Genomic DNA, 57,671 nt, shown 5'->3' with positions numbered 1-57,671 from the left:
AGATTGTCGATCGGCTGGTCGCCGTCGTGCGCCGGGCACAGCTCGGGCGCGTTGTCCGCGGCCATCGACAGCAGCAGTCGCGCGTCGGCGCCCTTGGCGTCGGAGGGGTCGCGCCGGTGCCACGTCAGGAAACGGTCCACAACGGGCGCCGCCTCGGGCGGCGCGGTGCGCTCCAGCGCGCGGTACGACCGCCGCCGGAAGGGCAGGTCCCGGCACAGGTCCAGCAGCAGCCCGGCTTCGGCGTCGCTGAGCACCCCGTCGACGACGGCGCGGCGCAGCGCGACCCGGATGTTGACAAGCGGCTCGCTCAACGTGCGGTGGCCCTCGTCGGCGGGCCCGTGCACCACTGCCACCTCGTCGTCGCCGGTGACGACGCCGTCGCGGTAGAGCTGGAACACCTCGCCTACACCACGCATCCCGAACGGCCACAGCTCGGCGGCGCGCAGCGCACCCATGCTTGCGGCGCCGGCCACTGTCACCCCACGGTCGAGCAGGTCGAGGATCTCCCGGTGGCGTACCGGCGGGTGTTGCAGGAAGAACCCGTCGATGACGAGGACCCGGTCGCCGGGTCCGACGTCCAGGCGGAGCAGGTCGCCGTGCGCGACGGGCGGCAGCACCACCGCGTCGGGCAGCAGCCGGGCGACCTCGTCCGCCGGCAGGCTCGGACCGATGAAGACGACGTCAGTCACGGGGCACTCCTGGTCGGGTACTCAGGGCCCGCTCGTCGAACATCCGCAGGCCGGGGGCGAACACCTTGCTCACCGGAATGCCGATCTCGTCGTGGGTCAGGTCGACGCTGAACGGCTCGACGCCGGTGATCCGCTGCACCCGCGACGCCAGCTCGCGCAGCACCTGGGTCACGTCTCCGGCCGGCGGGAGGTCCCGGCGGACCGGCCGGACCGGCCGATCGACGGTGGGCGGCGGCACCGGCGGCGCACCGACGTCGTGGTACGCGGTGGCGTCGATGTCGTCGCGGGCTCCGGAGACCATTACCAGCCGCGACTGGGCCGCCTCCGACATGGCCCGCCCGACGGCGATCTCCGGGTCCAGGTGGCAGCCGAAGCCGCCGAAGGTGACAGGCAGGTCCGGCGACCAGATCGAGGCGGCATAGCAGGGCACACCTACCGCGTTCGTGATGTCGCAGACCTCCACCCAGCAGCCGGCGCGCACCAGCGCGTCGTGCACGGTGCGGGTCATCGCGTTCGTGGCGGTGCCCGGGTCGGTGTAGGTGCGCTCGTCCAACGGCGAGGTGCAGTACGGGGCGATGCAGTCCCGCTCGACGACCTCCAGCAGGGCGTGCAGGCTGGCCTCGGCGAAGGTGTTGCCGGTGGCCAACCCGTTGCTGCTGGGAGTGAACAGGGCGCGGTCCCAGCCACGCCGGATGGTGAAGTCCAGTTCGATTGTGGCGCGGGGCACCAGGCAACGCGCGCCGGTCAGCAGCCCGCGGCCGGCCACCCAGTCGAGTTCGACGGCGGAGGTCAGGGGCGACCGTTCCGCCAGGTGCAGCCACCGGATGTCGTACGGCAGGTCGAGCGCCTCGGCCGGGGACCGGACCACGGTCCCCGGCCGGAGGTTCTCGGCATGCCAGGACTCGATGCTCTCCATCACCGCGCTGACCCGGGACTGCGTCGCCGTGGCACCGGTGCCGACGCTCACCGCCATTGTGGCTCCGACGGGCCGGTAGGCGACGTGCACCGGTAGGCCGATCTCGTCGAGCCGGGTGATGTCGGCGACCCGGGTGATCCGGAACCGGTCGAGCATGCCACCGACCCGTTCCCAGGTCTGCTCCACGGTGGCCGTCCGGTAGGTGCCGGATCGGAACGCGATGGTCTCGGTCATGTCAGTCATCGAGGCTCCCGGTGGGGGGTGGGAACGTCAGAGGATGAGGACGGCGATGATGTTGACGTTGTTGTCGGCGACGGGGGCGACGCCACCGGCGACCGACTCCAGCTCGGCCTCGGTCAGCTCGTTGAGGTCGACGAGCGGCACCTCGGGTACGTGCAGCACGTGCCGGCCGGGCGTGCCGGCCCAGTCGTCGACGATCTGCTCCTTGGTGTAGAGCGTGGCGGGCTGGGCGCGGTCGACCTCGACCGTGGCTCCGGCGGCCACCGGCAGGCCTGCGGCGGTCGCGTAGCCGGTCGGGTCGGCGAGGAGGCGTTGCAGTTCCTCGTCGCTGCGCCACACCGCGGTGACGAGTTCCGAGTACTTGGTCACGAACCTCGCGCCATATTCCTGATCGTCGTTGCTCATCGTTCGGTCCTTCCTCGGGGATCACTGTGGGACGGTCGGTTAATTGCCGTGGTGAGAACGCTAGAAAGATCGAGGTTCGGCAATCAATGATTTGCATCTGAGTGCCATCAGAATCTGCCGCGCCAGCCTGCGGGCGGCAGACATCGGTGTCAGGTGCAGCAGCACGGGCAGCAGCAGGCGCAGCTGGGGTCCAGGCCCGCCACGACGCTGTCCAACTCGTCCTCGGCCAGCTCCGACTGGGCCACCGGCAACAGCGACGGCACGAAGAGCACGAAGGCGCCGGTGGTGCCCGCGCGCTCCCACGACTCGATCTGCACCTCCAGGTCAGGGTCGGTGTCGGCGACGTCCCGGACCACCCGTACCTGCACGTCTTCGGGCAGTTGAAGTCCGTAGCCGGCGAGGAACGCCCGCGGGTCCCGGTCGAGCGCCTGCTCCTTGACGGGGTCGGCCCAGACGTCGGCGACGAGCCGGCTGTACGCGGCCACGAAGACCGCTCGATCGACAGGTGTCATGCCCTGCTCCCTTCGGTGGTCGGCCGCCAGCGGCGACTTCAAAGCGGCGGCGAGAGGCAGCGCGGGAGGTTCCGGGCCGCCGATTTCGCTTCATCGTGGGCCACCTGTCGATCCGGGCCACGCAACGCGTGGGAATTTCATCGAATGTGGCCGCGAAACTGTCGCGCTGCGGCGAAAGCCGGGTAATTGGGAATCAGCGACGTACGGCGGATCGGGGATTCTAATGACTCATGCCACCATCGACAAGTAGTAATTCCTCGACTGTCACCCGCCCGCTTCCCGCACATACGCTGCGATCGTCGACCGCTCGCCGCAACAGCGGTTCGACAGGTGGATGTTCCGTCACCGAGTGCTCCCCGGAGGCGACCGTGACCATCGACGAGGTGACGACGACGCCCGGCGGCCCGGCCGGGTACAGCGTGGAGGAACTCGCCCGCAAGGTCGGGATGTCGGCGCGCAACATCCGCGCGCACCAGGCGCGGCGGTTGCTGCCGCCGCCGGTGCGGCACGGCCGGGCCGCCCTCTACGACGACTCGCACGTCCGCCGGCTGGACGCGATCCTCGCCCTGCAACGGCAGGGCTTCAACCTGGTCTCCATCGAGGCGATGCTCGGGGTCCGGCCCAGCGACGAGGCGCCCGACGGGCTGACCGCGATGCTGCAACGCCTGACCGCCGACCGTCCCGCGCTGGCCCACGCGCTGACCCGGCACGGCGTGATCGGACGCACCACCGACGGCACGGTCCGCACCGTACGGCCACGCCCGCTGCGCGCCGCCCTGGACCTGCACCGGGTACGGGTGGGCACGGTGCCGGCGTTGCAGACCCTCAGCGAGGTGCTGGACAGCCTCCGGCCGGTGGCCGACGAGTTGGTCGCCGCCGTCACGGCACGACTGCTGGCCCTGGCGCCGGAAGTCGTACGCGGCGGCGCCCGGTCGTCCTGGGCCGACCTCGACAGGGAAACCCTGCTGCTGACCCAGGGTGTGGTCAGCGTGCTCGCCGAGGCGTTCCGGCTCGCCGTGGAGAACCAGGCGGAGGCGCACGTCGCGGAGCTGCTGGAGAACCACCTCGACACGGACGTGTGCCTGGAGGACGGCTCGGTCATCGACAACGGCTGACCCTCCGTCAGCTCGTCGCGGGCTGCCCGTCCGGCTGCCGGCTCTCCACCACCGCGTCGGAGGTTTCCGGCTGCTCCACAAGTTGCCGCCTCGCCAACCTGTGAAACAGTCCCTCGGGTTGGTCCATCAACTCGTCGTAGGTGCCGCGCTGGACGATCCGGCCCGCGTCGAGGACCACTATGGTGTCCGCCGCACGGACCGTGGACAGCCGGTGGGCGATTACCACGCGGGTCGCGGCCAGGGCGGCGGTGCTGCGGGTGACGACCTCCTGGGTGCGGTTGTCCAGGGCGCTCGTGGCCTCGTCGAGGAAGATGATCCGGGGCCGGGGCGCCAGCGCGCGGGCGATGAGCACCCGCTGGCGCTGCCCGACCGACAGCGTGCCACCGCCGAACGGCACCATCGTGCTCATCCCCATCGGCAGCGCCTCCAGGTCGTCGGCGAGGCCGGCCATCCGCGCCGCCTCCCAGACCTGGTCCAGCGGGAAGCTGCCGGCGCCGCAGATGTTGTCCCGTACCGAGCCGGCGAAGAGCTGGCCGTCCTGGAGGACCACGCCACACTGCCGGCGGACCGCGTGTACGTCGAGTTCGGAGAGGTCTTGGCCGTCGTAGAGCACAGCGCCCTGCTGCTGGCGTTCGAAGCCGAGCAGCAGCCGCAGCAGTGTGGACTTTCCGCAGCCGCTCGGTCCGACGATGGCAACGAACTCGCCCGGGCGGACGTGCAGGTCGATGTCGACGAGCACAGGCGGCTCGTCCGTCTGGTAGGCGAAGGTGAGCCGGTGCAGCGCCACCTCGCCGCGCAGCTCGCCCGGATCCACCCGGTCCGGCCGCGCCTCGGGGTCGGCGCGCAGGATCGCCCGGAGGCTGCCCAGCCGGGGCACCGCCGCGATCACCTCGACCCCGCCCGACACCAGGACGAGCAGCGCGCCGAGCAGCATGGCGAAGGCGACGTTGAGGATGAAGAAGTCGGCAGGCGCGACCCTGCCGGCGAGCGGCCCCATCAGCACGGCGAACAGGACCAGTTGACCGGCGACCGGCAGCACTGTGGCGAAGGCGACCAGGCCGGCCTGGCTCTGCCGGACCCGTTGCAGCGCCGCCCGGGCCGTGGCGGCCACCTCGGACCACCGGGCGTGGGCGCGGGCCTCGGCGGACGCAACCTTGATCTTGATGATGCCGCCCAGCAGCTGGTTGGTCATCGCCGCAGCCCGGTGCTCGGCCGGAAGCGCCGACCGCTGCTGACGGACGATCAGCACGGCGAACGCGCCGAAGGTCAGCATGGTGACCGCGACGATCCCCGCCCCCCACAGGCCGAGCACGGGCTCGACCACCAGGAGCATGCCGAGGACCACAAGCACTGTCGCGCCGGCCGAGACGAGCTGCGGCAGCAAAGCGCTCAGCGCTTCACCGACGAACGAGATCCCCAGCATCGAGTTGGCGATCTCACCGCTGCTGCGCCCGGTGAAGAACCGGGCCGGCAGCCGCATGAGCCGGTCCCAGATCGCCAGCTGCGCGCCGGACTGCAACCGCCCGTCCAACCGCAGCAGCCGCAGGTTCTGCACCACGCCGACGAGCACCGCGACGACCGCGGCGCTGAGCATCAGGGCGAGGAACCCGAACAGGCCGTCCACCTCGCCCTTGCGGGCCAACTGGCCGAGCACCTCGCCGGTGGCCAACGGCACGCCGAGGCCCAACACGGCCACGCAGGCGGCGGCGAACAGCAGCCCACGCAGGTCGCGGGACGCACCGACGAGCCCGGCCCGCAGCAGGTGCCGCATCCGGGCCGTGGGTGGCAGTGGCGCCTGCACCTGGGTCGCCTCGGCGGCGTACGTCGCGGCCGTCGTCGCGTCGACCGGACGGTGGGCCCGGGTGTCCGGGTCGACGTGGTGGTAGCGGCCCCGGCGGAACAGCAGCGGCACCGCGACGGCCCGCTCCGGGTCGTCGCCGACCCGCCACCCGACAATCGGCCCCAGGTCGCGCCGCCACCACCGCTCCGGCAGCCGCACCTCGCGCAGGAACAGGCTGGACGCCCGGGACACCGCGTGCACCGCCGCGCGGTCGGACAGCGGCGCGCGGCTGCGGTCCGCCGGCTCGTTCACCGGCGCGCCCATTCCCTCGGTGACCACCCGGACCACAGCGGCCGCCCGCTCGTACCTGTCGAAGCCGGTCTCGATGTCCGGAACCGGCACCGCCCCACCCGCGCCGATCACCCCGATCGACCGGCGGGCCGCCGCGGCGAGCACCGCGGCGTCGATCTGCCGCCGCCGCTCCACAGCGCTCAGCAGGGCCGCGTCGGCCTCCTCGATGCGGGCCTCCACCATCCGCAGCAGTCGGGCCACGTGCTGGTCGACAGCCGTCCGGAGTTGACCACCGACCAGCAGGTCCCAACTGCTGTGGCTCTCCACCGCGCACGGCGACTCGGCCACCACCCAGTCCCGCTCGGCGACTAGCAGCAGCTCCCGCTCCCCCGACATCTCCACCGGGCCACCGTCGTTGCGTCGCAGCTGCCCGCCCGCGCTGCGCAGCCACCAGGCGCCGCCGGTGGAGGTGAGGGCGCTGCCCTGCGCCAGCGACACGATCTCGCGCCCGCGCAGGGTGGACGCCTCCCGGGGCGCCTGCCCCCGACGCAACGCATCCGCGACGGTGACAAGCACCAGGTCCACCGCTGCGACAAGCTCCATCGCAGCCGTTCGCGCCCGCGACGGCGGCCCCTCGTCCACCGGACGGTCGAGCCGGACGTGCCGCTCCAGCAGGGACAGGTGACGCCGGGGCAGCCCACGCAGCTCCGTGCCGGGCAGCGGCACCAGGATCAACTGCCACGCGCCGATCGCCGTGGACGTCGGCACCAGGCCACCTGCGGGCAGCCGGGCCACATGGTGGCGACGAGACGGGCTCATCCCGGCCCGGCGCACCGCGAACAGGTCGGCCTCGCCGCCGGTCACCAACCATCCCGCCACCGGGCCGTCCAGGCGACAGACCTGGCGTACGCCGTCGCCGCAGAAGCCGATCAGGCCGCCGGTCGGGGGATCTTCCACCGCGTCGGTCATCAGCGTCTCCTCGGATTCGTCGGGGGTCAGTGGTCCCGGACCAGGCGTGCGTACGCCCCGTCCCGGGCGACAAGTTGCTCGTGGGTGCCGCGCTCCACCTCCCGACCGCCGTCGAGGACGACGATCAGGTCGCAGTCGCGGACCGTGGACAGGCGGTGCGCCACGATGAGACAGGTGGCCCCCCGACGGCGCAGGTGCATGTCGATGCGGCGTTCGGTCTCGGCGTCCAGCGCGCTCGTGGCCTCGTCGAGCACCAGCACCCGAGGGTTGCGGACGAGCGCGCGGGCGATCTCCAGCCGCTGCCGCTGCCCGCCGGAGAAGTTGCGGGCGTTCTCCCGTACCGGGCTGGCCAGGCCACCCGGGCGGGCCGCCACCTCGTCGTACAGACACGCGTCGGTGAGCGCGGTGACGACGTCCTCGTCTGCGACAGTGAGGTCCCACATCGTGACGTTGTCCCGGACTGTCCCCTCGAACAGCCGCAGGTCCTGGTCCACGATGGCGACGGTGGCCGCCCACAGGCCGTCGTCGGTCCCCGTCCGTTCGACGCCGTCGACAGTGACCCGGCCGGTCCACGGGCGGTAGAGCCCGGCGACCAGTCGGCCCACCGTCGACTTGCCGCTGCCGGAACGGCCGACGAGCGCCACCCGGGCGCCCGGCGGCAGGTCCAGACTGAAGTTCTCCAGCAGTGGACGGCCCAGCGGGTTGTAGCCGAAGGTGACCTCCTCGATGCGCAGGTGCCCCTCCATTGGCGCCAACGGTCCGGCAGGTCGGTCCTCGGCCGACGGCAGCGGGTACTGCTCCACGTCGCGCAGTCGGTTGAGGTCGGCGCTCATGTCCTGAAGGCGCGAGCCCAGCGCGGTCAGGTTGCCCAACGGCCGGTTCATCGCGATGGCGAGGCTCTGCATGCCGACCAGCACACCGACGCTCATCGCCTCCGCCGCTACCTGCCGGCTGCCAAGCCCCAACAGCACCGCTGCGGTCCCCGAGGCGAGGAACGCCGGCAGGACGGAGAGCACCGCAGTGGGCACCCCCAGCCGCTGCTGGCGGGTGGCGACTGTGGCGTGGCGTGCCGCGAACCGGGCCACGGCGCGTTCCTCTTCACCGCCTGCCTTCACCGTCTCGATCATCTGGACCGTGGTGTAGACGGTCGTCACCAGCTTGCTGCGGTCCGCCTGGAGCCCGGCGACGGCGATCGACCGGGTCGAGGCGACATAGCGCAGCACGCTGACGTTCAGCCCGGCGAGGACCACGGCGCACAGTCCCAGCAGCAGGTCGTACTGGCAGAGCAGCGCCCCGTACGCCAGCACGAGCCCGGTGTCGACAACTGTGGTGGCCGCACGGCGGGTGAGCACCTCGGCGACCACCTCGTTGCCACGGACCCGCTGGCTGAGGTCGGCGGCCTGCCGCTGGTCGAAGAAATTCGGCGGCAGCCGCAGCAGATGTCGGAAGAACCGCGCGGCGCTGCTCAGGGCGAGCGCCGTCTCCGCGCGTACGGTCAGGCGTTGCTGGAGCAGGCTGGCAAGGAAGGTAAGCACTGTGGCTACCGCCACCGCCGCCACCAGACCGGCGAGGGCGGCCCGATCCTCCTGCAACAGCACCCGGTCGACGAAGACCTGGGCCATCACCGGGATGGTCAGACCGACCACCGCGATCAGCAGCCCGAGCAGCAGCATCTGCGCGATCGCCGAACCCGGACCGCGCCACCGCTGCGCCAACGCCCGGAGCAGACGGTAGCGGGTGCCGCCCGACCGGAACTCCGGACCGGGCTGCATGGTGAGCACGATGCCGGTGAACGCGCCGTCGAACTCCTCCCAGCTCACCGCGCGGGGACCGGTGGCCGGGTCGTTGATGTGGACCTTCCGGCCGAGCCCTTCCAGCACCACGAAGTGCTCGAAGCGCCAGAACAGCACCGCCGGCAGCGCCACGGTGGCCAGGCCGGCCAGGTCCATCTGGAAGCCCTTTGCCACCATCCCGTACCGGCGGGCGCCCTTGAGGACCGTCGCCGCGGTGGAGCCGTCCCGGCTCACTCCGCACACCCGGCGCAGTTCCTCCAGTGGCACGTGGCGACCGTGGTGGGCGAGCAGGATCCCGAGCGCGGCGGCCCCGCACTCCACCGCCTCCATCTGGATCAGTGTGGGCGTGCGGACCCGTCGACGCCGGATCCTGGGCAGCTCAGGTGTGCCGGCAGCGGCGATCGGCGGCGCGCTCATCGCCGCAGCAACCAGTCGATCGGGTGCTCCTGGTCCACTGTGAACCATGCGGTGACCTCGCTTGCCGAGTTGAGCTGGAACGGCGGCGGGGACTTGGTCCAGCGCAGTCCGCCCAGGGCTGCCGGGTCGGGTTCCAGGGCGACGGTCACCCGGACCACGCTGCCGTCGGCCAGCAGCCGCCGGACGTCCGGCCCGGTGCCCAGGAAGGCGCGCAGCGAAGCCTCCGTCTCCGGGAAGGCGCCGACAGTGATGACCTGGCCGGCCAGGGTGCCGAACACGTTGCGCGGCGCCGCGGCGGCGGCCACCTCGACGGGTACGCCGGGTTGCAGCAGCGGCGCGGCCACGGCGGGGGCGTAGACCACGGCCTGCAACGCGTCTCCGGCGGTGTCGAGGCGTTCCAGGTCGGCCAGGTGCGTACCCGGGGTGACGATTTCGCCCTCGGAGACCAGCCAGGCCACGACGTACGCGTCACCCGGCGCGTTCTCCACACGCACCTTGCCGTCCATCGTGCGCAGGCTGTAGAGGGGCGTGCCCTTCGCCACCCGCTGGTGCGGTGCCGCCCACACCTTTGTGACCTGTCCGCTGTCGAGCGCGTCGAGTGCGGAGATCCCGTTGGAGTGGATAAGCACGCCGGCCGCCTCGACGGTCCGCGGGACGACAGTGCGCACCGACCAGACGCCCGCGGCGACAACGACTATGACGAGCGCTGCGGTGGCCAGCCAGTTCGGCACCGTGGTCAGCCGCACCGCCCGGTCCAGTTGCTCGGGCGCCTCCAGCTGGCGCAGCGCCTGCCGCCGGAACTTCATTGCCGTTCCCCCGCTGCGGCGCACCGCGAACCGAGCAGGAAGTCGGCCACGCTCGGCTCGACCAGAGGGTCGAGCCCGGACAACTCGGCGAACGCCTGGGAGTCCCCGGCGCCGAGGGCGCACGGCGCCAGGCCCATGGCGGTGGCGACGAGATACATCTGCTGGGTCAGCACACCAGCGTCCTTGAGAATCATGGCGTAGCTCATCCCTTCGTACTTCCACATGAGCCGCTGGACCCGGGCGGTGACCACCAGGACGATCTGCGGCGGCCGGGGCATGGCGCCGGCCGCCCTGGCGTACGCCAGCAGCCGGTCGGCGGCAGCTGCCCAGGCCGCGACCGGCTCCAGCCGGTGCCCGACCGCGTCGTAGTGGTAGAGCCCGCTGTCGAGGCCGGCGCAACGGGCGACCAGCGGATAGATCTCCAGTTCGTAGACCCCGCCGCCGCCCGGGTAGGGCCGGTGGCCGATCTCCTGCCCGCCGGCCTCTCCGACGGCAGTGGTGTGCTGCGACCGGTGCAGGAATTCCGCAAGCCGTTCCAGGGGCAGCGGGGCCGCGTCGTCGTGTTCGCGCACTGTGCGCCGGTCCGCGACGACCTGACTGAACGCGGGATCCTCCTTGGCGATCGTCGCGAGGTCCGGCAGCGGCAGTTCGACCACCCGGCCCCCTTCGTACGGGCGGCGCAGCGGTTGCGGGGCGAAACGTTCCCGCATCCGGTAGGTGCCGCCCACCGGCAGCGCGTGCCGGCCGGCGCGGGAGCGGTGGTGCAGCCGCAGCTCCTCCGGCGACCAGTAGGCAAGTGGCGCGTCGTCGCGCTCGGCCTCGAACTCGGCGTCGGTGACCAGGATCCGGGCGGTGGCACACTCGTCGAGCACCCGGCCGGCGGCCTCCGGCGACACGCCGAGCGTGCGGGCCACCGTGTCGGGTCCGACGCCCGGAACCGCGGCGGCGAGCACCGCGCCGACGGCGGCGTCGGCGCAGCCGACGGTGAGGGTGCTCAGCGGCGACGCGGCCACGAGCATGCCCCGTTCGTGCTGGAGGGTGGCGAAGCGGGAGAGCCGGTAGCGGACGCCCGGGGTGTGCGGGCGGCTGTCCGGCAAGCTGCCCCGACCCAGGCCGGTGGGCACCAGGTCGAGCAGCGGCCGGTCGTCGGCCTGGACACGACGTTCCAGCCAGGAGTGGGCGAGCAGCCGGCGCAGCAGCAACTGCGCCGGCAGCACACGGTTCTCCCCCTCCAGGCCGCTGATCAGTCGACCGACCTCGACATCGCTCACCCAGTCGGCGGCGAGCCGCAGCAGCAGCGCCCGACGGCCGATGCCGGGCCGCTCCAGGGTGAGCTGGAAGCGGGTCTGCCGCAGGGTCAGCGAGCCGTCCTCGCCGAGGCACAGTTCCGCGTCGCGGCGCAGCCGGTAGGCGTCCTGGATCGGCGGACCGCCGACGGAGCCGCTCACGACGACCGCCGACCGACCGGGTCCACCATGCTCGTCATCTGCGCATCCCTCGCTAGAAGAAGACGTTCAGCGGATTGGCCGACGCCTCGTCGGCGGCGATCGGGTCCCGGCCGAGGCGGGCCGGCACGTCCCACAGCCGGCCCGGCCCGAGCCGACGCCAGAAGTGCCGCAGGCCCGGCACGACGACCTTCACCACCGCCAGGTCGACATCCGGACGGGACTGGTCGACGACGATCACCTCCAGGCCGGCCCGCTCGGCGCGGAGTACACAACGTCGTACGTCGTCCCCGACGTCGCCGGTGGTGAGCGCCGGATGGTCCGCGGCGGTGCGCGGCGGCCGGGTCGGGTCGGGCGACAGCCACTGCTGGTCGACCACCCGCACGGTGCCGAACCAGCGCTCGGTGTCCGGATCGTCGACGCCGTACCGGTTGCGCGCGGAGGTCGGCCCGGAGACGGCGGGCAGGAACTGGTTCACCTCGGTGAGCGCCCGGGTCAGCGCCACCCGCGCGTCAAGGTGCGCGCCGAAGCCGACAAGGACGTCCTCCGGCCCTCCGTCGGTGCGCCGGGACACCGCCGCGAACGCGGGTACGCCGAGGTCGGCGGTCAGGTCCAGGGCCCACAGCTCGCGGCCGAGGGCGGTCGCGTGATGGTCGACGCAGGCGGCGGTCCACGGGTCGCCGAACGAGGCGAGGTCCACTCCCGGCATCCGTGAGCGGTGGTACCACCACAGGGCCACGCTGTCGCGCTCGACGAGTTCGCAGAAGCCCTGCACGATCGCCTCGGACAGGGTGCCGCCGGCCGCGCAGCCGTTCGAGTCGGCCGAGCACACGCCGAGGCCGGTCAGCTCCGGATGCCCGTACCAGCAGTACGCGGCGGGCAGTTCGCGCGGTGCCTGCCGGGACAGTGACCAGCCAGTGGTCCAGTCCAGTTCCACGTCGTCCGGCAGCGGGCGGGGAATGCGGTGCAGGTGCCCCAGGTCGCGGTTGAGCCGGTCCCGGTCGGCGTACTGACGGTCGGAGAACAGCAGCAACTCCCGCAGGTGCACCGCGCGGTCCGGACCGAGTTGCCGGTAGGTGGCCCGGTGCACCGGGCGGTCGCCGCGCCACACCCCGCAGTAGCGCTCCACCGCCTCCCCGATGGCGCTCATCCGGGCCTGAAGGTCGGTCCGGCCCTTGCCGCCGCTCTGCCCGCGCAGGTTGCGGCGCAGAGCGGCGAGCTGGCGGGGTTGGGCGAAGTTGTGCCCGGCCGAGTAGGTGTGGGTGACGCCGTTGTCAGAAGCCTCCAGGGAGGTCAGCCGACTCACCACGCCGAGATACCGGCTGACGTGGTGGGCGAGCGCGGCGTACGTCTCGGCGGGTTCCCGGGTGCGGGATTCCCCGGCGCGGCTGGGTTGGGCGCCGCTGGGTGGCAGGTCGATGCGTGGCTCGGCCTTACCGACGAGGTCCGGGTCGCCGCAGGCGGGGCACTGTGGCTGTCGTACCAGCTGGTGGCTTTCGGTGCTCAGGTCCCGGGTGTCCAGGGCGACCATGCGGCCGGTGAGGCGGGGCGAGGTGCCCCGCACGGCAAGCACGGCGAGTTCGGCGGCGAGCAGCCCGGCGGCCATTGTGGCCAGGCCGGGCAGGACCGCCCGACCGGGCTGCGGCAGCGGACCGGCCAGGGCCTGCCCGCCGAGGTACGCGTTCACCTGCTCGTTTTCCTGCCAGCGTTGCCGCAGGCAGGCCCAGCAGCCGGTGCGGCCGGGCACCAGGTGCGGGCCGAGGAAGACGACGTTGCCGTGCGGCCGGGCGAGGGTCCACGGACGGCTGGCGGCCAGGTGCCGTTCGTTGATCAGGGCCAGCCGTGGGTCCAGCATTGACGACGGCAGGACCAGCAGCTGGGCGGTGCCCGGGTCGGGGTCGTCCGGCCCGACCACCGTCACGGCGAGCCCGAGGGCGCGCAGCGCGTCGGCGGTCTCGGCCGCCCGGGGCGCCCCGAGGTCGACGATTGTCACCGGCCCTCCGGCCATCCACCGCCGCCCTGCCTCGGGCGGAACACCCCGGGCGTCCCAGCCGGCGGCCTCGGCCGGCGAGGTGTGCGCCGGGCCGGACACCAGCAGGCCGTGGTCGCGCAGCCGGGCGAGGGCTGCGGCGACGGCGGCGACCGGATGCCTCGTGGCCAGCCGGGCCAGCACGTCGGCAAGCGGCGCGGCGCCGTCGAGCTGGTCGGCCAGGTCGGCGGCGACCGGATCGTCGACGAGAAGGCTGCGGGTCTCCCCCAGCACCACGAGCGGCCCGTCGGGCAGCCGCACCGGCACGTAGTCCGATCGGAAGCGCGGACGCCACATGGTTCCTCCCGAGCCTGGTGGCCGGACCGCGGCCCCGCCGGCGATCACGGCTACTGCCATCGTGGGGGTCCGCCGCTCCGATCCCGAGTGATGCCACCGGTTTCTGCCGTCGGCGGTGCGGCGCACGGCCGGTCAGCTGGGGGTGACTGTCAACGCGGTGTCGTTGAGCCCCAGCACCGAAGCTCCGGTGGTCTGCGCCGGTACGAGCATCAGGAAGGTCTCCACCCGGGTGACCCGGATCGACTTCCCGCGTACCGCCTCGCGGTGGCCCGTGGCGATCAAATCCGGGCTCTGCGGCACCATCTGGACGGTGGCCGGGCCGCCGGGCGCCGGGCGCAACGTGTCGGTTGCGTGGATCGTCAGGAACGTCAGCGTGCCGGCCTGCACCGCTACCGCGCAGTCCGACCATTCGGCCTTGTCCATCGTGCGCTGCACCGCCGCGCCGACGCCGGCGAGTTGCTGCCCGTAGACCTCCCAGCCGCCAGCGAACTGGCCGTCGAGCAGCGGACTCGACGCGACGAGGGCACGGTTGCTCGTCGTGGATCCGATGCTGCGGGCGAACACCTCGGCGGCGAGGGCGCGGCGGCTGGTCTCGTCCAGGGCGGTGCCGCCCTCGGTGGCCGGCCTACCGTCGATGCTCCGGGCGACCACAAGCGACGGTTGGGTGACCTGGACGTTGTGGCTGAGCTTCCAGTGGCCGTCGGCGTCGAGCACGAACTGGCTGACGTCGGTGGGGGCGAGCTCGGAGCCGACGAGCTTGAGGGTGGCGGTGGCCAGGAAGCAGGCCGGGTCGCCGGGCGGCACCGCGAAGACCGGGTTGATGTGCTGGAACGACGGCTGCGGGCGCTGGTTGTAGGCCGACCGGCGAACCGCGGCGATGCTGAGGTCCAGCGCGGGCGGCACCTCCTGGGTTTTCAGCGCCTCGACGTCGCCGGCCACCGAGGCTGCCGAGTCGGCCTGGTCGAAGGCCGTGAGCACCAACGCCGCCCGGTCCCTGCCGAAGACGGTCGAACCGTCGGGCGCCGACGGGGCCGCGTCCACCGGCTCGCCACCACAGCCGGTAAGCACGAGCAGCGCCGCCGCCACAGCGGTGGCGAACGGCATCGCCGGCACCGGCGCGGCGAGGATACGCGGGCTCCTGACGGATCTTCTGCCCAGCATCTCGTCCTCCATCCACCACCGGTGCACGGGAATCGCGCCCGATGGAGTCGAGTATGTGAGCGGCCGACGGGCCAGGCCGGTGGCGGCGCGGCCTCGTGCTGCCCGGCCCGTCGGCGTTGCACCGAACGACGTCATCCGGCCTGGATCGTGGTCACCGATCGGTGTCATCGAGCCGGGCGACCCAGGCGACCAGAGCCGACCGGGAGGCGACGCCCGCCTTGCGGTAGATCCGGGTGAGGTGCGCCTCCACAGTGCGCGGGCTGATGTTCAGCTGCCGCCCGATCAGTCGGCTGGTGGCACCGGTCGCCGCCAGCCGGGCGATGTGCCATTCCCGATCGGTCAGGGCGGCGACCTCGCGCGGGCCGACCGGGCGGGCCAGCCGCAGGCCGACCCGTTCCGTCCCGCACCAGCCGGCCAGCTCCAGCGCACGGCGGCGGGCGCGCGCCGCCGTGCCGGCCTGGTCCGCGGCTTCGGCGGCCCGGGCCAGGGAGGCGAGCGCGAGGCTGCGCCGTAGCACCATCCCGCCGGCCCGGAACAGGTCGCCCGCCGTCTCCAGATGCAGCAGCGCCGCCGGGATCTCACCACGGGCCAACAGCACCTCGCCGTACGCCGACTCGGCGAATCCCCGCTGCCCGGCGAGACCGATCTGATCCGCCTCGGCCATCGCCCGCTGCGCCTGCCGTTCCGCGTCGGCCACGTCACCCGCGGCGAGCGCGGCGGCGCACAGCAGCTCGTACCACATCGGCCGGAGGGTGCTCTGGAGTCGACTCAGCCGGTTGTCGCCGCCTGCCGAGTGCACCAGCTCGACACAGGTCGCGGGATCCCCCGACAGCAGTGCCGCGGTCGCCAGCGCCAGCACTGCGGTACGACCGCACCAGGTGGCGATGTCGGGGGCGATCCCGACCGCAGTGCGGGCCAGTGCCACCGCCCGGTCGTCGTCGCGAGGACCACCACGCCACGCTGTCGCCTCCGCCTCGAACGCCAGGGCGAAGCTCAGCAGGTGGCGACTGCCGATGCGCCGCGCGACGATGCCCGCCTCGGTGGCCAAGCCGATGGCGGTGGTCAGCTGGCCGCCGTAATAGGCCACCTGGCTGCGACCGAGCAGCAGCAGGCACAGCCCGTCGTCGCGGTGCGAGGCGCGGACGAGGGTCAGCCCTCGGTCGAGGTGCCGCGCGGCGTCGGCCTGCTGTTCGAGGTACAACTCGGTAAGGCCGAGCGCGGTGAAGCAGTCGGGGTGGCCCCGCATGTCCCGGTCCGGCAGTGCGTCGACGATCCGGGCGCCGGCATCGAGCAGGCTCCGCGCCTCGTCGAGTGCGCCGTCGTGCGCGGCGGCAAGGCTCCGGATGGCCAGCAGACCGGCCCGGTCCACACCGGAGCCGCCGGGATCGCCGCCGAGCGCGTCGGGGAGGCCGGGCAGGGGGCGACCGGCCAGGATGCCGGCGGCGCCGATCTCGGCGGCGAGGCGGTAGCCGCCGGTGGGGCCGGTGCCGGCCGGCAGGGCGGCCAGCTCGCGCCGGCTGATCGCCGCCGCCTCCGCGTAGTTGCCGAGCAGGCGTTCCACGCGCGCCCAGAGGGCTACGACCCGAGCCCGTCGCCCCTGCTGGTCGGCGGGAAACAGCGGCACGATCTCCTGGAGCAGGGCCCTGCTCTCGGCCAGGTTGCCCGCCTCCCCGGTGATCTGGGCCAGCGCGAGTGACACCTCGCGGCGACGCTGTGCCGAGCTGGCCGTCGGCCGCAGCGCCCGCAACGCCAGCCGCAGCCAGCGGATGGCAAGGTCCGGTGTCTCGCCCCGGATATCCTCAGCGGCCCGACAGAGCACGTCGACGCAACGTTCGGCCCAGCGGCTATTGGGAAGGGCGAGCAGGCGCTCGGCGTAGCGGGCCCGGTCCGCAGGTGGCGCGCCGCGATCGACAAGCGCTGTGAGCACCCGCGCGCAGGCGTCCACCCGCCATGCCGGGTCGGTGTCCTGGGCGACCGCCATCCGCAGCACCGGGTGCCGGAAGGCGAACCGGCCGGTGCCCGGGACGCGGCGGATCAGGTCGAGCCGGGCCAGCCGCCAGCCGGCCTCGACCGCCAGTGGCGTCGGGACCTGCGCGACCTCGGCGAGCAGGTCCGCGGCGAAGGGCGTGTCGACAATCGCCCCGGCCCGCAGGCAGGCCAGCTCGACGGGCGGCAGGGCCACCCACTCGCGCCGCAGCACCGCCATCGCCGTGTCGGACAGTCGGGCACCGGGTACTTCCGGGTTCGGGCCGGTGCCTGCCGAGTCGGGACCGCCCGGCAACGCCGCCAGGTAACCAGGGTTGCCACCGGTCAGGTCGTATCGGACGCGCAACTCCGGCTGGGCGACGTCGGGGTGCAGAAGTGCGACCTCGGCGAGGTCGAGGGGGCGCAGTTCGATCCGGTCGTGTGCGGTTGGTACGGCGTCGGCCTGTCCGTCGGGATCCGGTGGGCCGAACGGCATCGGGGTCGCCATCTGCCGTGGGCGGTAGACGAGCACGAGCAGCAGCGGGGCGGGCACCGGATACCGCAGCAGGTGGGCGATCAGCCCGGCGGAGGGTGCGTCCGCCCAGTGCAGGTCGTCGAGGACCAGCACCAGACCGTCGTGGGCCGCCACACCGATCAGGCGGCGGGCCAACTGGTAGGTCCGGAACCGGCGGGCGTCCGACGCCCGTGCCTGCGCCGATGGCACCGGGGCGACGGGCTCCGGCCACGCCTCCCCGGCGGACGACCGGGCACCCAACCCGGGCCGGGGCGGGTACCTCTCCGTGAAGGCGTGCCGGAACACGTGGAAGGGGACACCTCGCTCATCCGGCGCGCAGGTCCCGATGGCCCAGGGGACGGTGGGGGCGCACCGGTCCAGGGCCTCGCGGACGAACCGGGTCTTGCCGATGCCCGGCTCGCCGACGACCTCGCAGACCATCTGCCGGCTGTGTCTCAGCACTGCGGCCTGGGCCCTCTGGATACGCGCCAACTGTTGTCGCCGCCCTACGAAGCGCGGGTCTGTCGACGCATTTCCCAGCCCAGGTGTCATCACGCAGATCAGCCGCTTTCCGGCACTGTCAAAAGGGGATTGGCCGCACTATACCGGAGCATCGTCCAATGTCGAATTACGTGATGTCACCAGCCCTTATTCGACCAGGCGGCATCGGGGCGGGCGTTCATTCCGACATCGCACCACAACCTGCAAGAAGGTGCCGGTCACCTGACGGACGGAACCATATCCCTGAAAGCCAATAAATCACCCTCCCCCACGGGACGACAGGCCCACCGACGAGGTCGAGCCCGCCGCTGGGACCCTTGACACCTGAGCTTGAGGCAGAATGGATGATCCCCGAAGGTCGATCGCACCCTGATGTCAATAGTCATGAGCGCCTATAAGAACGTCGAAGCGGTCGATTCTCTGTCGTGCCTTCGCCTGACCCCTCCGAGCCGCTACGGCAAGGCTTCCGCGCCGCTACGGCAAGGCTTCCGCAAGGGCGTGTCGGCGACGGCCAGAGATCCGGATCAGAATTCGCTGCCCTCGGTCGATCCTCGACGAGCGAGCAGTGCATCCGGGGGCCAGCGCACAAGAGAGGTGATGAAGGACAACCGCAGGTAGCCGGCTTACGCAAACGATCGGAGGAGTGTCGAGCGGCCCACGATTTCCGAGCCACTCGGCACATCGACCGCCGGGCCACTGGCATACGCGCCGGCGCCGCCACCTCTCGGCCACGCCGACTGTGATGCGCAACTGCGGCAATTGCCAAAGACTTGCAACTGTGCCACCGTGATCAACAAAGGTTGCGGCGCTCGGAGCTGCGCCGACACACCTAATGATCTCCCAGACCGCAGGAGCCTTTCTGTGACCCGGATGCGTCCGATCCTCCGACGCCTCGTGGCGTCGACCGCGGCCACGGGGGCACTCCTCCTCGCCGCCTGCTCGGCCCCGAGCACCCCCGACGGTTCCTCCGGCGGCACGACGCTTGTCGTGGCGACCTCCGACGAGCCGGACGCGTTGAACCCGGTACTCAACTACGGCGTCGACGGCGCCTCGCTGATCTTCGACGGCCTCGTCGCCCGGGCCGCCGACAACCGGCTCGTCGCCGGCCTGGCAGCGGACCTGCCGATGCTGTCAGCCGACGGGCGGACGGTCACCGCGAAACTGCGCGACGGCGTGCAGTTCCACGACGGCACCGTGTTGAGCGCACAGGACGTCGTCTTCACCTACCAGGCCGTCCTCGATCCGAAGGTCGACTCGACGCTGCGTTCCGACCTGGACATGGTCGAGTCGGTGACCGCACCCGATCCGGCGACTGTCGTGTTCAGGCTGCGCTACCCGTACGCGCCGTTCCTCCAGCGGCTCACCCTCGGCATCGTGCCGGCCAAGCTGCTCAGCGGCCAGGACATCAACACCTCAGGGTTCAACCGGAAACCGGTCGGAACCGGGCCCTACCGGGTCGACTCCTGGACACCTGGTGACCGGCTGGTGCTCACTGCCAACGAGCGCTACTTCGGCGGCCGGCCGGCGAACGACCGCTTGGTTGTCGCGTTCGTCGCCGACGACAACGTACGCGCCCAGCGGATGCGTGCCGGCGAGTTCGACGCGGCCGAGTTGCCGCCGAAGCTCGCTTCCGTTTTCGACACCGACGCCGCGTACCAGGTGCAGCGGGTGCCGACCGCCGACTACCGCGGCGTGATGCTGCCGTCGGGCAACCCGGTCCTTGCCGACCCGGCGGTCCGCCGGGCGCTCAACCTGGCAGTGGACCGGTCCGCGATGGTGTCCGGCATCCTCGGCGGCGCTGGCGAACCGGCGTTCGGTCCGATCCCCCCGACCTCCGAGTTCGCCGAGCCCTCGATCATCGGCAAGCCGACAGCCGACACGGCGGCAGCGGGTGCGCTGCTCGACGCGACCGGCTGGACCCCCGGCCCGGGCGGCGTACGCGTCAAGGACGGCCGTCCGGCCCGGTTCACGTTGATGTACCCGGCGAGCGACACACTCCGAAAGGACCTCGCCCTGGCGGTGACCGCCGACGCGAAGAAGATCGGCATCGAGGTCACCCCGGCAGGGCTCACCTGGGACGCCATCGACCCGCGGATGAAGTCCGACGCCCTGCTGATGGGGTACGGCACGCCGTACGACCCGGACTTCGTCTCGTACAAGCTGTTCGGCTCGCGGTTCGCGGGGCAGGGCTACTTCAACCCCGGCTCGTACCGCTCGGAGGTGGTGGACCGGGCGCTACAGGACGGCCGCGACCAGTACGACCCGGCCAGCCGCAAGGCCGCGTACGCGCGGTTCCAGCAGCAGTTGGCCACGGACGTACCGTGGCTGTTCCTCACCTACCTGCGGCACACCTACGTGCTGAAGGCATCGGTCCAGGGCGTGACTCCCCGCGTCGAGCCGCACGAGCACGGCGTGGCGAACAGCATCTGGTGGAACATCGACACCTGGACCCGCTCGTGACCCGGTCAGGTCGACTGGCCGGCGCGGGGGCGGTGGTCCGGCGTCGACTCCTGGTCGCCGTGCCGGTGCTCTTCGCGACAAGCATCGGGATGTTCGCCCTCGGCGCGGCGTCGCCGATCGACCCGGCCAAGCAGTACGCGGGCGCGGCGGCCTTCACCACAAGCGAGGAGAACCTGGCACAGATCCGCGCCAACTGGGGTGTCGACGATCCGCTGCCGGTGCAGTATCTGCGCTGGATCGGCAACCTCGTGCAGGGCGACCTGGGCTGGTCGACAAGCCGACACGAGCCGGTCGTATCGGTGCTCGCCGCTCGGGCCGGCTGGACCCTGCTGCTGATCGGCGTGGCGCTGGCCCTGGTCCTGGTCGGGAGCCTGCTGCTGGGCTCGTTGGCCGCGTACCGGCGGGGTGGGCTGTTCGACAGGGCGTTGCGGACGGCCGCCTACGCGGTGCAGTCGATGCCGGTCTTCTGGCTGGGCCTGGCCGCGATCGCCGTGTTCGCGTTGGCCCTGGGGTGGTTGCCGGCCGGCGGGCTCACCGACGTGGCCGCCACCGGCACGTCGTGGTCCGACGTGGCGTGGCACCTGATCCTGCCGGTCGGTGTGCTGACGGTGTCCCAGGCGCCGTGGTTCGTGCTGTTCGTCCGGGACGCGGTCGCGGAGAGCCTGCGCGACGACCACGTGCTCGCGGCGCGGGCGCGAGGTCTGCCTGGCCGGATCGTGCTGTTCGGGCACGCCCTGCGGACGGCGTTGCTGCCGTTCCTCACCCTGGTCGGCACCCACCTGCCGGAACTGGTCGGTGGTGCGGTGCTTGTCGAGACCGTCTTCTCGCTGCCAGGGCTGGGTGCCGTCACGGTCGCCGCCGCGCTCGGCAGCGACTTCCCGCTGTTGGCGGCGATCACGCTCGTCACCACCGCCGTGGTGCTGGCCGCGAATCTCGCGACCGACCTCGCCTACGCCGCGGCCGACCCGAGGGTACGACTCGATGACTGACCTCGCTGCCCGACCATCGGTGCTCCGGATGGCCCGGTTCCGGCCGCGTCCCGGCCAGGTCGGTGTCGTGGTGGCCGGTCTCATCCTGCTCGTGGCCGTCGCCGGTTCGCTCCTGGCCCCACTCGTCTGGCCGCTCGACCAGAGCGCTGTGGCGCTGGACCAGACCCGGCTGGCGCCGTCCTGGACCCACCTCGCGGGCACCGACGACCTCGGCCGGGACGTGGCACACCGGGCCGTCTACGGGTTGCGGGTCTCGCTGCTCGTCGGTGCGGTCGCCGCGCTCGTCGCCACAGTCCTCGGCGGCGTGGTCGGCGGGATCGCCGGCACGCTCGGCGGCCCTGTCGATCGGGTCCTGATGCGGATCGTGGACACCATCGCCGCGATGCCGCACCTGCTGCTGGGCATCTTCATCGTCGCGATGCTGCGTCCCAGCCTCGGCGCGGTGATCGCCTCGGTCGGCCTCACCCACTGGCTCTCCACAGCCCGCATCGTCCGATCCGAGCTGCTGAGCCTTCGTACCCGACCGTTCGTCGACGCCGCCATCAGCGGCGGTGCCAGCCGGCGCAGGGTCCTGCTGCGGCATCTGCTGCCACATGTCCTGCCCCGGCTCGCGCTGGCCACCACTCTCATGATCCCGCACGCGGTGTGGCACGAGACCGCGCTGTCGTTCCTCGGCCTCGGCCTGCCGCCGCACCTCGCCTCACTGGGCAACATGATCAACGATGGTCAGGGGTCGTTGCTGACCGGCGCCTGGTGGGCAAGCCTGGCCCCGGGCGCGGTAATCGTCGTCGTCACCCTCGCCATCGCGGTCCTCGCCGCCCGTTGGCGCGACCGCCTCGATCCCCGGGTCCGAGCGGAGCTGCACCTGTGACCACAACCGAATCGGCCGCCGCCCCGGCACCGCCCCGCACCGTCGTCGGTCGACCACTGCTCGCCGTGGACGGTCTCGGCGTCCAGTTCCGGCTCCGCGACGCCACCGTGCGCGCCGTCAGCGACCTCAGCCTCACCGTACGGGCCGGCGAACTGCTTGCAGTCGTCGGCGAGTCCGGCTGCGGCAAGTCCGTCCTGGCCCACGCCCTGCTCGGTCTGCTGCCCGGCAACGCCACCGTCACCGGCCACGCCGTGCTGCACGACCCCGACACCGACCCCGTCGACCTCGTCACCTGCGGCCAGCGCCACCTGGCCCGCAAGGTACGCGGTCGACGAGTCGGGCTGGTCCCGCAGAGCCCGGCCACCGCCCTGAACCCGGTGCGCACCGGGCGACGGCTGCTCGCCGAGACGCTGCGGGCGCACGGCCGGGACCGCCAGGACGCCGACCGGCTCGCGGCCGACGTCGGGCTCGACCCGGCGGACCTGGACCGCTATCCCCACGAACTGTCCGGCGGCATGGCACAGCGTCTGGTCACCGCGCTCGCGCTGGCACCGGATCCGTCGCTGCTCATCGCCGACGAGCCCACCACCGGGCTGGACCGGCCGTTGGTGGACCACACCCTCGACCTGCTGCGCCGCCGCTGCGACAACGGCGCGGCAGTCGTGCTCATCACCCACGACCTGGCCGCCGCGCGCCGGGTCGCCGACACCGTCGCCGTCATGTACGCCAGCCGCGTCGTGGAGCACCGGGACACCGACCAGCTGTTCACCGCACCGGCCCACCCCTACGCTTCGGCGCTGCTCGACGCCCTGCCGGACCGGGCCTTCCGGCCGGTGCCGGGCGACCCGCCGATGCTCACCGCCCTGCCCCCGGGATGCGCGTTCGCACCCCGCTGCCCACGCCGCGCCGACGAGTGCGCGACCCGGCCGCTACCGACACCGGCCGCCGGTGGCGGCACTGTCGCATGCCACCACCCCATCCCCACCGGAGCCGTCACGTGACAAGCGCGCAGCACCTGCTGGCCGACGAGGTGACAGTCGGGTACGGCCGTCAGGTCGTGCTCGACAACGCCACGCTGCGGATCGATCGGGGCGAGACCGTCGGGCTGCGCGGCCCGTCCGGCAGTGGCAAGTCGACACTGGTACGAGTGCTGGCACTTCTGCACCGTCCGGACCGCGGCCGGGTCAGCATCGACGGCACCCCCGTCGACGCCGTCCGCTACTCCGTGCCGGTCGCCGTACGGACCCGCGTCGCCGCCCTCTTCCAGAGCCCCCGCGCCGCCGCCGACCCCCGACTGAGCATCACCGACCTGATCGCCGAACCGCTGCGCGCCACCCGTACGCCCGAACCGGTCGTCCGCGAACGGGTGGCCGAACTCGCCGACCTGGTCGGCCTCACCTCGGACCTGCGCGGCCGGCGGCCACACGCGGTGTCCGACGGGCAACTGCAACGCGCCTGCCTCGCTCGTGCCCTCGTGCACCGTCCCGACTACCTGCTCTGCGACGAAGCCACGGCGATGCTCGACGCCTCGACGCAGGCGCACGTCGCCGCCGTCATCCGCGACTACCAGCGGACCCGGCGCGCAGGCGTACTGGTAATCACCCACGACCAGACCCTGATGGACCGTTGGGCCGACCGGATCGTCGACCTGGCCGGCACTGCGACAGCAGGTGCCGGAGCCTAGGCTGCGGCACCTCGACGGACCGTAGTGAAGCGGCGGCACGCCGCCGCCGACACCTGACAGCCTCGTGTGACATGGGTCATGCTGAGAGCTTGAGAGGTCACGCAGAGCGATATTCAGGTGTGCCCACCTGAATCTTGCCCCTCCCTGGCCGTCGATGTTGACGGGGGCGCAACGGCGCGCCGCAGCAGAGGAAGGGCATCGATGAGGCGGCACACCGACCACCGCGAGGCGGCGGGCGAGGCTCTGGTCAGGAACATCTGGCAGAAACACGGCCGGGCGATCCTGGCGTACGCCGGCCAGCTGACACGCGACCACGCGGAGGCCGAGGACATCGTGCAGGAAGCCCTGGTCCACGCGTGGCGGCATCCGGACAGCCTGAACGGAACAAGGGACACCGTCCGAGCCTGGCTACTGGACGTCGTGCGGGCCATCGTCACGGCTCGGGCCTGCCCTCGGCCGGCCGGAGCTCTCCGGGCCGGCGCGGTGCCGGCTGCGGTGATCGACGACCACGCCGAGCAGGTGGTCAACGCGATGGTGGTGGCCGAGGGCGTACGCCGGCTCATACCCAAGCACCGGGTCGTGATCGACCTCATCTACCTGCGCGGTTATTCGGTGGCCGACGCCGCCGCCGCGCTCGCTGTCTCCACGGCCACCATCACGACTCGCGCTTACTACGCCCTGCGGGCGCTGCAAGGGATGTATCCGGATCTGGCGGGTCCGGCAAACTACCCGCGACCGTTTGTCGAGGATGCACCGACCGACGCGTCACCGGCCGATGTCATGGTCGGCCGGTGACGCGTCTCCGACATGCGCGTTCGGTGGGCCGCCGACGCCTCTCCGCCTGGAACCCTATGGGCGCGCAGATGCCGGACAACGAGGTGCCACCAGATGAAGCCTGCGGTCCGTAGGGTCCAGACAGCCGCGACGGCAAGGAGCGTGGGCATACCTTGACCAACGCGGGTTCGGGGCATCCGTTCGCGGGTGTGAGGTGACGAACTCCCCGGCGGGCAGCGCTGTCAGCGCAGGTCCTCAGCTCGACGTCACGAGCACATCCTCCAGCCCGTGCATCAACGCGCTGGCCCGCCACCGGGGGGTGAATCCGTCGACCAGGCGCAGCTCAGGCATACGCGACACAAGCGTGGTGAGGGCGACCCGTGCCTCCAGGCGGGCGAGTGGCGCGCCGAGGCAGTGGTGGATGCCGTGGCCGAAGGCGAGGTGTGGGCTCCGCTCGCGTGCCGGCTCGAATGCGCCGGGCTCGGCGTACTGACTGCCGTCACGGTGAGCGGCCAGGATGGACAGCAGAACAGTCGATCCGGCCGGGATTACCTGATCGCCGTAGGTGACGTCTTCGACGGCCAGGCGGTGGGTCCCTAGTTGTACGGGGCTCTCGTAGCGCAGCGCCTCTTCGATGGCCTGCCGCAACCGGTCCGGGTCCGCGCGGACCTCATCCCACCGCGCGCGATCGTCGAGTAGCAGCCAGGCAGCGTTTCCGATGAGGTTCGCCGTTGTGTCGTATCCGGCAAGCAGCAGCAGGTACACCGTCGAGACAAGTTCGTCCTCCGTGAGCCGGTCGCCACTGTCCCGCTCGGCGATCAGGGCTGAGGTCAGATCGTCACCGGGCTGCCGGCGCTTGGTGGCGACCAGGTCACGGATGTAACCGATCATCCCGGTCATCGCGCCCGGCAGCTCGTGGAAGCGGCTCGGACCCGAGACGATGACATTCGCCGACTCCATGAAGCTGCCCCGATCGTCCGCTGGGACACCGAGCAGCTCGGAAATGACAGTGATCGGGAGTGGGAGGGCGAATTCCTCAATGAGGTCGTGCGGTCCTGGCGTGGCGAGGTCGTCGATCAGCTGGTCGGCGGTGGCGGTGATGGCGGGCGTGAGACCTTCGATACGACGGGCGGTGAAGGCGCCCTGGAGCAGTCGGCGCAGGCGGGTGTGGTCCGGAGGGTCCACGGTGAGCATGTTCCGTGCGGTAGCGGCGTAGATGTCGGGAGGCAGCTGCGGACGGAACCCGAGCGGGGACAACAGGCCGTCCTTGACGAGGCGGGGATCGGCCAGAGCCTCACGCACGTCGTCGTAACGGGTCAGAAGCCAACCGGTCCGCCCGTCGGGCAGTCGCAGGGGCGCGACCGGCCGTCGCTCACGGTATCCGGCCAGTTCGCTGTGCACATCACCCCGGAAGAAGCCCAGGAAGGGCTCCTGCACCGATGGTTGCTGAGTTTGAGACTCCATACCTGTGTCGACGTGGTGGACGTCGACGAGTTCAGGCAGGTCCGGCATCCGTCGAGGCGCCGCCGCCGACCGCGGCTGAACCTTCCCGCCCGGCGCACGTCAGGCAGGACAACGCTCCCGACAGCCTCGGAAACAGTCCATGAATAGTGGATGAACAGCCGCCACGCGCACTGAAAATGCGCCCCGCTGGCCACTCACAACGAAGTAACTGGCAATTAAGTAGGTTTGCACTAACCCCCAATAGCCTTGCGCCCCGAACCGCTGGAACTGCTTTGGGGGGACTCACCATGACCACCGCGACTGCGATCAGGGGCACCGAGAAGCTCGACCGCGAGCGCGATCCGACCGACGCGGAATCGCCAGCATGCCGCGCCGAGGGTTGCCTCCAGGAAATCCACCGAAACAATGGCCGTGCCCTGCTGCGTTTCCTGCGGGGCCTGGTGTCGTCGGACGCCGCCCACACCGCCGAGGACCTGGTCCAGGAGACGATGCTGCGGGCCTGGCGCAGCATCGACGCGGTGCCGACCGAGCCCGAGTCGCAACGTCGCTGGCTGTTCACCGTGGGCCGCCGGCTGGCCATCGACGCCTACCGGAAGCGGCAGTCACGACCGACGGAGGTCACCCTCTTCGACACCGAACCCGCCGGTTCCGGGAACGAGGCCGCGGAAGCGGTGATCGCCAAGCTGACGCTCCAGCAGGCAATCGCCGAGCTGAGTTCGTCCCACCGAGCCGTCCTCGTCGAGTTGCACGTGAAGGGGCATTCCCTTGAGGAAACCGCCACGCAACTCGACATTCCCGTCGGCACCGTCAAATCGCGTGCGCACTACGCAATGAAGCTTCTCCGCGACGCGCTGAGAGGTTGAATCACCTGCCGGGCGGGCGGCAATTCCGACCCGTACCGCCGTCACGCCTTGTCGAGTTCCGAATCGGCGAGATCGACAACGGCGAGGTCTTGCAGGAAGTCCGCCCACACCTCGGCCGCGTTGTCGACCAACCGCCGTTCCGCGATGTCCATGAGCCCGGTAACGCTCGTCACGATGGCAGCCAGCACCCCATCGGAGCGCCGGAACAGTGACTGGACGAGTCGAACGATCTTCGGAGAAGGATATTCGAAACGGGTCACGACATCGATCTCGTCACCGAGAACCAGCTCGCGCAGGAACTTGATCGACACGTCCAGCTCCACGGGCCCCACGCCAGCCGACGCCAACTCCTTGATCGACAGACCGGCATCGGCGAGCGCCGCCCAGCGGGCCCGGATCGCATAGTCGAGATATCTCGAGCTGCGGACGTGCCCGTTGGGGCCGATGTCCTCGGCGCCCACAGTGATCGACGCGGTATGGGTCACACCGTCGTAGCGGGATTGCAGCCCTCGATCGGGCGGAGCCACCTCGCGATGTCGTTCCGGGGTGGAGGTCCGTTGACGTCTCTCGCTCTCCGGCGGGGAACTCTGCTGGAGCACCCGACGGTACGCCGACTGAAGCTCGGGGCCAGGGTCGACTCCAAGCTCCTCCCGCAGCTTGCGGCGGAGCAGGTGATAGCGGGCGATGGCCTCCGCCTGCTGACCGGCGCCGGACAGCACCATCATCAGTCTGGCCTGGAGCCGCTCGTCGAAGAGGTGGCACGTTGCCACGCGCCGCAACGTGCACAGCAGGGAGCGACCGCCGTTCAGCAGGAGTGACAGATCGGCGGCATCACTGGCGACCCCTGTGCATTCCTGGTCGACGGCGTTGAACGCCTCGAACTGCTCCGCCAGCAACTCCGGTGCGCCCGCACACGGTCCCCGCCACAGTTCCAGTGCCTTGGTGTAGGCCGCCATCGCGGCATCCGGCTGCCCAGCGGCAACCGCCGCGCGGGCCTGCAGCGCGAGCTGGCGAAAGGACAGCAGATCAAGGTTGTGCTCGTCCACGAGGATGCGATAGCCGGCGGCGTCGGAAGCAAGCCAGCGCCCCCTGGCCCGGGGCCTGATGTCCGGCTCGAACAGACGGCGCAGATCACCCACATACCGATGGACGATGTTGACGGCACTCGTCGGCGGGCTGCTGCCCCACAACATGGAGATCACTTCCCCGGTACCCACCGGCTGACCGCCACGGGCGAGCAGGAGGGCCAGGATCAACCGCTGCTGACGGGGGCCCAGGTCGAGCTCCTGGCCGTGACGCCGCACTTTGATCGGGCCGAGGACCTCGAACAGCAACGGCGGAGAACTGTCACCGTCGTCAACCACGGATGTACCTTCCTGCTCGTAGGCGCACACACGTTGCGACAGGTCGCCTTCAGCGGCTACGACCTGTCGACGGCACCGTCCTGGTTCCCGTTTCCGGGCCGATCCATCTTGTCGGCTCTGAGCCGCTGCCCGGCCCGCCGCACCGACCGCCCCACTGCGGCACACGGGCGTCCCGGACGGCAGCGGGCGACACAGACCGGGGCAACCACGATGTTGCTCCTCGTCCGCCGCACTCGGCGCGGTTGAACCCGGCCGGCCCCGATCCGCACAAGCGAGCCCTGACCCACCTCATATCGGACGGGCCGCATCGGCTCAAGCTGGGCCAGTGTAGCGCCGGCCGAACCCGACTCGGCCGCTGAACCCCCGTCGGTGCGAACGGCCCAGGTGGCCGCCGCGTACCAGCACGACGAGGCCGGGCCAGATGGCGTCCCCATTGAACCCTGCTGCCTCGCGCCCGTCAGCACAGGTCAGAGGGCTTCACTCGATGCCACCCCGACGATGGAGACGCCCGTGCCGCACTCGACACACATCATCATCCGCAGCGACGACATCGATTCGAACGGGCACGTTCGCGGCTCCCAGTACCTCAACTACGCCGTGCACGCCCGATGGTCCGCACTCGCCCAGGCGGGACTCTCGGTCAGGAAGCTCGCCGCGGCCGGTTTCGGGCCTGTGGAACTGGACGTCTCCATCAAGTACCGGCGCGAACTCATGCTCGGTGACGAAATCGACGTCGAGACGCGCTTCGAGTACCCGTCGCCGAAGATCGTGAAGGTCGTCCAGTCGACAATCCGCCGCTCCGACGGCACTGTGGCCGCCGAGGTGACAAGCCTGACCGGCTTGATGAACCTCACCGAGCGCAAGCTCGTCGACAACGCTGCCGCCGTCTGGCGCAGGTTTCTCCGTGAACCGTCCATCATCGACCTGCCGCTCACCGAACAGCGTTGATGCCCTCGACGGTCCCCTTCAGCGGCCGGGCGGCGCGGCGGCGAATTCGGTGGACCGGTCGGTGAACGTGCCGGGGCGTGGCCCGTCGGCAATGGCATGAGGTTGATTCCGATTCTGGACATGTTGGCGGGCGACAGCGCTCTGAAGCCCGACGCGGGAAGGTTCCGCCGGTGAACCGGATGCTTCACCGGATCGGCGCCATCTGCGCCGCGCGGCCCTGGCTGACCGTTTCCGCCTGGGTCGCCGTCCTGGTGCTGGCCCTCGGGTTGGCCGGCACCGTCGGTGGCACGCCCCGCGACGACTACGACGTACCCGGCACCTCGTCGCAGGCCGGCACGGATCTGCTCCGGGAGCGGTTCCCCGGCCTGTCCGGCACCGAGGCGCGGGTGGTGGTGCACGACCCGGACGGCGGCCAACTGGATCCGGCGCTGCTGGACCGGGTGGTCGACGCGCTGCGCGCCGTGGAGCGGGTCGGCGTGGCCGGCCCGGCTCAGAGGTCCACCGACGGCGACACCGCGCTCATCGACGTCCGCTACACCGTGCCGGTGACCGACCTCGACGCCGACGCCATGGACCAACTGCGTGCCGCCACCGGGCCGGCGCGAGACGCGGGCCTTCAGGTGGAGTACGCGGGTCAGGTGCCCGAAGGTGAGAAGTCCAGCAGTCACACTGGCGAACTGGTCGGCGTGCTGATCGCGCTCGTCATCCTGATCATCGCCTTCGGTTCGGTGGTGGCGGCCGGACTGCCGATCATCGCGGCGCTGATCGGGCTCGGCATCGGCTCGTCGGGAATCCTGCTGCTGGCCGCGCTCACGAACATCGGCACCACAGCGCCGACCGCCGCCGCGATGGTGGGCCTGGGTGTCGGCATCGACTACGCCCTGCTGCTGGTGACCCGGCACATCGAAGGGCTGCGGGCCGGTCTGGAACCACGGGCGGCGGCAGCCCGGGCCACCGCCACCGCAGGCCGGTCCATCCTGGTCGCTGGCGCGGTCGTGCTGCTGTCCCTGTTCGGGTTGGTCTTCTCCGGCCTGGCCGCGTACCGGACCTACGGATACGCCACAGCCATCGTCGTGGCGACGGTGATGACGGCGGCGATCACGCTGGTGCCGGCGCTGTGCGCGATGAGCGGCCGGCGGATCATCAGCCTTCGGCGGCGGCGCATCGTCGACACCGAGCCGCGGCGACGGCCGCCGATGACCGTCCGCTGGGCGCAACGGGTGGGACGACGTCCCGCCGGTTGGGCCCTGCTCGCCCTCGCGGTGCTGCTTCTGCTCGGTGCCCCCGCGCTGACAATGCGGACCTGGCCCCAGGACGCGGGCAGCCAGCCCACCGAGAACACCGTCCGGCGGGCGTACGACCTCATCGCCGCCGAATTCGGGCCCGGTGCGTACGCCCCGCTCGTGGTGGCAGTGGACCTGACAGTGGTGCCGCAGGACTCCCTGCCGGCGTTGCGGGACAGGATCGCTGCGGTGCCGGGGGTCTCTACGGTCTCACAGCCGGTCGTGGCGCCCGACGCCACGGCGTCAGTGCTGACCGTGCAGTTGGCGTTCAGCCCGCAGGACGAGCGATCCAGTGAGCTTGTGGACAGGCTCCGCGCGGACGTGTTGCCGGACGGCGCGGAGGTCACCGGTGTCACGGCTGTCTTCGCCGACATCGCGGACCTGCTGGCCGAGCGGCTGTGGCTGGTGGTCGGCGTGGTTGTCGGTCTGTCGCTGATCCTGCTGACTGTCGTGTTCCGCAGCATCCTGGTGCCGATCAAGGCAGCGCTTGTCAACCTGCTCAGCGTCGCCGCCGCGTACGGGGTGCTGACAATGGTCTTCCAGTGGGGCTGGGGCAGTCAGTTGCTCGGTGTCGACCGACCGGTGCCGGTCTCGACCTGGGTTCCGCTGCTGCTCTTCGCTGTCCTGTTCGGGCTCTCCATGGACTACGAGGTGTTCCTGCTCTCCCGGATCAGGGAGGAGTGGCTGGCCACCGGCGACCCGTTCCAGAGTGTGGTGCGTGGTCTGGCCGCCACCGCCCGGACCATCACCGCCGCAGCGTTGATCATGGTGGTGGTGTTCGCGGGGTTCATGACGAACGCCGACATCGTCACGAAGATGATCGGTGTCGGGCTGGCCACCGCGGTCGCCCTCGACGCCACCATCGTCCGGCTCGTCCTGGTGCCGGCGACCATGATGCTCTTCGGCAGGGCCAACTGGTGGCTGCCGGGGTGGCTGGACCGGCTGCTGCCGACCCTCGGGCGGGGCCGGGTCACCCCCGACGCGCTGGCTACCGAGGATGCGGCGACCGAGGCGAGCCTTCCACCGGAGCCGGTGAACGCCCGCTGATCCGGGGCCCTTCACCGTCCCGGGGGCAACAGCCCTCGGGACGGTGAAGCGCCACGCCGGGTACGGCCGTGTCGACGCCTCAGATGAGGCCGTGGGCGAGCATCGCCTCGGCGACGAGCCGGAAGCCGTCGATGTTGGCGCCGGCGACGTAGTTGCCGGGCATTCCGTACTCGTCGGCGGTGGCGTGGCAGCGGGCGTGGATGGTCTGCATGACGTCCCGTAGCCGCTGCTCGGAATACTCGAAGGTCCACGAGTCGCGGCTGGCGTTCTGCTGCATCTCCAGCGCACTTGCCGCGACTCCGCCGGCGTTGGCCGCCTTACCTGGCGCGAACCGCACGCCGGCCTCGGTGAAGTTCCGTACCGCCTCCGGGGTGGTGGGCATGTTGGCCCCCTCCACCACTGTGGTGCAGCCACCCGCGATGAGGCTGAGCGCGTCGGTGCCCGTGAGTTCGTTCTGGGTCGCGCAGGGGATCGCCACCTGGCAGGGCACTTCCCAGATCGGGCGGCCGGCGACGAACGTGGCGTGCGGATATGCCTCGACGTACTCGTCGATCCGTGCCCGGCGAACCTCCTTGAGGTGCTTGAGCACCTCGATGTTGATTCCCTTCGGGTCGTGGATGTAGCCGGAGGAGTCCGAGCAGGCCACAACGGTGCCGCCGAGCTGGTGGACCTTTTCGATCGCGTAGATCGCCACGTTGCCCGAGCCGGAGACCACCACCCGCTTGCCGTCGAGGCTGTCGCCGCCGTCAGCGCGCAGCATCTCCTCGGCGAAGAACACCGCGCCGTAGCCGGTGGCCTCCCGGCGTACCTGGGCGCCGCCGTAGCTGAGGGCCTTGCCGGTCAGCACCGCGGACTCGTACCGGTTGGTGATCCGCTTGTACTGCCCGAACAGGTAGCCGATCTCCCGCCCACCGACTCCGATGTCGCCTGCCGGCACGTCGGTGTACTCGCCGATGTGCCGATACAGCTCGGTCATGAACGACTGACAGAACCGCATCACCTCCCGATCCGAGCGGCCCTTCGGGTCGAAGTCCGACCCGCCCTTGCCACCGCCGATCGGCATGCCTGTCAACGCGTTCTTGAACAGTTGTTCGAAGCCGAGGAACTTCACGATCCCCAGGTAGACCGACGGGTGGAAGCGAAGACCACCCTTGTACGGCCCGAGGGCGCTGTTGAACTCCACCCGGAAGCCGCGGTTGATGTGGACCTCACCGCGATCGTCCTCCCACGGCACCCGGAAGATGATCTGCCGTTCCGGTTCGCAGATCCGCTCGATGATCTTCGCTTCGGCGTACTCGGGATGCCTCTTCAGGGCTGGCGCCACACTGTCGAGCACCTCCCGCACCGCCTGGTGGAACTCGCCCTCCCCAGGGTTGCGTCGCACCACGGACGTGAAGATCGATTCGAGCTTGTCCTGTATCAGCACTATTTCTCCTCATGTGCAACCATGGCCCGGTCTGCCCCACGCCCGGAGACCCACGAGTCACCCATACGGCACTACCGCGACAAGAGCGTCGTTGCGTGAGCAACGACCTCCCCCGGCGCGACTGCTTCGGCGCGTTGAGCGGGAAGCTTCGGCAGAACGGGTCCCCTCACTGACCCTGCCCTGCCGGCGCTTCGTAGTCGTTCAGTCTGGCATTCCCAGTTGCTGGTAGGCCGTCGGCTACGCGGGTTGCCCAGGTGATGGGTGTGCCGCGACCTGCGGTTCAGTCGACGAGGCCCGGTGTGACTGACGGATCGGAGAACCCGGCAAGCAGCCGCTCGGCGGCGACCGCAGGGGTGAGAGTCCCGGCGAGAACGTCCCGTTCGATCTGCGGGGCGAGGGCTCGCACCGTGGGATGACTGCGGAGCCGGTCGAGGAGTTCGGCCCGCACCATCGCCCAGACCCAGCCGATCTGCTGGCGTCGCCGCCGCTCGGCCAGCTCGCCGGAGGCTGCCAGGGTGTCCTGGTGGTGGCGGATCTGCTGCCACAGCTCGTCGAGGCCGGTCTCCTCCAAAGCGCTGCACGTGACCACCGGCGGCTGCCAGCCGCTGTCGGCCGTATGCAGCAGCCGCAACGCGCCTGCCAACTCCCGGGCGGCCCGGCGCGCGTCGGTCTCGTGCGGCCCGTCGGCCTTGTTGACGGCGATGACGTCGGCGAGTTCCAGCACGCCCTTCTTGATGCCCTGCAACTGGTCGCCGGTGCGGGCGAGGGTGAGCAGCAGGAACGAGTCGACCATCTCGGCGACAGTGGTCTCGGACTGGCCGACGCCGACGGTCTCGACCAGGACCACGTCGTACCCGGCAGCCTCGACCACCACTATCGCCTCCCGGGTGGCCTTGGCGACGCCACCGAGCGTGCCGGCCGTCGGCGAGGGCCGTACGAACGCGGCCGGGTCGACGGCGAGGCGGGCCATGCGGGTCTTGTCGCCGAGGATGCTCCCGCCGGTGCGGGTGGACGACGGGTCGACGGCGAGCACCGCCACCCGGTGTCCGTCTCCGGTCAGCCGGCAGCCGAGCGCGTCGATGAACGTGGACTTGCCGACCCCGGGTACACCGGTGATGCCGATGCGGCGGGCACCTCCGGCGTACGGGGTGAGCGCGGCCAACAGCCCCTGCGCCGCCCTGCGGTGGTCGGGTCGGGTCGACTCGACGAGGGTGATGGCCCGCGCGATCCACGCCCGCGAGCCTGCACGCACCCCGTCGACGTACGCCTCGACCGGCGGGGTGCGCATCGCGGCGCCGCTCACGCGTCCGGGTGGCCGAGCCGCCGGGACAGCTCGGTGAGCAGCTCCCGGGCCGCCTCGGCGATCACGGTGCCGGGCGGGAAGATCGCCGCCGCGCCGGCCGCCCGCAACGCGTCGAAGTCCTGCGGCGGGATCACGCCACCAACGATGATCATGATGTCGTCGCGGTCGAGCGCTGCCAGTTCATCGCGCAGCGCCGGCACGAGCGTGAGGTGCCCGGCGGCGAGGCTGGACACCCCGACGATGTGCACGTCGGCCTCGACCGCCTGACGGGCCACCTCGGCGGGGGTCTGGAACAGCGGACCCACGTCGACGTCGAAGCCCAGGTCGGCGAACGCCGTGGCGATCACCTTCTGACCCCGGTCGTGGCCGTCCTGGCCCATCTTGGCCACCAGGATGCGCGGCTGGCGGCCCTCGGCGACGGCGAACTCCGCAGTGGCGGCGCGGACGCTCTCGATGGCCGAGACAGCGCCGGCCTCGTCCCGGTACACGCCGGAGATGGTACGGATCTGCGCGGCGTGCCGCCCGTACACCTTCTCCAACGCGTCGGAGATCTCCCCCACCGTGGCCTTCGCCCGCGCGGCGTCCACCGCCAGGGCGAGCAGGTTGCCCTCCAGACCCGGCCCCCGCGTGCCGTCGAGCGCGGCACCTGCCGCCCGGGTCAACGCGTCCAGGGCAGCCACGCAGGTCTGCTCGTCGCGCTCCGCGCGCAGCCGGCGCAGCTTCTCCACCTGCTGCGCGCGTACCGACCGGTTGTCGACCTTGAGTACGTCGATCGGCTCGTCGGCGTCCGGACGGTACTTGTTGACCCCGATCACCGGCTGCCGGCCGGAGTCGATACGCGCCTGCGTACGCGCCGCGGCCTCCTCGATCCGCAGCTTCGGGATGCCCTCGTCGATGGCCTGGGCCATCCCACCGGCGGCCTCCACCTCCTGGATGTGCTTCCAGGCGCGGGCGGCCAGATCGTGGGTGAGCCGCTCCACGTAGGCGCTGCCGCCCCACGGGTCGATGACCCGCGTGGTGCCGGACTCCTGCTGGAGCACCAGCTGGGTGTTGCGGGCGATACGCGCGGAGAAGTCGGTAGGCAACGCCAGCGCCTCGTCCAGCGCGTTCGTGTGCAGGGACTGGGTGTGCCCCTGCGTGGCGGCCATCGCCTCGACGCAGGTGCGGACCACGTTGTTGAACACGTCCTGGGCGGTGAGCGACCAGCCGGAGGTCTGGCAGTGCGCCCGCAGGCTCAACGACTTCGGGTTCTTCGGCTGGAAGTCGCGCACCAGACGGGCCCACAGCAGCCGCGCCGCCCGCAGCTTCGCCACCTCCATGAAGAAGTTCATCCCGATCGCCCAGAAGAACGACAGCCGGGGCGCGAACGCGTCGATGTCCAAGCCGGCGTCCCGCCCCGCCCGCAGGTACTCCACGCCGTCGGCGAGTGTGTACGCGAGCTCCAGGTCGGCGGTCGCCCCGGCTTCCTGGATGTGGTAGCCGGAGATGGAGATCGAGTTGAACCGGGGCATCCGCTCCGAGGTGAAGGCGAAGATGTCGGAGATGATCCGCATCGACGGCTGCGGCGGATAGATGTAGGTGTTGCGGACCATGAACTCCTTGAGGATGTCGTTCTGGATGGTGCCGGAGAGCTGCTCCGGCGCCACCCCCTGCTCCTCGGCCGCCACGATGTACAGCGCCAGCACCGGCAGCACGGCGCCGTTCATGGTCATCGACACGCTCATCCGGTCCAGTGGGATGCCGTCGAAGAGCTGCCGCATGTCGTAGATGGAGTCGATCGCCACCCCGGCCATGCCCACGTCCCCGGCGACCCGCGGGTGGTCGGAGTCGTAGCCTCGGTGGGTCGGCAGGTCGAAGGCGACCGACAACCCCTTCTGACCGGCGGCCAGGTTGCGCCGGTAGAACGCGTTCGACTCCTGCGCGGTGGAGAATCCCGCGTACTGGCGGACTGTCCACGGCTGCGTGGTGTACATGGTGGGGTACGGGCCACGCAGGTACGGCGCGATGCCCGGGAACGTGCCGAGGAAGTCCAGCCCGTCCCGGTCGGCAGCCGTGTGCAGCGGGGCGACGTCGATGCCCTCCGGCGTCTGCCAGGTCAGCGCCTGCGGGTCACCGCCGGTCTCGGCGCGCACCGCGTCCCGCCACCGGCCCAGATCGGCGTCGGCAGCGGTGGCCGGCCCGCCCAGCTCGACCTCGGAGAAGTCGGGAATCCCCACGCCCATCACGCCACCTCCAGGTCGTCAAGCGTCGTCTCCAGCACCGCGACCACGTCGCAGCCCGCGTACAGGTAGCCGTGCACGCCGGAGTGGTCGGCCGGTTTGCCGGCGAGCCACACCCGGTCCGCGCCCGCGTCGATCAACGCCTGCGCCACCGCCTCCGCCGACTGCGCGTACAGCCGGTCGGTAGAGCACAGGCACGCCACGCGGGCGCCGCTGGCGGTGAACTCGGCGGCCAGACGGGCCGGATCGTCGGTTCCGACCGGCGGCCGGACGGTCGCGATCCCACCGGCGGCGAAGAGGTTGGCGGCGAACCCGGCGCGGGCGTTGTGCGCGGCCGCTGGCCCCAGCGTGGCGAGGAAGACAGTGGGCCGCGCTTCCGTGGCCGCCGTGTGGGCGTCCGCCCGGTCCCGCAGCGACTCGTACGCCTGCGCGTACCGGTGTCGGGGCAACCCGCCACCCGGCGGCGCCGGCGCGGGCCGGCGGGCCGGCAACCGCTCCCCCAGGTGGGGAAACTCGCTGACCCCGGTCAGCGGATCCCGGCGATGCGCCAGGTTGTCGGCCCGACGCTGCCAGGTCGCGGCCAGCCGATCGGCGACCAGGCCGCTGTCCAGCGCCGCAGCCATCCCGCCGGCCCGCTCGATCTCGGTGAACCACGTCCACGCTGCCCGCGCCAACTCCTCGGTGTACCGCTCGACGTACCACGAGCCGCCGGCCGGGTCGATCACCCGACCGACGTTCGCCTCCTCCAGCAGCAGCGACTGGGTGTTGCGGGCGATCCGGCGGGCGAAGCCGTCCGGCAGTCCCAGGCAGTGGTCGAACGGCTGCACTGTCACGGCGTCTGCGCCACCCACGCCTGCGGCGAAGCAGGCAAGCGTGGTACGCAGCATGTTCACCCACGGATCGCGGGCGGTCATCATGGCCGTGGAGGTGACAGCGTGCTGGCGTTGCGCGCCGTGCTCCGGCACGCCGCTCACCTGTGCCACCCGTGCCCACAGCCGGCGGGCCGCCCGCAGCTTCGCGATAGTGGCGAACTGGTCGGCGGTGGCCGCGTACCGGAACTCCAGCTGGCCGAACGCGGCCGGCACGCCCAGCCCCGCCGTTGTGAGATCCCGCAGGTAGGCGACGCCGGTCGCGATGGCGCAGCCGAGTTCCTGCGCGTCGGAGGCACCCGCGTCGTGGAAGGCCGTCGCGTCGACAGTCAGCGCACGCAGCCCCGGGAACTCGGCGGCGCAGGCGCGGGCCCACTCGTCCACCGGGCCCTCCCACCGCTGCCCGGTGCGCGCCCGCCACCCGAGCGGGTCCACACCGAGGTTGCCGCGCACCTCGGCCGGCGGCACCTGCCGCTGGTTGAGCAACGCGAACCACTCCGGCACCGCCTCGACGGCGGCGGCACCGGCGTCCAGCACGACCCCGGCCAGGTCCAGGTAGACACCGTCCAGCGCGGTCGGCAACCCGGCCGGCGACATGCCGTCCCCGCCGAGCACCAGCCACAGGGAGGTGGCACCGTTCTCCAGGTCCGCGCCGACGGCCTCGGCGGTGACCTTCGGGTCCGGGTCGGCGTGCCGCTGCCGGATGTCCCACCCGGCCGGCACCGCGCCGGCCGCCCGGGCACCCCTGGTGTACGGAAACAGCCCCGGGGGCCCGGGCATCGGCGTCGGATCCTCGGCCGTGTACAGCGGCGCCAACGTCACGTCGTCGTAGCCGTGGTGGGCCAACAGATCCTCGACCGCGTCGGCCGGGGTGTCCTCACCGGCAAGGCCGGCTTTGCGCAGCACCCCCAGCGCCAACCGTTGCCACTGCTCACGCGTGGCGGCAGGGAAATCGGAAGCGAGGGGAAGCGTCTCTGACGGCACCGTCATGCCGGGATGGTAGAGGCAGCCGAGCGTCACCGCACCGCGGATGTGACGACATCAACTGCCCCTCGGGGAGGCCGTCCGTCGACGGCTGACGATGGTGTTGTGCCTGCTCACGCACCTTCGGGCCTACGTGCGGTGCCGGTAGTGATGCACGACGAGCCCGACAGCGGCGGCCAGGGCGATCAGTCCGAACCCGCCGCTGACGAAGAGGTTCTGACCCGCGATCGACATGGACCCGTTGATGACGGCGCTGACGATCAACACCAGCCACAGCACGGGACGCAGCAGCTTGCGTTGGTCCGCGCTGTCGGACGTGCCGGCGGTCGCGGCAGCGGCGGTGCGGTTGTGGTCTGTCATGACTACTCCCTCAGTGGTGGTTGATGGTGGCAACGCTATGCCGAAGACCAATCAACGACGATCCAGCCACCGGGCCAACCGAGGTACAGCAGGCTGTACTAACGCGCTCCGACGAGGCCGGATCCGCATTCGGTCGCCTATCGTCTGCCGGGGAGGTGCGCACATGCAGGGCGAAGACGCCGGCGCCACAGTGCGGGGGCCGGCCCGACCGGAGCGCGGGCACACGGTGCGCCAATACCTCCGGGAGCGCGTACGGATATCTGTCGACGCTCTCGAGCACCTCGTCGGCGGCCTCGGTACGTCGATCCTGGCGCTGACGGCGTTCCTGCTGTTGTCAGTGGTGGCGCTCGCGTGCGTGGTCGGCGTCGGTCTGGTGGTGGTCCCGTCGGTGTTGAAGGTCGTGCGCTGGGCCGCCGACCGGGAACGCGCCAGACTGTCGCGGTGGGCGTTCGACCTGCCCATGCCGCCTCCGGTTCCCACCGGACTGCGCGCCGCCCTGCGCGACCCGTGGGTGCGCCGCGAGTGCGCGTTCGTGGCCACCCATGGCACGTTCGGGTTCGTGCTGGGCGCTGTGGGGCTGTCGCTGCCGCTCACCGCCGTACAGAATTTCGTGTTCCCCCTGTACTTCTGGATGCTGCCCCCCGACATGGGCGGCCCCGGCTTCATCTACTGGAGGATCGACGGGCTGCTCGACGCGCTCGTCGTCGCGTTGATCGGCGTCGGTTGGCTCGCCGTGGCCGTCGCGCTCGGTCCGCGGATGGCCAACCTCCAGGCGCTGCCGGGACGACGGTTGCTGGCACCGCCGCGCGACGTCGACATGTCGCTGCGCATCGCCGAGCTGACCGCCACCCGCGCGGGCGCGCTCGACGCGCACGCGGTCGAGCTGCGCCGCATCGAGCGTTCCCTGCACGACGGGGCACAGAACCGGCTGGTCGCGGTCACCGTGCTGCTCGGCGCGGCACGACGCGCGCTGGCCCGTGACCCGGCGCAGCTGGCGGAGGTACTGGACCGGGCGCAGGACGCCGCCGAGTTGGCGCTCGCGGAACTCCGTACCGTGGCGCGCGGGATCCTGCCGCCGGTGCTCGACGATCGTGGGCTCGCCGGTGCGCTGCACGGCCTGGCTGCCGGCTCCGCCGTGCCGTGCACCGTGGAGGTCGACCTGCCGGGCCGATGCGCCGCGTCGGTCGAGGCGACGGCGTACTTCGTGGTGGCGGAGGCGCTGACTAACGTGGCCCGGCACAGCGGTGCCAGCGAGGCGGCGGTCACTGTCGGCCTCAGCGCCGGCCGGCTGCGCCTGTCGGTGTCCGATGATGGCCGTGGCGGTGCCGACGAGGGCCACGGCTCGGGGATCGGCGGCATCCGCCGGCGGGTCGGAGCCCATGACGGCCGGTTCACACTGACCAGCCCACCCGGTGGGCCGACAACGATAATCGTGGAGCTGCCGTGCGGATCGTGATAGCCGAGGACGACGCCCTGCTGCGGGAAGGGCTGGCCCTGCTGCTGCGGGCCGAAGGGCTCGACGTGGTCGCCACCACCGACTCACCGGACACGTTCTTGTCCGCTGTGGACGAATTCCGACCCGACGTGGCGATCGTCGACGTCCGGATGCCGCCCACCCACACCGACGAGGGCATCGTGGCAGCCGTCGAGGCCCGCCGCCGCAACCCCGACCTCGCGGTGCTCGTCCTTTCGGCGTACGTGGAGCAGGCGTTCGCCACCGACCTTCTGGCCGAGGGCGCGGTACGGCTCGGCTACCTGCTCAAGGAGCGGGTGGGTCGGGTCGAGGAGTTCCTCGGCGCGCTGCATCGTGTCGCCGGGGGCGGCACGGCCATCGACCCGGAGGTGGTCGCCCAACTGTTCGCCCGCAGCCGCTTCGACAGCACCCTGAGCCGGCTCAGCGCACGGGAACGCGACGTGCTCACCCTGATGGCGGAAGGGCTGGGCAACACGGCTATCGCGGAGCGGCTGTTCGTCACCGAAGGGGCCGTGCACAAGCACATCCGCAGCATCTTCGCCAAGCTCGGCCTCGCACCGGACGACCGGGCCGACCGGCGGGTGACGGCGGTCCTGCGGTATCTGAAGGACACTGAGCGCCGGATGTAGTACATCGGCGCGATGAATGTGCTGGTGACGGGCGGGTTCGCTGGGAGCGGTACCAGTCGGGGCGGAAATCCAACCTTCCCTATCGCTACACTCGCCGCAACGCCGGAGTCGTCAGCAGATTCCGGCCGGCGCTGATCCGTTCTGAATGGAGACGTCTGTGACCCGCGACGAGGCGGCACCGCCCGGCATCGACCCGAACATCCCCAGCGTGGCCAGGGTCTATGACTTCTTCCTGGGCGGCAAGGACAACTTCGAGGCCGACCGGAAGGTCGCCGAGCACGCTCTACGGATCACTCCGGACGGTCCGGCGGCCGGTCAGGCGAACCGGGCCTTCCTGCGTCGGGTGATCCGCTTCCTCGTCACCGAGGCGGGCATCGACCAGTTCCTCGACATCGGATCGGGGCTGCCCACCCAGGGCAACGTCCACGAGGTCGCCATCGAGCACAACCCGAAGGCACGGGTGGTGTATGTGGACAATGACCCGATCGTCCTGGCGCACGGGCGTGCGCTGCTCGCCGCCGAGGGCACCGCGACGGTGATCCAGGCGGACGTCCGGTCGCCGCAGCAGATCCTCGACGATCCCGACGTACGTCGGTTCCTCGATTTCGACAGGCCGGTCGGGTTGCTGCTCTTCGCGATCCTGCACCACGTCGGTGACGACGAGGACCCGCGAGCGATCGCGGCGGCGTTGATCGACGCGCTTCCCTCCGGCAGTTACGTGGCGATCTCGCACTTCCGTGACCCGGGTGAGCGCGACCCGGAAGGCTCCCGGAAGGCCCGCGAGGTCGAGCGGGTCTTCAACGAGTCGCTGGGCACCGGCCGCTGGCGCACCGACGAGGAGATCCTCGCCTTCGCCGACGGCCTGACGGTGCTGGAGCCGGGGCTGGTGCCGCTGGCCGAGTGGCGTCCGGAGCCGGACGCTGCCGCTCCCCTCCAGACCGACACCTACCACACCTTCGTCGGTCTCCTGGCCCGCAAGCCGTAGGACATCCGCCGGTCGGCGGGACGCACCTGCCGACGTTCGGCGTTCCGTCACCGCCGCGCCCAGCCACCGCCGCGCCTGGGCGGCGGTGCCCATCGGCCGGGCGGTGTGACGTCAGGAGGCGGGCTGCTGCGCCGGAGGTAGGACGCTGGTCACCGCCGCGCAGGGGTCTGTCCCCGGTGCGGCGGTGTGGATGGCCTCGGCGGCGCGCTCGGCGAAGTCGCGGAAAGCGTCCCGCTGGTCCTCGGGCAGTCCGCCCAACACCTGGTCCTCGGCGTGGGCCACCCGACGTTCGGCCTCGACGAGTGCCTGGCGTCCGCGTTCGGTGGCCACGATCCGACGGGCGCGCCGGTCCCGTGGGTCCAACTGCCGCTCGATGAGACCGGCGTTCTCCAGATCGTCGATGACGTAGGTCAGGACGCTGCGGTCGATCACCAGGCGGGCCGCCAGAGCGCCCTGCGTGGGCACCTCTTCGTGGACGACCACGGCCAGGATGTGGTAGCCGCGGCTGCCGTGCGGCAGGTCCTTCAACGCCTCCTCGACGTGGTCATGCCAGCGGCGCAGCACCATTCCCAGGGACCAGCCGAAGTTCGAACCACGTCGGCGGTCGGCTGCCAGCTCGCAGTCGTCACCGGCGTCAGGCATCCCCCGATGCTAACAGCCGATGTGTTGATCAAGCACTGTTTGTCCCGTCAGACCATGGCCGTGGCGGCCCATGTCGAGGGGAATGCGCCACTTCGAGGATATGTTGTGCAGCATAAGATGCGTCGGGCAAACGATGTGTCCCACAACAGTCATCGAGGATCGGATGGGAAATGCCTGATTACGGCCATGAACTTCTGTTCGGGACGTTCCTGACGCCCAGCGCCCGGGATCCCGACCAGGTGATGGCGCTGGCCGAGCTGACCGAGGCAGCAGGGCTGGATCTCGCCACCTTCCAGGACCACCCGTACAACCCGGACTTCCTCGACACGTGGACCCTGCTCAGCTGGGTGGCCGCCCGCACCGAGCGGCTCCGCGTCTCCGCAAACGTCCTGAACCTGCCGCTGCGTCCGCCCGCAGTCCTGGCCCGCGCCGCGGCGAGCCTGGACCGGCTCTCCCACGGCCGGTTCGAACTCGGCCTCGGCGCCGGCGCCTTCTGGGACGGGATCGAGGGCATGGGTGGGCGCCGACTGACCGCCGGCCAGGGCGTCGCGGCGCTGCGCGAAGCGATCGACGTCCTGCGTGGCGTATGGGAAGACACGTCGGAGCCGCTGCGCCGCGACGGGACGTACTATCCGATCCCCGGCATGCAGCGCGGCCCGACACCGGCGCACGACATCGGCATCTGGCTCGGCGCCTACCAGCCGAAGATGCTGAAACTGACCGGCCAGAAGGCCGACGGCTGGCTGCCGACCCTGGAGTACCTCCGGTCGCCGGACCGGGTCACCGCCAACCGGCTCATCGACGAGGCGGCGGTCGAGGCGGGCCGGGATCCACGCGAGATCCGGCGACTGCTCAACCTGTTCCAGGTCAGCGCGTCGTCGCACAACCGTGGCTTCCTCCAGGGTCCACCCGAGCAGTGGGTCGACCAACTCCTTCCGCTGGTCCTCGAAGAGGGGTTCAGCTCCTTCCTGATCGGCCGCGACGACCCACTACTCATCCAGACCTTCGGGCAGGAGATCGCCCCCGCGCTGCGCGAGGCCGTCGCCAAGGAGCGCACGGGACATCACACCGAACCGGGACCGGTCCGGTCGGCCGTCGCCCTCGCCAGACGCCAGCCCGGCGTCGACTACGACGCACTGCCCGAGTCCCTGGCCGCCAAGGCCGTTGAGCCCGGCGACCCGCAGTACGAGCGTGTGCGCCACAGCTACATCCGGCAGGGTGCGCCAGCCCTGGTGATCCGCCCGGCCAACGCCGCTGACGTGGTGGATGCGGTGGCGTACGGGCGGACGCAGGACGTACCGCTGTCGGTGCGCAGCGGCGGCCACGGCATCAGCGGCCGGTCGACGAACGACGGCGGGATCGTGATCGACATGTCGGGGATGAACAAGGTGGAGGTGCTCGACCGGGCCACCCGCCGGATCCGGCTGGAGACGGGTGCCCGCTGGGGGCACGTCGCCCAGGCGCTCGCCCCGTACGGCCTGGCGATGAGCTCGGGTGACTACGGCGACGTCGGCGTCGGCGGCCTCGCGACCACCGCCGGCATCGGGTACCTCGTCCGCAGGTACGGGCTGACCATCGACCACGTCGTCGCCGCCGAGATCGTCACGGCGGACGCCACACTGGTCCGGGCTGACGCCGAGCACCACCCCGACCTGTTCTGGGCGATCCGCGGCGCCGGCGGCAACTTCGGCGTGGTCACCGCACTGGAACTGGAGGCGTACGAGGTCGGCGATGTCGTCTTCGCGCAGCTCACTGTCGACGCGAGCGACGCCGCCGGCGTGCTCCGTCGCTGGGGGCGGCTCGTCGAGGACGCGCCGCGGGAGATCAGCAGTTTTCTCAGCCTGTTTCCCGGCCGCCGGGGCAGCCCGCCGATGGCCCAGGTGACCCTCGTGCACGCCAATGACGACGTCGAGGCGGCGCAGGCGGCCCTCGGCCCGTTCCTGGAGATCGGCCCGATCCTCGACCAGCACGCCCAGCTAGCGCCGTATCCGGCGATCGTCGCGCCGCCCGGCAACCAGCATCGCGGGCAGGGTCTGAGCGACACGCACAGCGGGCTGTTGCACCACGTCACCCCGGAGGCGGCGGATGCCATGGCGGCAATGATCCGCTCCGGCGACGTGATGATCATGCAGTTCCGGTCCGTGGGCGGCGCCGTCAACGACGTCGACCGGGACGCGACCGCCTATCCGCACCGGGAGCAGAACTTCTCGGTGCTCGCAGCCACCGTCGCGGACCGCGGGCCCCAACTCGACAAGCTCTGGGCCGACCTGCGCCCGCACCTCGACGGCATGTACCTCAGCTTCGAGTCCGACACCGATCCGGAGCGGCTGCTCGACGCCTGGCCCGAGCCAACCCTCAGCCGGTTGCGCGCCATCAAGGCCACGTACGACCCGGACAACGTCTTCAACCGCAACTTCCCGATCCCACCGGCGCCCGCACGGCAGACCAGAGAGGAGGCCGACGATGTCGTTTGAGATCGGCCTGATCACCTTCGGCGAACTCACCGCCGACCCGGCCACCGGCCAGCTTCCCGACCCGCACCAGCACCTGCGTCACGTCATCGAACTCGCCGAGGTCGCCGACCAGGCGGGCCTGGACGTCATCGGCGTCGGCGAGCACCACCGCTCGGATTTCGTGGCGACGGCGCCACCGATGGTGCTGGCCGCGATGGCGCAACGCACCAGACGGATCCGTCTGACCAGCGCTGTCACGGTGCTCAGCTCCGACGACCCGGTCCGCGTCTGGGAGCAGTTCGCCACCCTCGACCTGCTCTCCAGCGGCCGCGCCGAGATCATCGCCGGGCGCGGGTCGTACACCGAGTCCTTTCCGCTCTTCGGCTACGACCTCGCCGACTACGCGGAACTGTTCCGGGAGAAGCTCGACCTGCTGCTGCGGATCCGCGAGACGAACCCGCTCACCTGGTCGGACGGGCGCTTCCGCCCGCCGCTGCGCGAGGCCGACATCGCGCCCCGGTCCCTTCAGAAGGAGCTGCCGATCTGGGTCGGCGTGGGTGGCACGCCGACCTCCGCCGTCGAGACCGGCGCCCGAGGGCTGCCCGTGATGCTCGGGGTCCTGCTCGGCACCGTTGGCAGCCACTCCCGCATCGTCGACCTCTACCGGCTGGCGGCCGAGCGGGCCGGGCGCGATCCAGCCACCCTGCGGGTCGGGCTGGGCGTGCAGGGTCACGTCGGCCGGACCAGCGCGGAGGCGCGGCGGACGATGTACCCGCACTTCACCGCCGGCTTCCGGGACAACAACCACAAGCGGGGCGAGGGATTCGTACTCAGCCCGGAGAAGTTCAACGCCTTCACCGGTCCGCAGGGCGCCCTCGTCGTCGGCAGCGCCCAAGAGGTGATCGACAAGGTCGCGGCCTACCACGAGGTGTACGGCATCAGCCGGTTGCTCCTGCACGTCGGCTTCGGCGGAATGCCCCAGGCGCAGATCCTCAAGTCCGTCGAGCGGCTCGCCACCGAGGTCGCCCCGGTGCTTCGCCGGGAGCTCGCGGTCCCGACCGTCACCTATCCGGAGTGAATGTCGGGCGACACGGGATCGTCAGTGGTCGGCAACGTGTGGGTGTCGATGACTACGGCTTCGTCATAGCGATGAGGTGTGGAATGGCCAGCGCCGAGGTGCCGTGCGACGGCAGCGACCGTTTCCTGCGCGTCGTGGTGTCGCAGGGCGATGGCGAGCCTGGGTGCGCCGCACCTGGGCAAACGGCGGCCTGGTTGCCGTTGCCGGGTGGGCGGAGGCTGATGGCATCACCCACCCGGCGCGGCCCCGCCCCGGCCTGATGAATAGGACTTTCCCTTTGTCTTCCTCCGACACCACCAGTCTTGCCGTGCTCGAACAGCTTCAGCAGCGGTCCGCCGACCCGCAGCGGCGCATCCTGTTCACCGGGGCGACCATCGTCACCATGGACCCCGACCTCGGTGTCCTGCACGACGCCGACCTGCTCGTCGAGGGCGAAACGATCACCGCGATCGGTACCGGCCTGAGCCAGGACGGCGCGGTGGTCGTCAACGCGGCGGGCACGATCCTCACCCCTGGCTTCGTCGACACGCACCGGCACGCCTGGGAGACCCAGCTGCGCCGGATCATGCCGGACGTTGACGACCTCGGTGCCTACGTGATGTCCACCCTCGCCGGTTACGCCACCGTCTACCGGCCCCACGACATGTACGTCGGCACCAAGCTGGCCGCCCTGACCGCGATCGACAGCGGCATCACGACCATGCTCGACTTCTCCCACAACTCCCGCACTCCCGAGCACTCCGACGCCGCCGTCCAGGCCCTCATCGACACCGGCATCCGCGGGGTGCACGCCTCCATGGGCCCGCACTTCGGTGACTGGGACAAGCAGTGGCCCGGCGACCTGGCACGCCTCAGGGACACGTGCTTCGCCAGCGACGACCAGCTGCTGACCCTGCGCCTGGCCGCCCTGGCCACTGACGAGATCGCCGGGCCCGCCCTCGCCCACGGACCCGAACTCGCCCGCACGGCCAAGGATCTGGGCATCGGGGTGAGCGTCGATGCCGTCTTCGGCAGCTCCTCCTCGGCGGCCATCCTGAACTGGGCGAAAGACGGCATCCTCGGCCCGGATCTCACCCTCATCCACGCCACTGGCCTCACCGGCGAGGCGTGGAAGGCGATCGGGGCAAGCGGCACGACGGTCGCCCTGGCCCCGACCTCGGATGCTCAGATCGGGCTGGAGACCGCGATCCCCGCGATCGACGAGGCCCTGGCCGTCGGTGTGCGCCCCGGGTTGAGCATCGATGTGGAGGTGGCGCTGGTCAGCGACATGTTCACGCAGATGCGGGCCCTGCACGCCATCCAGCGGATGCGCGCGGTCAACGCCGTCCACGGCACCGAGCAGCAGCCGGAGCGGATCACCACCCGCGACGTCCTGGACTTCGCCACCCTTCAGGGCGCCCGCACCAACGGCCTGGCTGGCGTCACCGGCTCACTCACCCCGGGCAAGAAGGCCGACCTGGTGGTCATCCAGGCCGAGGACCTCAACAACATGCCGCTCAACGATGCCGTCGGCACCGTCGTGCTCGGCTCCGACGCCCGCAACATCAGCGTCGTCCTCATCAACGGCACTCCCCGCAAGTGGAACGGCCAGGTCCTTGACGTCGACCTGCCCACCCTGCGCGCCGAGGTCCACGCCTCCCGCGAGTACGTCCTGAACACCCCTGCGGCCTGAGCACCGCCCGTTCGCTTCGAAGACCTGAGTAACGCCTCCTCCGGGCCTCAGGGAGCGGGGGCGCGCCCCCGCTCCCCGAGAGAGATAACGCGACTTCAGCCGCGCCACGCGCCCCGGCAGTTGGGCCCTCCAGCTCGCTGGCCGTGTCGTCCCGCTCCGGGTACGGCGGCACGTTGATCTTCAGCAGATGGACCTCCGCAGCACGGCCGATCGCACCCGGTGTGCCGGCAGCAGCGCAGCAAGTGCCAGTAGAGGTGCAGAAGTCGTCACGCCGGTCCGAAGATCTTGTCGTTCACGGCCTGGACGGCGATGTAGCAGCTCGATCACTCAAGGAAGTAATCGATGTTGGGACTGCGTGCGAGTGCATCAAAGAGCGCATTGACGACTCGGCTCGCTGGACCGTCTGCTCGCGAACGGTGCGAGTCAGTCGATGCTTCGAAGCGATTCGCAGAAGCGCTGAGAAGCCGAAAGGCGCCGTTGAGTAATTGCGGGGTCCGCCGAACTTCCTCTCCTTTCCGCGACCCGGCAATCAGGCCGGTCAACCGCACACAGGGCCGCCCACCAGGTAAGGCAAGACTTACCTAACAATGCGGCCTGACCCCGACGCAACTGTAAGGGAACGACGAAACGTCAGTGCGAGCAACGGTGCGCTGTTAGCGTGATGTCGTTCGACGCTCTGATTCAAGGTCCCGAGAGGTGGCGGGTTTGCCGTCCACCTGGGTGGCAAACACGGACTGACATATGAGTACGCCGGCCGACGAGTTCCTTTACCGCGCCGGCCCTTACGGTTTGGGAGAACATCATGAAAACTCTGCTCCAGTCGCCCCCCGTGCGTGAATGTGCCGCGACCGCGTGCAGCTTCAACGCCAAGGGCTGTCACGCTCCGGCGATCACCGTGGCCTCGACGGGCGACGCCGCCTCCTGCGCCACGTTCGTCGAGTCTTCGATGCAGGGCGGCATCCCCGAGGTGACAGGCGCGGTGGGCGCGTGTGCGCGCTCCGAGTGCACCTACAACGCCAACCTCGCCTGCACAGCCGAGTCCATCACCGTCGGCCCGGGTGCCACCGTCAGCGACTGCCTCACCTACCAGCCTGCCTGACGGCCACTGGCGCGTGCCGACGTGACATCACACCTACGGCACGGCACCACCTTGGCAAAGGGTAGCCTTACCTACTACTGTCACGATCCGAGGCCGATTCACATTCACTACAGGCCAAGGGGACTGACATGGTGCTCCACCCAGCCGGACGATCAGCGGAGCTGGCGGATCCCGCGCACGCTGCCGTACCGGCTGATCGGGCCGCCGTGACGGCACGATCGGCCCTGGCCGCCGCCCCGTCCCTGCGGCTTCGGCTGGGCGACGCCTGCGCCGACCTCATCGAGTCACACGCCGTCCTGCCCGACGGCACTGTGATCCTCGCCGTGGATGCGATGAGCCGGACCGGCGGCCTGCTGGTCGCGGCTCGCGGTCGGCCGGGCGCGGTACGGCTCGACGTGACACAACTCGTCCCGGTCGCCGTACGCTCCCGCGTGCGGGCCAGGGTGTGGATGCAGGGCACCGCTCGCCGGTTCGACTCGGGCATCCTGGATTCCTGCGACTGCGACACCGTCATGTCCCTGCTCGACCTGCCCCCCGTCGCGCTGTGGGCCGTCGAACCGGTCGAGGTCGGCCTCACCGACGACATCGGTGACACCACGGTGAGCGTCAGCACCTACCGTGGCGCGCGGCCGGACCCGCTCGCCACCGACGAAGCCGGACACCTGCAACACCTCACCGACCGGCACGGTGATCTCCTCGATCAGCTCGCCGCGCGTGTCGACCCCGCGTTGACCGCCGGGGCGACGCGAGTCGTACCGGTCGCCGTCGACGCCGACGGCATCGTGCTCCGCGCCGAGGCGCCGGGCCGGCACACCGACGTCCGGCTGCCGTTCGCCCAGCGGGTCACCAGGAGCGCCGACCTCGCCGAAGGGCTGCGGATGCTGCTCGCCGAGGCGTGAGCGGTACTGGTGCGGGTCGCTGCACCACCGTCGTCAGCTCCATCCGCCGGCCCTCGGCCGCCGACTTGAGCACTGTGGTCATCGCGTCGAGTACGTGCAGCGCGACGTCGCCTCCTGCGCGCGGCGGACGCTCACCGTCGGCGGTGACAAGGTCGATCAGACCGACGCCCCGGGACGCCTCGGCGTAACCGGCCTGCGGTTCGAGAACGCGCCATTCGGTGCTGCCGAGCGCGCAGAGGCGGACCTGACCGTCGAAGTTGTTCGGATCGGGTACGGCGAGAGTGCCGGTCTCCCCGTGCACCTCGATCGGTGCGGCAGTCGTCGCGACGCCGTCGAAGCTCATGGTGATGCTGGAGAGAGCACCGTTTACATGTTCGAGGACGCCTGACACGTGGGTGTCCACCTCGACCGGAATACGCTGGCCGAGGCGCGGGCCCGAGCCGATGACGCGCTCGGCGCGCAGGCGGCTGGCGGCTCCGCTCACCGCGCGGACCGGTCCGAGCAGGTGGATGAGCGCCGAGATGTAGTACGGCCCCATGTCCAGCAACGGGCCGCCGCCCGGGGCGTAGTAGAAGTCGGGGTGGGGATGCCAGCGCTCGTGCCCCGGCGTGACCATGACTGCCGACGCGGACAACGGGCGGCCGATGAGCCCGCCGTCGATCGCCGCCCGCGCCGTCTGCGTACCAGTGCCCAGGACGGTGTCCGGCGCGCACCCGACGCGGACACCGGCCGACGCGGCGCGTTCGACCATCGAGCGGCCGTCTTCGAACGTCACGGCGAGCGGCTTCTCGACGTACACGTTCTTGCCCGCGTCGATCGCGCCGAGCGAGATCTCGGCGTGCGCCGCGGGGATCGTCAGGTTGAGCACCGTCTGCACGTCCGGGCGGGCGAGCAGAGCCTCGACGGTCACCGCCTCGGCCCCGGGGACGGTGGCCGCCGCCGCGGCCGACCGGGTGGCGTCGAGGTCGGCCAACGCCGCGATGGTCACCGCCGGGTGGTTCGCGAGTGTGTCCAGGTACGCGCGGGAGATGACCCCGAGACCTACGACGCCGACGCGGTGCGGGTCGCCCACACCATCCCCCTCTCGATGACGGTACGGACGCTCGTGTGCTCCAGCACGTCGAGGCTGTGCCCCGGGGTGGTCACGACGACGCGCCCGGCACCCCAGAGTCGGGTCCAGATCGCCGGCGAGGTGACCGGCCGGTGCCACGGATGCCACCCCTGCGTCGGATGGGTAGTGACGGCCAGGACGTCGATCAGGTCGTCGTGCAGCACCCAGTACTGCTCGGTGACCAGGTCGAAGTCCTCGATTCCGGCGGTGATCGGGTGCTCCCGGCCGAGGTCGGTGATGCGCACGGTGTGCGGCAGGAAGTTGTCCTCCTCGCCGCCGCGACGCTCGCACGGCTCCCGACCCGGATGGGTAGCGAACTGGCCACCCACCAGATGCAGGTACTCAGCTGAGGCGCGGAACGAGTCCACGATGCCGCCGTGCCAGCCGGTGAACCCCGTACCGGCGATGACCGCCGCGCTGAGGCCCGCCGACTGCTCCGCGGTGATCTGCGACATCGTCATGCACTGCACCACGAGGTCGGTGCCGGCCATCTCGGCGGCATCGGCGTAGATCTCCGTCGACTCCTCGACCCGTACGGCATAGCCACTTCGTTCGAGGAAGGGGATGAACAACTCCGTCGCCTCGACCGGCCGGTGTCCCTCCCAGCCGCCCCGGACCACCAACGCTCTCTGCTGCGTCACCCTCGCTCCCTCCGGTGCCTGTCGAGAACCGAAACCGTACTCGTGGTTGCCGCCTCGGACCATTGACGCGGAGTACGCTTCAGCTGTCGCAGCGGCAGACCCTCCCGGTGGGCGGCGGCTGGGTCCGGATACTCAGGACGGCCGAGTATCCGGCATCAGGCGACCGACCCGAAGGTCCAATAGCCTGGGCGCGTGGTGACATTCCTGCGCCGTTGGACGTTGCGCTTCGCGAGCTTCGCCCTGACCTGGCTCTACACGCTGTACCGGATCCATCCGGCTATGTGGCGGCTCACCGCACGTCAGTATCGTCCGTACATGGGGCGCTTCGCCCGACTGCACGCCTGGATGACCTGCCAGTTCGCCGCTATCGACGTGCCCGCGTACGGCGACTACCTGCGCCGCAACAACTGGCGGTTCCGGTGGTTCGACCTGTCGTCGTACCCGCCCACCGACAAGCGGTCCTACGTGCAGGCGTACCCGGAGGCGCAGCGCTGCTGGCACGGTGAGATCGAGATCGCCGGCAGCGTTGTCGACGAGTCGTCGGGTTCGTCCGGTCAGCCCTTCAACTGGATCCGCAGCCGCCGGGAGTTGCGCTCGGTCCACAAGAACCTGGCCGGCTACGCCACAATGGTGTTTCCGTCGAAGCGGCGGTTCGTCATCAACGCGTACTCGATGGGCGCCTGGGCCACCGGAACCAACACCGGCATCGCCATGTCCACGATCGCCATGGTGAAGAACACCGGACCGGATCTGCAGAAGATCATCGACACCCTGCGGTACTTCGGGCCCGGCTTCGACTACATCGTCACCGCGTACCCCCCGTTCCTGAAGCATCTGCGCGACAAACTCGACGCCGAGGACTTCCCGTGGGCCGAGTACCGCATCAGTGGCCTGGTCGGCGGTGAGGGGATGACCGAGGCGCTGCGCGACTATCTCCAGGAGCGGTTCGTCAAGGTGCGCTCCGGCTACGGGGCCAGCGACCTCACCATCGGCATCGCCGGTGAGACCGACTTCAGCGTCTGGGTCCGCCGGCGTCTGCGTACCGACGTCGCGCTGCGGACCGCCCTGCTGGGGGCGGACGAGCATCGGCTGCCGATGGTCTTCCAGTACAACCCGCTGGAGACGTACCTGGAGACCACCCCGGACCAGGAGGTCCTCTGCACGATCAACTCGACGGCGGTGCTCAATCCCCGGGTCCGCTACAACATCGGCGACGAGGGCCGGCTGGTGTCGTACCCGGAGGTTGTGGCAGCCATCGTCGACCCCGAGGCGCGGGCCGACGCGGAGCGCGCCTGGCAGGTCGACCGGATGCGGCTGCCGCTGCTGTTCCTGTACGGCCGCAAGGACAGCACGATCTCCTACATGGGTGCCAACATCTACCCGCAGGACGTCGAGTACGGCCTCTACACGGGCAATTCGCAGGCGCACCTGCTGCAGAGCTTCTGCCTGGAGTTGACCGAGCAGGCCGACCTGGAGAGCCGGCCGGTCGTCCACCTGCAACTTCGCGAGCACCTGACGCTGGATCCCGACGAGCGGCGAAGCCTCGTGGAGACCTGCCGCGCGGGGGTCCTGCGTCACCTCACACAGGTCAGCCGGGACTTCGCCGAGTCCCTCGCCGAGGATCCGTCCGCCGCCGACCTGCGGGTGAAGGTCCACGAGTTCGGCACCGGACCGTTCGCCGACGCCGCCTCTAAGATCAAGAACGTGTACCTGGTGAAGGGCGTGACGGTGTGAGGACCAGCGACTTCTCGGCAGCGCCTCCGGTGGGCCAGGCGACAGCGATGTTCGTCGGCGCCACCCGCTACCGGGGGCCGCGCTCGATCTTCACGCTCACCCGGGTGTGGTTCAAGATGGTTCGGCAGATGAAGCGGATGGACGGATACCGGTGGCACACCGTGTATTACCAGTTCCCCTTCACTCTCGGCACCATCGCCTTCTTCAGCGACCGCGACGCGCTGCTGAAGTTCGCCCGCAGCCGCCACCACCGCGACCTCATGTGCTGGGTGACCGATCACGGCACGAAGAACGCGACAGGCGGCTACATCCGCCTCTACAACGCCGAGCCCCAGGGCTACAGCAACGGCGTCTGGCGGGCCGAGTCCGACGGCATGGCACACATCCCGACCTTCACTCCCCTGTCCACCGAGACGTCCGGCCCGGCGGTGCATCGCGGATGAGACTGGTTCCCGTGCGGTCGCGGGCAGACCTGCGGGCGTTCGTCGACTTCCCGCTCCGGCTCCACCCGACCGACAGGTACGTGCCTCTGCTGTCATCGGTGATCGCGAATCACAGCCGTACCGCCGAGCTGTTCCTGGTCCGCGATCGACACGGCGCCGTCGTGGGGCGCACCAGCATGCACCGCAGCACGGCCTTCGACGCCAAGGTGGGCCCCCGACAGTTGTTCGGGCACACCGAGTTCGTCGATGACGACGACGTCTTCGCCGCCATCATGGACGGCGTCGAGGCCAGGGCCGACGGCCGACCGCTCTTCGGTCCGGTGGCGCTGCTGCCGAACCAGACCGGCGGGGTGATCACTTCCGGCTACGCCGACCGTGGCTTCGTGGACTCCGCGTGGAACCCCGCCTACTACCCGATGATGTACGAGCGGCACGGCTTCCACCGTCGCTTCGAGGCGGACACCTGGCTTGTGGACCTCGACGGTACGGCCACCGGCGACCCCGACCACGGGTTCGCCTTCGACGACGCCCGGATCGACGCCGAACAGCTCGTCATCCGGCGCGGCTCCCGGTGGCGCCTGCGCCGCCAGCTGCCGATCCTGCGGCAGATGCTCAACGCGAGCTTCGCCCAGCTCGGCTACTACACCACCATCTCCGCCGAGCAGCTGGCAGAGCAGACGGACGGCCTCGCGTTCCTGCTCGACGAGGCGCTTCTGCTCTGGCTGGAAAAGGCCGGCCGACCCGTCGCGTTCGTCGTCACGGTGCCGGACATCTCCGAGTACCTCATGCGCGTCGGCGGTCGACTCGGCGTCATCAACCAGCTCCGCCTCCTCGCCACCCGCGACAGATACCGGCGCGACGCCGTCCTCATCATCAAGGGCACCGTGCCCGACGAGCAGGGCAAGGGGTACCTGACGCTGCTGTCCCGGGAGTTGCATCGCAACCTCGCCAGCAACCGGTACCGCACCTTGCGCAGCACCTTCGTCGAGCGGACGAACGACGCCTCGGCAGCCCAGTACCGGCGCGCCGGCGGGCGGCCCCTGCACGGGTACACCTTCTACGAGAGGGCGACGGCGTGAGCTGGGTGGAGCAGCTGCGGGCCAACGAGGCGATCTGCAACCGGGCACCGAGCGCGCACAACACGCAGCCGTGGCGACCGGAGTACCACGCCGACAGGATCGTCATCGATGTCGACGCGGCCCGTAGCCTGCCCGACTCCGACCCGACCGGCCGCGATCTGGCCCTCGGCATCGGCGCATTCGTGGAGACCTGCCTCATCGTCTCCGCCGAACTCGGTCTCTCCGTCACCGCGGCCCCCGGCCCGCAACTGATCCCCGCGGCGGACCGCTACCGGACTCCCTTCACGATCGCCGACGTCGAGGCCCGCCGGGTCGCCCGTGGTCCCTACGAGCCCGGGTACGTCGACGCCGATGTCATCGCGGAGCTGGAGCCCGGCATCGCGCACGTTGCGACCCGGGATCTCGCACCGGATCTGGAGGTCGCCGACCGCTGGATGTTCGGCACGCCAGCCGTCGCTGTCGAGTTGCGTGACTGGCTGCGCCTCAGCCCGCGCCACCCTCGGTATCACCTCGACGGACTCACGGACCGGGCCCTCGCCCTGTCCCGGTCCGAAGCGTGGGCCCTGTCCACAGCGCTTCGCGCGTACCCCGCCGCCCGCCGGCTCGGCCTTGCGGCCCTGTTGGCCGCCAGCGGTCGCGGTCTGTTGCGCTACGACGGCAGCATCCTGGTCCTGCTCGCCGACGGCGACGACCGCATCGCCGCAGGCAGGCGCCTTCTGCGTACGTGGCTGACTCTCGCCCGGCACGGCCTGACGGTCCATCCGCTCAGCCAGCTCATCGACTGTCCGGCGACGGCCGCTCGGCTCGCCGAGCGGGTGGGCGGCACACCTCTCGCGGTGTTTCGCGTCGGTCGCCCCCGCACCGAGCCGGTCCGCTCGGCCCGGCTCTGACGCGCTGTCCCAGCACCGGTCTTTGGGCGCTGCCTCCCCAGGAACGGCGTGGCAGGTGAGCGTCGTCCCGCGCGAGGCGTGAGCCCGGCGGCGAGCACTGTAGGCCGATCAGCAGCGGCTGGGCTCGCAGGAATCTTTCCTACATCAATATTTAGTGGTATCTATTTCACACCGATCCTCCTACCCACCGGAGCGCGACGTGTGGAGATCCCGTCTGGCAACCCTCACCCTGGGCCTGGCCGCGGCCCTGGGTGCAACCCTCACCCTGACAGCGCCAGCCCAGGCTGCCCCCGCCGACCATTACGTCGCCCTCGGCGACTCCTACTCCTCAGGGGTGGGCGCCGGTAGCTACACCGCCGAAAGCGGTTCCTGTCAGCGCAGCACCAACGCCTACCCGGCGCTGTACGCCACCAACGTGCGACCCGCGTCGTACCGCTCGGTTGCCTGCTCCGGAGCCACCACCACTAGTGTGATCAACACGCAGCTCAGCGCGCTCAGTGCCACCACCACACTTGTCAGCGTCACTGTCGGCGGCAACGACGTCGGCTTCGGCAGCATCATGACCACCTGCGTGCTCTACGGGACCACCGACTGCGTGGCCGCCGTGCAGGCCGCCCAGGACAAGGCCCGGGCCGATCTCGCCAACCTGCTCCGCGCCGTCTACAACGGAATCCGCACCCGGGCGCCCTCGGCCCGGGTGGTGGTCGTCGGTTACCCGGTCTTCTACCAGCTCGGCACGACGTGTGTCGGGCTCAGCGCCACCTCCCGCGCGAAGATCAACGAGGGCATCAACCTGGTCGATGACATCACCCGAAGCGCCGCCCAGGCCGCCGGCTTCACCTTCGCCGACGTACGGTCGAAGTTCGTCGGGCACCAGCTGTGCAGCTACGGCGACAAGTGGCTGCACGCCTTGAATTTCGCGAACATCGGCATCTCCTACCACCCGACCGCGGCAGGCCAGTCCGGCGGCTACTACCCGGTCTTCCGCTCGGTCGCGGGCTGACGCCGGAGGCCCTGGCCCGACAGGCCGGGCCTGTGGGTGCGGTCGATGTACCGCTCCCACAGGCCCGACCGGATGGCGACGAGCCCGGTGAGCTGCCTCAGAGGGTGAAGACGAGGGTGGAGATGCTGCGTGCACCCACGTTGATGGTGGCCTGACCCCCGTTGACGGCTGTCGGCTGACTGGCGGCGTTGGCGTTCTGCGAGGTGAGGTAGTGCTCCGCCCGTGTGACGTTCTGCGGGGCCTGGACCACTGCGTTGTTGACCGCGCTGTTCGACCTGTTGAGGATCACCAGAGTGATCTTCCCGTCGCCCTGGTAGGCGGTCACCTCCAGCGGGGACGCCTTGGAACTCTTCGTCAGGGCGACACGCTGGTAACCGGGGCGCACGTACTTCGCGTACTGCGAGAAGGCGTACCCGCGCTTGAGCGGAGCGCCCGCGACGGTCCCGTACGCGGACTCGCCGTCACCGATGAAGGAGTAGTAGCGCTTGCCGTACCACCAGATGTAGGCGCTCCAGTTGGCCTCCATCGACTTGTGCACCGTACGCATGATGTCGTCGAGCGTCTCGTTCCAGACCGCCGCGTTGGCGGGGTTGCCCCAGATGTTGGAGCCACCGCCGTCCGCCGCGTGCAGGTTCCACTCGGTCATCCAGACCGGCTTGTTGTGCTGCTCGGCCAGGGAGTACGGCCGCAGCCGGCCCGACTCCTCGGTGCCGTAGAGGTGCCCGCCGATGTAGCCGATGTTGTTGCGGGCTGTCGCGTCGTTCAGTGTCGGATCGGTGAAGTTGTAGTTCAGGTTCACCGCCTCGGCGACCATCAGCTTGGTGTTCTGCACCTTGGCGCCCTGGTCCCGCACGAAGGTGCGCAGTTCGGTGCCGCTCCAGTCCATCGAGTCGTAGTCCGGGTGCCAGTCCGGCTCGTTCTGCACCGATGTCACGTCGATGGTCACACCCTGGCCACGCATGTACTGGACGTAGCTGTTCAGGTGATTGGCGTAGTCGTCGTAGTAGTCGGTCCTCAGCTTGCCGCCGTTGACCCGGCTGTTGTTTGTCTTCCACGCCGCAGGTGCCGTCCACGGCGAGGCGAGGA

Annotated in this window: 44 protein-coding genes and 1 pseudogene (2 of these 45 cut by a window edge); 23 read left to right on the top strand and 22 right to left on the bottom strand. The window is 70.6% G+C overall.

The window, feature by feature from the left end; genetic code table 11:
• The 4 genes from ACLQ23_RS17045 to ACLQ23_RS17030 form a co-directional block, all read right to left on the bottom strand.
• Nucleotides 1–689, bottom strand: partial view of a TfuA-like protein gene (locus ACLQ23_RS17045; protein WP_355593403.1) — the start only. Its footprint begins 709 nt before the window's first position; the window shows 689 of its 1,398 coding nt (coding positions 1–689); the start codon lies at nucleotides 687–689; the stop codon falls past the left edge of the window.
• Nucleotides 682–1,848: a YcaO-like family protein gene (locus tag ACLQ23_RS17040; RefSeq protein ID WP_082377719.1), complete on the bottom strand. Its 1,167-nt coding sequence runs from the start codon at nucleotides 1,846–1,848 to the stop codon at nucleotides 682–684. Before ACLQ23_RS17040 ends, ACLQ23_RS17045 begins: the two co-directional genes overlap by 8 nt.
• 27 nt (nucleotides 1,849–1,875) lie before the next feature.
• Nucleotides 1,876–2,250: a class IIb bacteriocin, lactobin A/cerein 7B family gene (locus tag ACLQ23_RS17035; RefSeq protein ID WP_053660815.1), complete on the bottom strand. Its 375-nt coding sequence runs from the start codon at nucleotides 2,248–2,250 to the stop codon at nucleotides 1,876–1,878.
• Between the two features lie 149 nt (nucleotides 2,251–2,399).
• Nucleotides 2,400–2,762, bottom strand: a complete 363-nt coding sequence (locus ACLQ23_RS17030; RefSeq protein ID WP_053660817.1) for a hypothetical protein — start codon at nucleotides 2,760–2,762, stop codon at nucleotides 2,400–2,402.
• A 368-nt stretch (nucleotides 2,763–3,130) separates the two neighbouring features.
• On the opposite strand from ACLQ23_RS17030, the gene ACLQ23_RS17025 reads away from it, so the two are divergent.
• A complete protein-coding gene (locus tag ACLQ23_RS17025) occupies nucleotides 3,131–3,877 on the top strand; it encodes a MerR family transcriptional regulator (RefSeq protein WP_053660819.1) in 747 nt (248 codons plus the stop codon).
• Between the two features lie 7 nt (nucleotides 3,878–3,884).
• Here the strand turns inward: ACLQ23_RS17025 and ACLQ23_RS17020 are convergent, their stop codons facing one another.
• The 7 genes from ACLQ23_RS17020 to ACLQ23_RS16990 form a co-directional block, all read right to left on the bottom strand.
• The gene (locus ACLQ23_RS17020; protein ID WP_197281668.1) at nucleotides 3,885–6,917 is read right to left on the bottom strand and encodes an ATP-binding cassette domain-containing protein; all 3,033 of its coding nucleotides are present in this window, start codon (nucleotides 6,915–6,917) and stop codon (nucleotides 3,885–3,887) included.
• Between the two features lie 26 nt (nucleotides 6,918–6,943).
• Nucleotides 6,944–9,127 (bottom strand): NHLP family bacteriocin export ABC transporter peptidase/permease/ATPase subunit, encoded by a 2,184-nt coding sequence (locus ACLQ23_RS17015; RefSeq protein ID WP_355593400.1) that lies wholly within the window; start codon nucleotides 9,125–9,127, stop codon nucleotides 6,944–6,946.
• Nucleotides 9,124–9,933: a hypothetical protein gene (locus tag ACLQ23_RS17010; RefSeq protein WP_355593398.1), complete on the bottom strand. Its 810-nt coding sequence runs from the start codon at nucleotides 9,931–9,933 to the stop codon at nucleotides 9,124–9,126. The genes ACLQ23_RS17015 and ACLQ23_RS17010 overlap by 4 nt, the downstream gene beginning before the upstream one ends.
• Nucleotides 9,930–11,381, bottom strand: coding sequence for a SagB family peptide dehydrogenase (locus tag ACLQ23_RS17005; protein WP_053660825.1), 1,452 nt, complete (start codon nucleotides 11,379–11,381; stop codon nucleotides 9,930–9,932). Before ACLQ23_RS17005 ends, ACLQ23_RS17010 begins: the two co-directional genes overlap by 4 nt.
• Before the next feature lie 52 nt (nucleotides 11,382–11,433).
• The gene (locus ACLQ23_RS17000) at nucleotides 11,434–13,704 is read right to left on the bottom strand and encodes a TOMM precursor leader peptide-binding protein (RefSeq protein WP_355593396.1); all 2,271 of its coding nucleotides are present in this window, start codon (nucleotides 13,702–13,704) and stop codon (nucleotides 11,434–11,436) included.
• A gap of 132 nt (nucleotides 13,705–13,836) precedes the next feature.
• Entirely contained in the window at nucleotides 13,837–14,865 is a 1,029-nt protein-coding gene (locus ACLQ23_RS16995) for a hypothetical protein (protein WP_355593394.1), read from the bottom strand.
• Between the two features lie 151 nt (nucleotides 14,866–15,016).
• On the bottom strand, nucleotides 15,017–17,896 hold the full coding sequence (locus ACLQ23_RS16990) for an ATP-binding protein (RefSeq protein ID WP_355593392.1): 2,880 nt from the start codon (nucleotides 17,894–17,896) through the stop codon (nucleotides 15,017–15,019).
• 819 nt (nucleotides 17,897–18,715) lie between these two features.
• Between ACLQ23_RS16990 and ACLQ23_RS16985 the strand changes: the two genes are divergently transcribed.
• The 6 genes from ACLQ23_RS16985 (at nucleotide 18,716) to ACLQ23_RS16960 (ending at nucleotide 24,644) form a co-directional block, all read left to right on the top strand.
• Nucleotides 18,716–20,305 (top strand): ABC transporter substrate-binding protein, encoded by a 1,590-nt coding sequence (locus tag ACLQ23_RS16985; RefSeq protein ID WP_355593456.1) that lies wholly within the window; start codon nucleotides 18,716–18,718, stop codon nucleotides 20,303–20,305.
• Nucleotides 20,275–21,294, top strand: a complete 1,020-nt coding sequence (locus ACLQ23_RS16980) for an ABC transporter permease (protein ID WP_355593390.1) — start codon at nucleotides 20,275–20,277, stop codon at nucleotides 21,292–21,294. The genes ACLQ23_RS16985 and ACLQ23_RS16980 overlap by 31 nt, the downstream gene beginning before the upstream one ends.
• Entirely contained in the window at nucleotides 21,287–22,165 is an 879-nt protein-coding gene (locus ACLQ23_RS16975) for an ABC transporter permease (RefSeq protein ID WP_355593388.1), read from the top strand. The genes ACLQ23_RS16980 and ACLQ23_RS16975 overlap by 8 nt, the downstream gene beginning before the upstream one ends.
• Entirely contained in the window at nucleotides 22,162–23,166 is a 1,005-nt protein-coding gene (locus ACLQ23_RS16970) for an ABC transporter ATP-binding protein (protein WP_355593386.1), read from the top strand. The genes ACLQ23_RS16975 and ACLQ23_RS16970 overlap by 4 nt, the downstream gene beginning before the upstream one ends.
• Complete coding sequence (locus ACLQ23_RS16965) at nucleotides 23,163–23,849, top strand: ABC transporter ATP-binding protein (RefSeq protein WP_355593384.1); 687 nt, start codon at nucleotides 23,163–23,165, stop codon at nucleotides 23,847–23,849. Before ACLQ23_RS16970 ends, ACLQ23_RS16965 begins: the two co-directional genes overlap by 4 nt.
• Nucleotides 23,850–24,050: 201 nt before the next feature.
• On the top strand, nucleotides 24,051–24,644 hold the full coding sequence (locus ACLQ23_RS16960; protein ID WP_355593382.1) for a sigma-70 family RNA polymerase sigma factor: 594 nt from the start codon (nucleotides 24,051–24,053) through the stop codon (nucleotides 24,642–24,644).
• Nucleotides 24,645–24,878: 234 nt separating this feature from the next.
• Here ACLQ23_RS16960 and ACLQ23_RS16955 read toward each other — a convergent pair whose 3' ends face one another.
• Nucleotides 24,879–26,135 (bottom strand): cytochrome P450 family protein, encoded by a 1,257-nt coding sequence (locus ACLQ23_RS16955; protein WP_425880796.1) that lies wholly within the window; start codon nucleotides 26,133–26,135, stop codon nucleotides 24,879–24,881.
• Nucleotides 26,136–26,374: 239 nt separating this feature from the next.
• On the opposite strand from ACLQ23_RS16955, the gene ACLQ23_RS16950 reads away from it, so the two are divergent.
• Entirely contained in the window at nucleotides 26,375–26,950 is a 576-nt protein-coding gene (locus ACLQ23_RS16950; protein WP_355593377.1) for a sigma-70 family RNA polymerase sigma factor, read from the top strand.
• A gap of 41 nt (nucleotides 26,951–26,991) precedes the next feature.
• Here the strand turns inward: ACLQ23_RS16950 and ACLQ23_RS16945 are convergent, their stop codons facing one another.
• A complete protein-coding gene (locus ACLQ23_RS16945; protein WP_355593375.1) occupies nucleotides 26,992–28,314 on the bottom strand; it encodes a BTAD domain-containing putative transcriptional regulator in 1,323 nt (440 codons plus the stop codon).
• Nucleotides 28,315–28,824: 510 nt separating this feature from the next.
• On the opposite strand from ACLQ23_RS16945, the gene ACLQ23_RS16940 reads away from it, so the two are divergent.
• Both ACLQ23_RS16940 and ACLQ23_RS16935 read left to right on the top strand, forming a co-directional pair.
• The gene (locus ACLQ23_RS16940) at nucleotides 28,825–29,262 is read left to right on the top strand and encodes an acyl-CoA thioesterase (protein WP_425880795.1); all 438 of its coding nucleotides are present in this window, start codon (nucleotides 28,825–28,827) and stop codon (nucleotides 29,260–29,262) included.
• Nucleotides 29,263–29,441: 179 nt separating this feature from the next.
• Nucleotides 29,442–31,592 (top strand): MMPL family transporter, encoded by a 2,151-nt coding sequence (locus ACLQ23_RS16935; protein WP_425880856.1) that lies wholly within the window; start codon nucleotides 29,442–29,444, stop codon nucleotides 31,590–31,592.
• 79 nt (nucleotides 31,593–31,671) lie between these two features.
• Here the strand turns inward: ACLQ23_RS16935 and gdhA are convergent, their stop codons facing one another.
• From gdhA to ACLQ23_RS16910, 5 genes are all read right to left on the bottom strand, one after another.
• Nucleotides 31,672–33,018, bottom strand: a complete 1,347-nt coding sequence (gene gdhA / locus ACLQ23_RS16930; protein ID WP_425735800.1) for an NADP-specific glutamate dehydrogenase — start codon at nucleotides 33,016–33,018, stop codon at nucleotides 31,672–31,674.
• 280 nt (nucleotides 33,019–33,298) lie between these two features.
• Nucleotides 33,299–34,306: a methylmalonyl Co-A mutase-associated GTPase MeaB gene (gene meaB / locus ACLQ23_RS16925; protein WP_425880794.1), complete on the bottom strand. Its 1,008-nt coding sequence runs from the start codon at nucleotides 34,304–34,306 to the stop codon at nucleotides 33,299–33,301.
• 11 nt (nucleotides 34,307–34,317) lie between these two features.
• Nucleotides 34,318–36,543, bottom strand: a complete 2,226-nt coding sequence (gene scpA, locus ACLQ23_RS16920; protein WP_355593369.1) for a methylmalonyl-CoA mutase — start codon at nucleotides 36,541–36,543, stop codon at nucleotides 34,318–34,320.
• Nucleotides 36,543–38,399 (bottom strand): methylmalonyl-CoA mutase family protein, encoded by a 1,857-nt coding sequence (locus tag ACLQ23_RS16915; protein ID WP_355593367.1) that lies wholly within the window; start codon nucleotides 38,397–38,399, stop codon nucleotides 36,543–36,545. The genes scpA and ACLQ23_RS16915 overlap by 1 nt, the downstream gene beginning before the upstream one ends.
• A gap of 123 nt (nucleotides 38,400–38,522) precedes the next feature.
• Nucleotides 38,523–38,753 (bottom strand): hypothetical protein, encoded by a 231-nt coding sequence (locus tag ACLQ23_RS16910; RefSeq protein WP_355593365.1) that lies wholly within the window; start codon nucleotides 38,751–38,753, stop codon nucleotides 38,523–38,525.
• A gap of 163 nt (nucleotides 38,754–38,916) precedes the next feature.
• Here ACLQ23_RS16910 and ACLQ23_RS16905 point away from each other — a divergent pair, with 163 nt between their 5' ends.
• From ACLQ23_RS16905 to ACLQ23_RS16895, 3 genes are all read left to right on the top strand, one after another.
• Complete coding sequence (locus tag ACLQ23_RS16905) at nucleotides 38,917–40,209, top strand: sensor histidine kinase (protein ID WP_355593363.1); 1,293 nt, start codon at nucleotides 38,917–38,919, stop codon at nucleotides 40,207–40,209.
• On the top strand, nucleotides 40,197–40,856 hold the full coding sequence (locus ACLQ23_RS16900) for a response regulator transcription factor (RefSeq protein ID WP_355593361.1): 660 nt from the start codon (nucleotides 40,197–40,199) through the stop codon (nucleotides 40,854–40,856). The genes ACLQ23_RS16905 and ACLQ23_RS16900 overlap by 13 nt, the downstream gene beginning before the upstream one ends.
• Before the next feature lie 157 nt (nucleotides 40,857–41,013).
• Nucleotides 41,014–41,841, top strand: a complete 828-nt coding sequence (locus ACLQ23_RS16895) for an SAM-dependent methyltransferase (RefSeq protein WP_355593359.1) — start codon at nucleotides 41,014–41,016, stop codon at nucleotides 41,839–41,841.
• Between the two features lie 111 nt (nucleotides 41,842–41,952).
• Here the strand turns inward: ACLQ23_RS16895 and ACLQ23_RS16890 are convergent, their stop codons facing one another.
• Nucleotides 41,953–42,483 carry a MarR family winged helix-turn-helix transcriptional regulator gene (locus ACLQ23_RS16890; protein WP_355593357.1) on the bottom strand — a complete coding sequence of 177 codons (531 nt, stop codon included), beginning with the start codon at nucleotides 42,481–42,483 and terminating at the stop codon, nucleotides 41,953–41,955.
• A gap of 170 nt (nucleotides 42,484–42,653) precedes the next feature.
• Here ACLQ23_RS16890 and ACLQ23_RS16885 point away from each other — a divergent pair, with 170 nt between their 5' ends.
• From ACLQ23_RS16885 to ACLQ23_RS16865, 5 genes and pseudogenes are all read left to right on the top strand, one after another.
• Entirely contained in the window at nucleotides 42,654–44,957 is a 2,304-nt protein-coding gene (locus ACLQ23_RS16885; protein WP_425735802.1) for an LLM class flavin-dependent oxidoreductase, read from the top strand.
• On the top strand, nucleotides 44,947–46,014 hold the full coding sequence (locus ACLQ23_RS16880) for an LLM class flavin-dependent oxidoreductase (protein ID WP_425735803.1): 1,068 nt from the start codon (nucleotides 44,947–44,949) through the stop codon (nucleotides 46,012–46,014). Before ACLQ23_RS16885 ends, ACLQ23_RS16880 begins: the two co-directional genes overlap by 11 nt.
• Nucleotides 46,015–46,321: 307 nt before the next feature.
• Nucleotides 46,322–47,686 carry an amidohydrolase family protein gene (locus ACLQ23_RS16875; RefSeq protein ID WP_425880793.1) on the top strand — a complete coding sequence of 455 codons (1,365 nt, stop codon included), beginning with the start codon at nucleotides 46,322–46,324 and terminating at the stop codon, nucleotides 47,684–47,686.
• Between the two features lie 802 nt (nucleotides 47,687–48,488).
• Nucleotides 48,489–48,785 (top strand): DUF1540 domain-containing protein, encoded by a 297-nt coding sequence (locus tag ACLQ23_RS16870; RefSeq protein ID WP_355593349.1) that lies wholly within the window; start codon nucleotides 48,489–48,491, stop codon nucleotides 48,783–48,785.
• Nucleotides 48,786–48,913: 128 nt separating this feature from the next.
• Nucleotides 48,914–49,681, top strand: a pseudogene (locus tag ACLQ23_RS16865) (DUF2470 domain-containing protein); the annotation flags it as partial.
• Here the strand turns inward: ACLQ23_RS16865 and ACLQ23_RS16860 are convergent.
• Together ACLQ23_RS16860 and ACLQ23_RS16855 are read right to left on the bottom strand one after the other, a co-directional pair.
• Nucleotides 49,629–50,756: a Gfo/Idh/MocA family protein gene (locus ACLQ23_RS16860; protein WP_425735805.1), complete on the bottom strand. Its 1,128-nt coding sequence runs from the start codon at nucleotides 50,754–50,756 to the stop codon at nucleotides 49,629–49,631. The pseudogene ACLQ23_RS16865 and the gene ACLQ23_RS16860 sit on opposite strands and share 53 nt — an antisense overlap.
• Complete coding sequence (locus ACLQ23_RS16855) at nucleotides 50,726–51,436, bottom strand: ThuA domain-containing protein (RefSeq protein ID WP_355593345.1); 711 nt, start codon at nucleotides 51,434–51,436, stop codon at nucleotides 50,726–50,728. Before ACLQ23_RS16855 ends, ACLQ23_RS16860 begins: the two co-directional genes overlap by 31 nt.
• A gap of 192 nt (nucleotides 51,437–51,628) precedes the next feature.
• Here ACLQ23_RS16855 and ACLQ23_RS16850 point away from each other — a divergent pair, with 192 nt between their 5' ends.
• The 5 genes from ACLQ23_RS16850 to ACLQ23_RS16830 all read left to right on the top strand — a co-directional run bounded on the left by ACLQ23_RS16850 (nucleotide 51,629) and on the right by ACLQ23_RS16830 (nucleotide 56,585).
• Nucleotides 51,629–53,170 carry a phenylacetate--CoA ligase family protein gene (locus ACLQ23_RS16850; protein WP_355628207.1) on the top strand — a complete coding sequence of 514 codons (1,542 nt, stop codon included), beginning with the start codon at nucleotides 51,629–51,631 and terminating at the stop codon, nucleotides 53,168–53,170.
• On the top strand, nucleotides 53,167–53,613 hold the full coding sequence (locus tag ACLQ23_RS16845; RefSeq protein WP_355628210.1) for a DUF4188 domain-containing protein: 447 nt from the start codon (nucleotides 53,167–53,169) through the stop codon (nucleotides 53,611–53,613). The genes ACLQ23_RS16850 and ACLQ23_RS16845 overlap by 4 nt, the downstream gene beginning before the upstream one ends.
• Entirely contained in the window at nucleotides 53,610–54,692 is a 1,083-nt protein-coding gene (locus ACLQ23_RS16840; protein WP_355628213.1) for a hypothetical protein, read from the top strand. Before ACLQ23_RS16845 ends, ACLQ23_RS16840 begins: the two co-directional genes overlap by 4 nt.
• Nucleotides 54,689–55,582 (top strand): hypothetical protein, encoded by an 894-nt coding sequence (locus tag ACLQ23_RS16835; protein WP_355593338.1) that lies wholly within the window; start codon nucleotides 54,689–54,691, stop codon nucleotides 55,580–55,582. The genes ACLQ23_RS16840 and ACLQ23_RS16835 overlap by 4 nt, the downstream gene beginning before the upstream one ends.
• A 199-nt stretch (nucleotides 55,583–55,781) precedes the next feature.
• Nucleotides 55,782–56,585, top strand: coding sequence for an SGNH/GDSL hydrolase family protein (locus ACLQ23_RS16830; RefSeq protein ID WP_355593337.1), 804 nt, complete (start codon nucleotides 55,782–55,784; stop codon nucleotides 56,583–56,585).
• A gap of 97 nt (nucleotides 56,586–56,682) precedes the next feature.
• Here the strand turns inward: ACLQ23_RS16830 and ACLQ23_RS16825 are convergent, their stop codons facing one another.
• A protein-coding gene (locus tag ACLQ23_RS16825; protein ID WP_355593335.1) for a cellulose binding domain-containing protein crosses the window boundary here: on the bottom strand, nucleotides 56,683–57,671 show its 3' portion. Its footprint extends 745 nt past the window's final position; the window shows 989 of its 1,734 coding nt (coding positions 746–1,734); its start codon lies beyond the right edge, outside the window; the stop codon is at nucleotides 56,683–56,685.

The organism is Micromonospora sp. DT41, from assembly GCF_049841715.1.
Taxonomy (GTDB): Bacteria; Actinomycetota; Actinomycetes; order Mycobacteriales; family Micromonosporaceae; genus Micromonospora; species Micromonospora profundi.
This window is presented reverse-complemented; position numbering and strand designations above follow the sequence as displayed.

Coding starts and splice junctions, on each gene's coding strand:
- ACLQ23_RS16915 (WP_355593367.1), bottom strand. CDS start 38,399: ATGACGGTGCCGTCAGAGACGCTTCCCCTCGCTTCCGATTTCCCTGCC.
- ACLQ23_RS16880 (WP_425735803.1), top strand. CDS start 44,947: ATGTCGTTTGAGATCGGCCTGATCACCTTCGGCGAACTCACCGCCGAC.
- ACLQ23_RS16990 (WP_355593392.1), bottom strand. CDS start 17,896: ATGACACCTGGGCTGGGAAATGCGTCGACAGACCCGCGCTTCGTAGGG.
- ACLQ23_RS16840 (WP_355628213.1), top strand. CDS start 53,610: ATGAGACTGGTTCCCGTGCGGTCGCGGGCAGACCTGCGGGCGTTCGTC.
- ACLQ23_RS16960 (WP_355593382.1), top strand. CDS start 24,051: ATGAGGCGGCACACCGACCACCGCGAGGCGGCGGGCGAGGCTCTGGTC.
- ACLQ23_RS16870 (WP_355593349.1), top strand. CDS start 48,489: ATGAAAACTCTGCTCCAGTCGCCCCCCGTGCGTGAATGTGCCGCGACC.
- ACLQ23_RS16935 (WP_425880856.1), top strand. CDS start 29,442: ATGCTTCACCGGATCGGCGCCATCTGCGCCGCGCGGCCCTGGCTGACC.
- ACLQ23_RS17040 (WP_082377719.1), bottom strand. CDS start 1,848: ATGACTGACATGACCGAGACCATCGCGTTCCGATCCGGCACCTACCGG.
- ACLQ23_RS16975 (WP_355593388.1), top strand. CDS start 21,287: ATGACTGACCTCGCTGCCCGACCATCGGTGCTCCGGATGGCCCGGTTC.
- ACLQ23_RS16890 (WP_355593357.1), bottom strand. CDS start 42,483: ATGCCTGACGCCGGTGACGACTGCGAGCTGGCAGCCGACCGCCGACGT.
- ACLQ23_RS16950 (WP_355593377.1), top strand. CDS start 26,375: ATGACCACCGCGACTGCGATCAGGGGCACCGAGAAGCTCGACCGCGAG.
- ACLQ23_RS17035 (WP_053660815.1), bottom strand. CDS start 2,250: ATGAGCAACGACGATCAGGAATATGGCGCGAGGTTCGTGACCAAGTAC.
- ACLQ23_RS17010 (WP_355593398.1), bottom strand. CDS start 9,933: ATGAAGTTCCGGCGGCAGGCGCTGCGCCAGCTGGAGGCGCCCGAGCAA.
- ACLQ23_RS16885 (WP_425735802.1), top strand. CDS start 42,654: ATGCCTGATTACGGCCATGAACTTCTGTTCGGGACGTTCCTGACGCCC.
- ACLQ23_RS17015 (WP_355593400.1), bottom strand. CDS start 9,127: ATGAGCGCGCCGCCGATCGCCGCTGCCGGCACACCTGAGCTGCCCAGG.
- ACLQ23_RS17020 (WP_197281668.1), bottom strand. CDS start 6,917: ATGACCGACGCGGTGGAAGATCCCCCGACCGGCGGCCTGATCGGCTTC.
- scpA (WP_355593369.1), bottom strand. CDS start 36,543: ATGGGCGTGGGGATTCCCGACTTCTCCGAGGTCGAGCTGGGCGGGCCG.
- ACLQ23_RS17000 (WP_355593396.1), bottom strand. CDS start 13,704: ATGTGGCGTCCGCGCTTCCGATCGGACTACGTGCCGGTGCGGCTGCCC.
- ACLQ23_RS16955 (WP_425880796.1), bottom strand. CDS start 26,135: ATGCCGGACCTGCCTGAACTCGTCGACGTCCACCACGTCGACACAGGT.
- ACLQ23_RS16985 (WP_355593456.1), top strand. CDS start 18,716: ATGCGTCCGATCCTCCGACGCCTCGTGGCGTCGACCGCGGCCACGGGG.
- ACLQ23_RS17030 (WP_053660817.1), bottom strand. CDS start 2,762: ATGACACCTGTCGATCGAGCGGTCTTCGTGGCCGCGTACAGCCGGCTC.
- ACLQ23_RS16905 (WP_355593363.1), top strand. CDS start 38,917: ATGCAGGGCGAAGACGCCGGCGCCACAGTGCGGGGGCCGGCCCGACCG.
- ACLQ23_RS16910 (WP_355593365.1), bottom strand. CDS start 38,753: ATGACAGACCACAACCGCACCGCCGCTGCCGCGACCGCCGGCACGTCC.
- ACLQ23_RS16995 (WP_355593394.1), bottom strand. CDS start 14,865: ATGCTGGGCAGAAGATCCGTCAGGAGCCCGCGTATCCTCGCCGCGCCG.
- meaB (WP_425880794.1), bottom strand. CDS start 34,306: ATGCGCACCCCGCCGGTCGAGGCGTACGTCGACGGGGTGCGTGCAGGC.